The 57,671-nt window shown below is 73.1% G+C and carries 43 protein-coding genes and 1 other RNA gene (1 of these 44 cut by a window edge); 15 read left to right on the forward strand and 29 right to left on the reverse strand.

Going from position 1 to position 57,671, the window contains the following annotated elements:
- Positions 1-83: 83 nt before the first annotated feature.
- From BX286_RS14760 to BX286_RS14795, 8 genes are all read right to left on the reverse strand, one after another.
- Positions 84-365 carry an HU family DNA-binding protein gene (locus BX286_RS14760; RefSeq protein ID WP_007264399.1) on the reverse strand — a complete coding sequence of 94 codons (282 nt, stop codon included), beginning with the start codon at positions 363-365 and terminating at the stop codon, positions 84-86.
- A gap of 308 nt (positions 366-673) precedes the next feature.
- A complete protein-coding gene (locus tag BX286_RS14765) occupies positions 674-2,110 on the reverse strand; it encodes an NAD-dependent malic enzyme (RefSeq protein WP_079427386.1) in 1,437 nt (478 codons plus the stop codon).
- A 395-nt stretch (positions 2,111-2,505) separates the two neighbouring features.
- Positions 2,506-4,818: a UvrD-helicase domain-containing protein gene (locus tag BX286_RS14770; RefSeq protein WP_079427388.1), complete on the reverse strand. Its 2,313-nt coding sequence runs from the start codon at positions 4,816-4,818 to the stop codon at positions 2,506-2,508.
- A 431-nt stretch (positions 4,819-5,249) separates the two neighbouring features.
- The gene (locus BX286_RS14775) at positions 5,250-5,813 is read right to left on the reverse strand and encodes an ABATE domain-containing protein (protein ID WP_079427390.1); all 564 of its coding nucleotides are present in this window, start codon (positions 5,811-5,813) and stop codon (positions 5,250-5,252) included.
- An 82-nt stretch (positions 5,814-5,895) separates the two neighbouring features.
- Positions 5,896-6,444, reverse strand: a complete 549-nt coding sequence (locus BX286_RS14780) for a GNAT family N-acetyltransferase (RefSeq protein ID WP_079427392.1) — start codon at positions 6,442-6,444, stop codon at positions 5,896-5,898.
- Between the two features lie 9 nt (positions 6,445-6,453).
- Entirely contained in the window at positions 6,454-7,605 is a 1,152-nt protein-coding gene (locus tag BX286_RS14785; RefSeq protein WP_079427394.1) for a uroporphyrinogen-III synthase, read from the reverse strand.
- A 218-nt stretch (positions 7,606-7,823) separates the two neighbouring features.
- The gene (locus tag BX286_RS14790; RefSeq protein ID WP_121015134.1) at positions 7,824-9,299 is read right to left on the reverse strand and encodes a NarK/NasA family nitrate transporter; all 1,476 of its coding nucleotides are present in this window, start codon (positions 9,297-9,299) and stop codon (positions 7,824-7,826) included.
- A 97-nt stretch (positions 9,300-9,396) separates the two neighbouring features.
- On the reverse strand, positions 9,397-10,365 hold the full coding sequence (locus BX286_RS14795) for a LysR family transcriptional regulator (RefSeq protein WP_121015136.1): 969 nt from the start codon (positions 10,363-10,365) through the stop codon (positions 9,397-9,399).
- 84 nt (positions 10,366-10,449) lie between these two features.
- On the opposite strand from BX286_RS14795, the gene BX286_RS14800 reads away from it, so the two are divergent.
- Together BX286_RS14800 and BX286_RS14805 are read left to right on the forward strand one after the other, a co-directional pair.
- A complete protein-coding gene (locus tag BX286_RS14800) occupies positions 10,450-11,730 on the forward strand; it encodes an MFS transporter (RefSeq protein WP_261993426.1) in 1,281 nt (426 codons plus the stop codon).
- Between the two features lie 119 nt (positions 11,731-11,849).
- Positions 11,850-13,106 (forward strand): SH3 domain-containing protein, encoded by a 1,257-nt coding sequence (locus tag BX286_RS14805; protein WP_121015138.1) that lies wholly within the window; start codon positions 11,850-11,852, stop codon positions 13,104-13,106.
- An 88-nt stretch (positions 13,107-13,194) separates the two neighbouring features.
- On the opposite strand, the gene BX286_RS14810 is transcribed toward BX286_RS14805, so the two are convergent.
- Positions 13,195-13,743 carry a GNAT family N-acetyltransferase gene (locus BX286_RS14810; protein ID WP_079427404.1) on the reverse strand — a complete coding sequence of 183 codons (549 nt, stop codon included), beginning with the start codon at positions 13,741-13,743 and terminating at the stop codon, positions 13,195-13,197.
- Positions 13,744-13,865: 122 nt separating this feature from the next.
- On the opposite strand from BX286_RS14810, the gene BX286_RS14815 reads away from it, so the two are divergent.
- Together BX286_RS14815 and BX286_RS14820 are read left to right on the forward strand one after the other, a co-directional pair.
- Complete coding sequence (locus BX286_RS14815; RefSeq protein ID WP_079427406.1) at positions 13,866-14,096, forward strand: FitA-like ribbon-helix-helix domain-containing protein; 231 nt, start codon at positions 13,866-13,868, stop codon at positions 14,094-14,096.
- Between the two features lie 5 nt (positions 14,097-14,101).
- Complete coding sequence (locus BX286_RS14820) at positions 14,102-14,503, forward strand: type II toxin-antitoxin system VapC family toxin (protein ID WP_237293318.1); 402 nt, start codon at positions 14,102-14,104, stop codon at positions 14,501-14,503.
- A 60-nt stretch (positions 14,504-14,563) separates the two neighbouring features.
- Here BX286_RS14820 and ssrA read toward each other — a convergent pair.
- The 5 genes from ssrA to ftsE all read right to left on the reverse strand — a co-directional run bounded on the left by ssrA (position 14,564) and on the right by ftsE (position 18,484).
- Positions 14,564-14,952: a transfer-messenger RNA gene (ssrA, locus tag BX286_RS14825) on the reverse strand.
- 84 nt (positions 14,953-15,036) lie between these two features.
- A complete protein-coding gene (gene smpB / locus BX286_RS14830) occupies positions 15,037-15,522 on the reverse strand; it encodes an SsrA-binding protein SmpB (protein ID WP_079427410.1) in 486 nt (161 codons plus the stop codon).
- An 18-nt stretch (positions 15,523-15,540) separates the two neighbouring features.
- A complete protein-coding gene (locus BX286_RS14835; RefSeq protein WP_121015140.1) occupies positions 15,541-16,725 on the reverse strand; it encodes a S41 family peptidase in 1,185 nt (394 codons plus the stop codon).
- 67 nt (positions 16,726-16,792) lie between these two features.
- Positions 16,793-17,776 (reverse strand): permease-like cell division protein FtsX, encoded by a 984-nt coding sequence (gene ftsX / locus BX286_RS14840; RefSeq protein ID WP_079427413.1) that lies wholly within the window; start codon positions 17,774-17,776, stop codon positions 16,793-16,795.
- Positions 17,777-17,794: 18 nt separating this feature from the next.
- Positions 17,795-18,484 (reverse strand): cell division ATP-binding protein FtsE, encoded by a 690-nt coding sequence (ftsE, locus tag BX286_RS14845; protein WP_042810247.1) that lies wholly within the window; start codon positions 18,482-18,484, stop codon positions 17,795-17,797.
- 228 nt (positions 18,485-18,712) lie between these two features.
- Here ftsE and BX286_RS14850 point away from each other — a divergent pair, with 228 nt between their 5' ends.
- Positions 18,713-18,901: a hypothetical protein gene (locus tag BX286_RS14850; protein ID WP_079427415.1), complete on the forward strand. Its 189-nt coding sequence runs from the start codon at positions 18,713-18,715 to the stop codon at positions 18,899-18,901.
- Positions 18,902-18,985: 84 nt separating this feature from the next.
- On the opposite strand, the gene prfB is transcribed toward BX286_RS14850, so the two are convergent.
- Positions 18,986-20,098 (reverse strand): peptide chain release factor 2, encoded by a 1,113-nt coding sequence (gene prfB, locus BX286_RS14855; RefSeq protein WP_079427417.1) that lies wholly within the window; start codon positions 20,096-20,098, stop codon positions 18,986-18,988.
- A gap of 320 nt (positions 20,099-20,418) precedes the next feature.
- Here prfB and BX286_RS14860 point away from each other — a divergent pair, with 320 nt between their 5' ends.
- Positions 20,419-21,432 (forward strand): isopenicillin N synthase family oxygenase, encoded by a 1,014-nt coding sequence (locus BX286_RS14860; RefSeq protein ID WP_121015142.1) that lies wholly within the window; start codon positions 20,419-20,421, stop codon positions 21,430-21,432.
- A 64-nt stretch (positions 21,433-21,496) separates the two neighbouring features.
- On the opposite strand, the gene BX286_RS14865 is transcribed toward BX286_RS14860, so the two are convergent.
- The gene (locus BX286_RS14865) at positions 21,497-22,771 is read right to left on the reverse strand and encodes a serine/threonine-protein kinase (protein ID WP_121015144.1); all 1,275 of its coding nucleotides are present in this window, start codon (positions 22,769-22,771) and stop codon (positions 21,497-21,499) included.
- Between the two features lie 200 nt (positions 22,772-22,971).
- Positions 22,972-24,753, reverse strand: coding sequence for a serine/threonine-protein kinase (locus tag BX286_RS14870; protein WP_121015146.1), 1,782 nt, complete (start codon positions 24,751-24,753; stop codon positions 22,972-22,974).
- A 466-nt stretch (positions 24,754-25,219) separates the two neighbouring features.
- On the opposite strand from BX286_RS14870, the gene BX286_RS14875 reads away from it, so the two are divergent.
- The 5 genes from BX286_RS14875 to BX286_RS14895 all read left to right on the forward strand — a co-directional run bounded on the left by BX286_RS14875 (position 25,220) and on the right by BX286_RS14895 (position 34,492).
- On the forward strand, positions 25,220-28,360 hold the full coding sequence (locus BX286_RS14875; protein ID WP_121015148.1) for an FtsK/SpoIIIE domain-containing protein: 3,141 nt from the start codon (positions 25,220-25,222) through the stop codon (positions 28,358-28,360).
- Between the two features lie 104 nt (positions 28,361-28,464).
- The gene (locus BX286_RS14880) at positions 28,465-29,895 is read left to right on the forward strand and encodes an ABC transporter substrate-binding protein (protein WP_100863561.1); all 1,431 of its coding nucleotides are present in this window, start codon (positions 28,465-28,467) and stop codon (positions 29,893-29,895) included.
- Positions 29,896-29,899: 4 nt separating this feature from the next.
- The gene (locus BX286_RS14885; RefSeq protein WP_261993427.1) at positions 29,900-31,228 is read left to right on the forward strand and encodes a carbohydrate ABC transporter permease; all 1,329 of its coding nucleotides are present in this window, start codon (positions 29,900-29,902) and stop codon (positions 31,226-31,228) included.
- A complete protein-coding gene (locus BX286_RS14890) occupies positions 31,225-32,064 on the forward strand; it encodes a carbohydrate ABC transporter permease (RefSeq protein ID WP_079427431.1) in 840 nt (279 codons plus the stop codon). The genes BX286_RS14885 and BX286_RS14890 overlap by 4 nt, the downstream gene beginning before the upstream one ends.
- 160 nt (positions 32,065-32,224) lie before the next feature.
- On the forward strand, positions 32,225-34,492 hold the full coding sequence (locus BX286_RS14895) for a bifunctional glycosyltransferase family 2 protein/CDP-glycerol:glycerophosphate glycerophosphotransferase (RefSeq protein WP_121015150.1): 2,268 nt from the start codon (positions 32,225-32,227) through the stop codon (positions 34,490-34,492).
- Here the strand turns inward: BX286_RS14895 and BX286_RS14900 are convergent, their stop codons facing one another.
- From BX286_RS14900 to BX286_RS14910, 3 genes are all read right to left on the reverse strand, one after another.
- On the reverse strand, positions 34,493-35,389 hold the full coding sequence (locus tag BX286_RS14900; RefSeq protein ID WP_079427435.1) for an RNA polymerase sigma-70 factor: 897 nt from the start codon (positions 35,387-35,389) through the stop codon (positions 34,493-34,495).
- Positions 35,390-35,523: 134 nt separating this feature from the next.
- Positions 35,524-36,765: an NAD(P)/FAD-dependent oxidoreductase gene (locus tag BX286_RS14905; protein ID WP_100863559.1), complete on the reverse strand. Its 1,242-nt coding sequence runs from the start codon at positions 36,763-36,765 to the stop codon at positions 35,524-35,526.
- A gap of 117 nt (positions 36,766-36,882) precedes the next feature.
- Positions 36,883-37,521 carry a TetR/AcrR family transcriptional regulator gene (locus BX286_RS14910; RefSeq protein ID WP_079427439.1) on the reverse strand — a complete coding sequence of 213 codons (639 nt, stop codon included), beginning with the start codon at positions 37,519-37,521 and terminating at the stop codon, positions 36,883-36,885.
- Between the two features lie 193 nt (positions 37,522-37,714).
- Here BX286_RS14910 and BX286_RS14915 point away from each other — a divergent pair, with 193 nt between their 5' ends.
- Complete coding sequence (locus BX286_RS14915) at positions 37,715-38,620, forward strand: ABC transporter permease (protein WP_079427441.1); 906 nt, start codon at positions 37,715-37,717, stop codon at positions 38,618-38,620.
- Positions 38,613-39,419, forward strand: coding sequence for an ABC transporter ATP-binding protein (locus BX286_RS14920; protein ID WP_079427443.1), 807 nt, complete (start codon positions 38,613-38,615; stop codon positions 39,417-39,419). The genes BX286_RS14915 and BX286_RS14920 overlap by 8 nt, the downstream gene beginning before the upstream one ends.
- 86 nt (positions 39,420-39,505) lie before the next feature.
- Here BX286_RS14920 and BX286_RS14925 read toward each other — a convergent pair whose 3' ends face one another.
- The 5 genes from BX286_RS14925 to secA all read right to left on the reverse strand — a co-directional run bounded on the left by BX286_RS14925 (position 39,506) and on the right by secA (position 51,449).
- Positions 39,506-44,470 (reverse strand): NAD-glutamate dehydrogenase, encoded by a 4,965-nt coding sequence (locus tag BX286_RS14925; protein WP_121015153.1) that lies wholly within the window; start codon positions 44,468-44,470, stop codon positions 39,506-39,508.
- A 364-nt stretch (positions 44,471-44,834) separates the two neighbouring features.
- Positions 44,835-45,503: an HAD family hydrolase gene (locus BX286_RS14930; RefSeq protein ID WP_100864228.1), complete on the reverse strand. Its 669-nt coding sequence runs from the start codon at positions 45,501-45,503 to the stop codon at positions 44,835-44,837.
- A gap of 95 nt (positions 45,504-45,598) precedes the next feature.
- The gene (locus BX286_RS14935) at positions 45,599-46,099 is read right to left on the reverse strand and encodes a DUF6912 family protein (protein ID WP_079427449.1); all 501 of its coding nucleotides are present in this window, start codon (positions 46,097-46,099) and stop codon (positions 45,599-45,601) included.
- A 32-nt stretch (positions 46,100-46,131) separates the two neighbouring features.
- On the reverse strand, positions 46,132-46,488 hold the full coding sequence (locus tag BX286_RS14940; protein ID WP_079431748.1) for an Rv3235 family protein: 357 nt from the start codon (positions 46,486-46,488) through the stop codon (positions 46,132-46,134).
- A gap of 2,165 nt (positions 46,489-48,653) precedes the next feature.
- On the reverse strand, positions 48,654-51,449 hold the full coding sequence (gene secA, locus BX286_RS14945; protein WP_079427451.1) for a preprotein translocase subunit SecA: 2,796 nt from the start codon (positions 51,447-51,449) through the stop codon (positions 48,654-48,656).
- Positions 51,450-51,675: 226 nt separating this feature from the next.
- Here secA and BX286_RS14950 point away from each other — a divergent pair, with 226 nt between their 5' ends.
- Together BX286_RS14950 and BX286_RS14955 are read left to right on the forward strand one after the other, a co-directional pair.
- The gene (locus tag BX286_RS14950; protein ID WP_100863556.1) at positions 51,676-52,257 is read left to right on the forward strand and encodes a GNAT family N-acetyltransferase; all 582 of its coding nucleotides are present in this window, start codon (positions 51,676-51,678) and stop codon (positions 52,255-52,257) included.
- 9 nt (positions 52,258-52,266) lie between these two features.
- Positions 52,267-53,433, forward strand: coding sequence for a winged helix-turn-helix domain-containing protein (locus BX286_RS14955; RefSeq protein WP_100863555.1), 1,167 nt, complete (start codon positions 52,267-52,269; stop codon positions 53,431-53,433).
- A gap of 51 nt (positions 53,434-53,484) precedes the next feature.
- Here the strand turns inward: BX286_RS14955 and BX286_RS14960 are convergent, their stop codons facing one another.
- From BX286_RS14960 to BX286_RS14975, 4 genes are all read right to left on the reverse strand, one after another.
- On the reverse strand, positions 53,485-54,228 hold the full coding sequence (locus BX286_RS14960) for a response regulator transcription factor (protein ID WP_079427457.1): 744 nt from the start codon (positions 54,226-54,228) through the stop codon (positions 53,485-53,487).
- 188 nt (positions 54,229-54,416) lie between these two features.
- Positions 54,417-55,115, reverse strand: a complete 699-nt coding sequence (gene hpf / locus BX286_RS14965; protein WP_079427459.1) for a ribosome hibernation-promoting factor, HPF/YfiA family — start codon at positions 55,113-55,115, stop codon at positions 54,417-54,419.
- 352 nt (positions 55,116-55,467) lie between these two features.
- Positions 55,468-56,253 (reverse strand): ComF family protein, encoded by a 786-nt coding sequence (locus BX286_RS14970; protein WP_121015155.1) that lies wholly within the window; start codon positions 56,251-56,253, stop codon positions 55,468-55,470.
- A 112-nt stretch (positions 56,254-56,365) separates the two neighbouring features.
- On the reverse strand, positions 56,366-57,671 hold the 3' portion of the coding sequence (locus tag BX286_RS14975) for an LpqB family beta-propeller domain-containing protein (protein ID WP_398898530.1). The gene runs 566 nt beyond the window's last position; only the last 1,306 of its 1,872 coding nucleotides appear in the window; its start codon lies beyond the right edge, outside the window — the gene reads right to left on this strand; it ends in the stop codon at positions 56,366-56,368.

Below are 57,671 nucleotides of genomic sequence, written 5' to 3' on the forward strand. Positions count from 1 at the left end.
CCCCGCGGGGGTGGCCGCCCTCGGCCGTTCTACGTACCACTGCCGTCCCGGGGGCCTGTGCGGCCCTCGGCACAAGGGCGGTACTACTTGCCCTTGGCGGCTTCCTTGAGCTTGGAGCCCGCGGAGACCTTCACGCTGTAGCCGGCCGGGATCTGGATGGGGTCGCCGGTCTGCGGGTTGCGCGCGGTGCGAGCGGCACGGTGGGTGCGCTCGAAGGTCAGGAAGCCGGGGATGGTGACCTTCTCGTCGCCCTTGGCGACGATCTCGCCGACGGTCTCGGCGAGCGCGGCCAGAACGGCGTCGGCGTCCTTGCGGGTCACCTCGGCGCGCTCGGACAGAGCGGCCACCAGCTCACTGCGGTTCATGTTGTACTCCCGTGTTCAACTTGCCTTAGAGGCGTGAGATCGAAGCCGATGCTGCCAGGGCCCTAGGACAGTCCCCGGACCCGGGTCTGAACGTCAGACCCTCTCGCCCGGTTACGCATCCTGCCCCCACCAGCGGCGGGAAAGCCAATCCGGCACCCGCCAGGGTCACACGAAAAGCGCCACAGTCACGCCGCAGTGACGCTCCGTCGCACCCGAGGCTCCGATGCCGATGCGGGCCGCGCGCCGCGCGGGCATCCCCGCAACCCTAGAGGCGCCCCGGCGGGCCCGCATCCCGCGACGCGCCGGGATCAGACCGTGGGCCCCGTCACAGCGGCCTTCTCGGCACCGGCCTGCGCGGCCTTGCGGACGGCGCCGGCGACGGCGCCCGCGACCTTGTCGTTGAAGACGGACGGGATGATGTAGTTCGCGTTCAGCTCGTCGCGGCCGACGACGTCGGCGAGGGCGGTGGCGGCGGCGAGCATCATGTCGGTGTTCACGGTCCGGGACTGGGCGTCCAGGAGGCCGCGGAAGACGCCCGGGAAGACCAGCACGTTGTTGATCTGGTTCGGGAAGTCGGAGCGGCCGGTGGCCACGACGGCGGCGGTCTGGCGCGCGACGGCCGGGTCCACCTCCGGGTCCGGGTTCGCGAGCGCGAACACGATGGCGCCCTCGGCCATGGCGGCGACGTCGTCGCCGGAGAGCACGTTGGGGGCGGAGACGCCGATGAAGACGTCGGCGCCGACCACGGCCTCCTTGAGGGTGCCGGTGTAGCCCTCGGGGTTGGTGTTGTCGGCGATCCAGCGCAGCGGGGAGTCCGGCGCGGCGTCGACCAGGTCGGGGCGGCCGGCGTGCACGACGCCGTGGATGTCGGCGCTGACGGCGTTCTTCACGCCGGCGGCGAGGAGCAGCTTGAGGATGGCCGTACCGGCGGCGCCGGCGCCCGACATGACGACCTTGACGTCCTCAACTTCCTTGCCCACGACGCGCAGTGCGTTGGTGAGGGCGGCGAGGACGACGATGGCGGTGCCGTGCTGGTCGTCGTGGAAGACGGGGATGTCGAGGGCCTCGCGCAGCCGGGCCTCGATCTCGAAGCAGCGGGGCGCGGAGATGTCCTCCAGGTTGATGCCCGCGAAGCCGGGGGCGATGGCCTTGACGATGGCGACGATCTCGTCGGCGTCCTGCGTGTCGAGGCAGATCGGCCAGGCGTCGATGCCGGCGAAGCGCTTGAAGAGGGCCGCCTTGCCCTCCATGACGGGCAGCGCGGCCATCGGGCCGATGTTGCCGAGGCCCAGGACGGCGGAGCCGTCGGTCACGACTGCGACGGAGTTGCGCTTGATGGTCAGGCGGCGCGCGTCCTCGGGGTTCTCGGCGATGGCCATGCACACGCGGGCGACGCCCGGGGTGTAGATCATCGACAGGTCGTCGCGGTTGCGGATGGGGTGCTTGGACGACATCTCGATCTTGCCGCCGAGGTGCATCAGGAAGGTGCGGTCGGAGACCTTCCCGAGGCTGACGCCCTCGATGCCGCGCAGCTTCTCGACGATCTCGTCGGCGTGGGCGGTGGAGGTGGCGGCGATGGTGACGTCGATACGGAGCTTCTCGTGGCCGGACGCGGTCACGTCGAGGCCCGTGACCGAGCCTCCGGAAGACTCCACGGCGGTGGTGAGCTGGGAGACCGCGGTTCCGCTCGCGGGCACTTCCAGGCGGACCGTCATCGAATACGAGACGCTGGGCGCCGTTGCCATGGCCGTGTTCCTCTTCTGTCCCTGGTTCTTCTGTACACACAGGGTCCCGCGCGGGCGGGACCTGTTGTCCGATCGTCCCACCTACCAGCCGGTACAAGGTAACCAGCTACAAATTTCGGAAGAACTCTTCCACCATACGAGATAACTCGGGGTGGTGGAATGGGTGGTACACACAAAACAGGTCCGCGCCCCCCACTCGTGGAGGGCGCGGACCTGGTGTTCCGTCCAGGACGGACGGGATGCCTACGACACCGACCCGCCATGCTCGCCTCGCGGCAAGTGGTCGCTCTAAGCGACGAAGGTTGGGCCCGGGGGCTTGGATCGAGCCGGTGTCGTAACCAGGCTAACAAAGGATCGCCGGAAGCGGTCCCCCTCCCGCGAGTCGGACACCGCCGTCACGCGCCTGGCCGCAGCAGCTCCGGCACCCCGGACCCGTCCGGCCGGTCGGCCTCCGCCGAGACCACCGTCAGCTGCTGCGTCGCACGCGTCAGCGCCACGTACAGCACCCGCAGGCCCGCCGGGGACTCCTCCGCGATCTCCGCCGGGGAGACCACCACCGTGGCGTCGTACTCCAGGCCCTTCGCCTCCAGGCTGCCCAGCGCCACCGCCCGCTCGCCCAGGTCCGCGAGCCAGCCCGCCGCCTCCGCACGCCGGTCCATCGCCACGACCACGCCGACCGTGCCGTCCACCTCGCCCAGCAGTCGCCGCGTCTCCTCCCGCACCGCCGCCCCCAGATCCTCTCCGGCAGCGGTGAAGCGGGGCTCCAGGCCCGTCGAACGCACCGCCGTCGGCGGCTCCATCCCCGGCATGGCCAGCTCCAGCACCCGCGCCGCCACCTCGGCGACCTCGGCCGGGTTGCGGTAGTTCACGGTCAGCGTGAACCGCCTGCGCGGCCGGGACCCCAGCGCCTCGTCACGGGCCGCGGCCGCCTCGTCCGGGTCCGTCCAGGAGGACTGCGCCGGGTCGCCGACCACCGTCCAGGTGCCCGTACGGCCCCGCCGGCCCACCATCCGCCACTGCATCGGCGTCAGGTCCTGCGCCTCGTCCACGATCACGTGCGCGTACTCGGTCCGCTCCGCCGCGAGCCGCTCCGCCCGCTCCCAGCTGGTCTCCTCCCGGGTCGGCATCAGCTCCTCCAGCCCGCTGAGCTGCTCCAACGGGTCCAGCTCCCGCTTGCGCTTCGGCCGCGCGGGCGCGCCGAGCAGCTGCTGGAGCTCGTCAAGCAGCGCCACGTCGTGCACCGAGAGCGGCCCCGAGCCGTCCGCGCCGACCCGGCGCAGCGAACGCGCCAGCTGGCGGGTCTCGCGCGGGTTCAGGTCCCGGCGCGACCAGCGGCCCAGGCGGCGCTCGTCGGCCATCGCGGCCAGCACCCGGCGCGGGGTCAGCTCCGGCCACCAGGCGTTGAGGAAGCCGAGGAAGTCGTCCTCGGTGGAGACGTCCTCGTCGAAGGCGCTGCGCAGCTCGGCGGCCAGCTCCGGGTCGCTGTGCCGGCCGTTCGCGCCGGTCTTCGCGTACAGGGCGTCCAGGAGGAGCTTGCGGGCGCGCGGACGCAGCAGGTTGACGGGGGCGGTGCCGCCGAGCACGTTCTGCCGGATCCGGTTCAGCTCCGGGGCCTCCAGCTCCACGCGGCGGCCGAAGGCCACCACGCGCAGCCGCTCCGGGGCGTCGCCCAGCTCCAGCGCGCCGCGCACCGCCTTGCGGAGCACCTTGAGCATGCGGGAGGAGCCCTTGATCCGGGCCACGGCGGGGTCGTCGTACGTGGTCGCCTCGGCCCCGTCGACCAGGGAGCCCAGCGCCCGGATCGCGACCTGGCCCTCCTCGCCGAGCGAGGGCAGCACGCCCTCGGTGTAGGCGACGAGCAGCGGGGTCGGCGAGACGATCAGGATGCCGCCCGAATAGCGGCGGCGGTCCTGGTAGAGGAGGTACGCGGCCCGGTGCAGGGCCACGGCGGTCTTGCCGGTGCCCGGACCGCCCGCGACCTCCGCGACGGAGGCGGCGGGGGCACGGATGACCAGGTCCTGCTCGGCCTGGATGGACGAGACGATGTCCCGCATGGTGTGCGTACGGGCCCGGCCGAGGGCGGCCATCAGCGCACCGTCACCGATGGCGGGCAGCTCCCGGCCGTCGAGGCTGGCGGTGATCTCGGGACGCATCAGGTCGTCCTCGACGCCGAGCACCTTGCGGCCCTTGGACCGGATCACCCGGCGGCGGATCACCCGGCCGGGGTCCTTGGGGGTCGAACGGTAGAACGGCGCGGCCGCGGGGGCCCGCCAGTCGATGACGAGCGGCGCGTAGTCGGTGTCGAGCACGCCGATGCGGCCGATGTGCAGGGTCTCGGCGATGTCGGCCGTGAGGTCGGACCGGATCGCGTCGTCGGCGGGCTCGACCGAGGTGTAGGCCCCGTCGGGGCCGCGCTCGCCGTCCTTGCCCAGCACGAGGTCGATCCGTCCGAAGAGGAAGTCCTCGAACTCGTTGTTGAGGCGGTTGAGGTGGATCCCGGCGCGGAAGACCTGCGCGTCCCGCTCGGCGAGCGCGCCGGGCGTACCGACCTGGCCGCGCTTGGCGGCGTCGTTCATGAGGAACTCGGCCTCGTGGATCTTCTCCTCAAGGCGTCGGTACACCCGGTCGAGATGCGTCTGCTCGACCGCGATCTCCCGATCGCGGACGGAATCCGCCGTGCTGTCGACAGCGGCATTCTGCGCGGCCACGAAGGCCCCCTTCTTACGTGCATGGGCGACCGTCAACCGTACGCGAACCAGCCCCCACTCCGCACGCCCGGTCCGCGCGGCGGGACGCGGGCGTCCTTTCGTACGAGGACATGGGCGGGCGGGACCTTCACCCCCGCGAGGGGTGACACCGGGCCGGTGGCTGCCCACCCGCCGCCCGGGGCCGGGGGCGCGGCGGCACCTGCACAGTGCGGCGGACCGCCGGCGACGCCGCAGGCGGCGCGGCTCCCGGTGCGGGCCGCCGCCCTGGGTGCTGGGCCGGTGGGTGGGGCGGCCGCCGGGGGGCCGCCGCACTGGGCAGGCGCCGTCCCGGCCGGAGACCCCGGGCGGCGGGTGGGCAGCCACCGGCCCGCCACCGGCCCCTCGCGGGGGATGAAGTCCCGCCCCCCGTGCCGACGTAAAGCACCACCCCCCTACCCCACCGCCCCCCGGACCCGCCGACGGTGGCGGGCCACCCGTTCGCGGTTGCCGCAGACCTCGCTGCTGCACCAGCGGCGGCGGTGGCCGCGGGAGGTGTCCAGGTAGAGGCGGGCGCAGCCGTCGCCGCCGCAGGCGCGCAGGAGGGACAGGTCGCCGGGGTCGGTGAGGAGTTCCACCGCGTCCCGGGCCACCGTGGCCAGCAGGCCCGCGCATTCGACGCCGCCGCACAGCTCCCGCACCAGGTGTCCCTCCCCGTCCCGGACCGCGCACACCCCCGGCGGCGGGCCCGCCGCGGCGGCGTTGACGCGGGCCAGGGCGTCCTCCTCCGGGGCGGTGCCTGCCAGTTCGGCGCGGACGAGGCGGTCGACGTCGCGGCGCAGGCGGCGGAAGGCCTCCACCCAGTCGGGCCCGAGCCGGCCGAGCGGGGTCCGGTCGGGGACCAGCCCGGCCCCGACCAGCCACAGGTGCAGCTCGTCGCCGTCGTGGATGGCCTCGGCCCCCTGGGGAGTCCGGGTGGCCAGCAGGTCCAGACAGACCCGCCCGGAGTCGAACCACATGCCCGTCACCGCCTCGGTCGTCGCCGTCGGACGCCTCCCCAGAGTGCCGTCGCCGACCACGAAGCGGAAGCCCCCGCGCGGGCTACGCGGGCGGCGGGTCGTCGTGCAAGAGGCGCTGGAAGAGCCGGTGGTCGCGCCAGGCGCCGTTGATGTGGAGGTAGCGGGGGGCGAGTCCGAACTCGGTGAAGCCGACCTTGGCCAGGACCCGCATGGAGGCGGTGTTGTCGACGAGGGTCCCGGCCTCGATCCGGTGCAGCCCGAGCTCGTCGCGGGCCGTGCGGACGACCTCCTCCAGGCCGGCGGTGGCCAGGCCCTTGCCGTGCCAGGCCCGGTCGACCCAGTAGCCGACGCCGCCGCTGCACAGCGGCCCGAGGGCGATGCTGCCGAGGTTCATCGCCCCGACGACCGCACCGGTCGCCGTCTCCGCGAACACGTACGGGACCAGCCGCCCCGCGTCCCGCTCCTCGAGCATGCCCTCGATGCGGTCCCGCTGTCCGGCCTCGGTGTAGAACGCCTCGGGCCGCCGGGGCTCGTAGGGCGCCATGTACGCCCGGTTGCGTGTCAGTACGTCGGCCAGCCCGGCGGCGTCCTCGACGGCCAGGCCCCTCATTTCCACCCCGTTGATGATCATGCGGGCACGCTAGCGGACTGCCCCGGCCCCGCTCCAGACCTCGCCGTCACCGGGGTCCAGGGAGAGCCGGTAGCCGCGCTTGACCACCGTCTGGATCAGGTTCGGCACCCCCAGGGCGGCCCGCAGCCGGGCCATCGCCGTCTCGACGGCGTGCTCGTCGCGCCCCGCCCCCGGCAGCGTGCCCAGCAGGTCGGCCCGCGACACCACCCAGCCGGGCCGCCGGGCCAGTGCCGTCAGCAGGGCCATCCCGGCCGGCGGCACGGGGCGCAGCCCGCCGTCGACCACCGCCGCGTGCCCCCGGATCTCCAGCCGGTGTCCGGCGACGGGCAGGACCCGTGCCCGGCCGGGGAGTTCCTGGCAGAGCAGCTGCACCAGCGGTCCGAGGCGGAACCGCTCCGGCTGGACGGTCGCCACCCCCTCGCCCTGGAGCGGCAGCGCGGTCACGGGCCCCACGCACGCCGCGAGCACCGGCCCGCGCAGCGCCTCCAGCACCGCCTCGCGCAGCCCCCGTTCCCGGGCCCGGGACAGCAGGGAGGCGGCGGCGGGGGCGGAGGTGAAGGTGAGGGCGTCCACGGTCCCGACGGCCACCGCGTCCAGCAGCCGGTCCAGCGGTGCGAGGTCCTCGGGGGGCATCCACCGGTACACGGGCACGGGCACCACCTCGGCTCCGGCGTCGCGCAGTGCCTCCACGAACCCGGGCAGCGGCTCCCCGTGCAGCTGGAGCGCGATGCGCCGTCCGGCGACCGGGCCGGCCAGCAGCCGGTCCAGTACCTCGGCCAGGGACTCGGACTGCGGGGACCAGGCCTCGACCAGCCCGGCGGCCCGTACGGCTCCCTTGACCTTCGGCCCGCGGGCCAGCAGTTCGGTGGCGCCCAGCCGTTCCAGGAGCCGTTCGCCGATGCCCCAGCCGTCGGCGGCCTCGATCCAGCCGCGGAAGCCGATGGCGGTGGTGGCGACGACGGCGTCCGGCGGGGTGTCGAGGAGTTCCTTGGTGGCGGCCATCAGTTCGCCGTCGTCGGCGAGCGGCACGATCCGCAGCGCGGGCGCGTGTACGACCGCCGCGCCGCGCCGGCGCAGCAGGGCGATCAGCTCGTCCGCGCGCCGCGCGGCGGTGACTCCTACGGTGAACCCCGAGAGGGGGCCGTGGGTAGCGTCGTCCATGGTGGTGACCTGCCTTGCCCAGTACGTCTGTTGCCGAAGCCGAAGCCGGAGCCGAAGCCGGAGCCGAAGCCGGAGGCCGCGCCGCCGCCGGCCGGGCCGACGGCGCTGTCGGCCGGAGGCTGCGCGGCGGCGGTGTCCGAGCCTGCCAAGGCGTCGTGTCGGGCTCGGTTCCTCCGTATTTCCGTGCCGTTAACCGGCCCCGACGCCCCCGGCACCCCTCACACCGGGCTGAGCTGTGCCTGCGCCCCGCTGTCCGCCGCCTGGGGGCCGGCGGGCGGGGCCGTGGGCCGGCGGAGGTATACGGCCCAGGTGACGGCGCAGCACACGGCGTAGAAGCCGAGGAAGGAGACGAAGGCGGCGGTGCCCGTCCCGGAGGCCGTGAAGGCCTCGCGGAAGGCCAGGTTGATGCCGAGGCCGCCGAGCGCGCCGACCGCGCCGATCAGGCCCATGGCGGCCCCGGACAGCCGCCGGCCGTGGGCGGCGGCCTCTTCGCCGCGCAGACCGCGGGCGAGGGCCTGGGCCTGGAAGATCCCGGGGATCATCTTGTACGTGGAGCCGTTGCCCAGCCCGCTGAGCGCGAACAGGGCGGTGAAGCCGGTCAGGAACACCGGCAGGGATTCCCGTACGGAGGCCAGCACGACCACCCCGGTCGCCGCGGCCATCGCCACGAAGGAGGCGAGGGTGATCCGCGCCCCGCCGTACCGGTCGGCGAGCGCCCCGCCCACGGGCCGGACGAGCGAGCCGAGCAGCGGGCCGACGAAGGTGAAGGAAGCGGCCTGGAGCGGGGTGCGGCCGAACTGGGTCTGCAGGACGAGTCCGAAGGCGAAGCCGTAGCCGATGAAGGAGCCGAAGCAGCCGACGTACAGCAGGGCCATGATCCAGGTGTGCGGCTCCCGGACGGCTTGCCGTACGGCGCCCGCGTCGCCCCGTACCGGGGCCAGGTTGTCCATGCGCACGAGGGCCAGCCCGGCGGCGGCGACGATCAGCGGGAGGTAGGCGGCGAGGAGCAGCCGGGGGTGTCCGGCGCCGGCGGTGGCGATGACGAGCAGCGCGGCGAGCTGGACGACCGGGACGCCGATGTTGCCGCCGCCGGCGTTGAGGCCGAGGGCCCAGCCCTTCTTGCGGAGCGGGAAGAAGGCGTTGATGTTGGTCATGGAGGAGGCGAAGTTGCCGCCGCCCACGCCGGTCAGCGCGGCGACGGCGAGGAAGGTCCCGTACGGGGTGCCGGGTTCCATGACGACCAGGGCGGCCACGGTCGGCGCGAGCAGGAGCAGGGCGCTGACGACGGTCCAGTTGCGGCCGCCGAAGTGGGCGACGGCGAAGGTGTAGGGGATGCGGACGAGGGCGCCGACGGTGGTGGCGGTGGCGATGAGGAAGAACTTCCCGGCGGGGTCGATGCCGTAGCCGGGGCCCATGAAGAGCACCATCACGGACCACAGGGACCAGATGGAGAAGCCGATGTGCTCGGAGAAGACGGAGTAGAGGAGGTTGCGGCGGGCGGTCTTCTCTCCGGTCTCCCGCCAGAAGGTCTCGTCCTCGGGGTCCCAGTGCTCGATCCAGCGGCCCCCTCGGCGGCCGCCCGGGCCGCCCGGGCCGCCTTGGCTGACTCGCCCGTCCCGGCCGTCCCGGTCGTCCCGGCCGTCCTTCCCGCCGGTGGCCCCTTCGTGCGGTGGGGTCGTCCTCGTAGCGGTCATCTCACGCCTCCACAGCTCTCGCGTCCGTGGTGACGACGCTAGGAACGGCGCGTTTCGGCCCCGGTCCCCGCCGGATGACCGGGGGGAAACCTTGCTCTCACCCTCCGTGCGGGCCGGGTGTGAGCGCTGCGGGGAGCCAGTGGTCCGGCGGCAGTTCCAGCCAGCGGTGGGCGGCCTGGAGCTCTTCGGCGGCGCGGGTGAGGGCGTCCAGGCCGGGGTGGCGCAGGCCCGCGCGCCAGACCAGGGAGAGCGGGGAGAGCGGTACGGGGTCCACGAGGGGCCGTTTGACGCAGCCGGGCATGTCGAGGAAGCCGACGGTGACCAGGACGGGATTGCGGGTCTTGGCCATCACCCGGCCGAACTCCTCCTTGCCGATGGCCACCGGTGCGGGCGGTGCCAGTGCGATGCCGCGTCCGGCGAACAGCTCGCGGGCCAGTCCGGTCCACTCCAGGGTGCGGGGGTTGCCGGCGCCGGCGTAGACGGTCTCCCCGGCGAGGGCGGCGAGCGGTACGGATTCCCTCGCGGCCAGCGGGTGTTCCTCGGGCAGCAGGACGGCGAGGGGTTCGTAGCGCACGGGGCGGTGGGCGAGCCGGGCCCGCAGGGCGGGGTCGAGGCCCGCGACGTAGCCGAAGGAGACGTCGAGCCGGGCGGCGGCGATCTCGGCGGCGGCGTGGGTGAGGCCGCTCTCGAAGCGGGCCATCAGCTCGTGGCCGGGGGCGAGTTCACGGGCCCGGTCCAGGACGCGGCGGCCGGTGGTGGGGCCGTCGGTGTTGAGGTCGACGAGGAGGGCGGGGGGCGGTCCGGCGAAGGCGGCGGCGAGTTCGTCGTGGGCGCGGAGCACCTCGCGGGCGTGGGGCAGCAGGCGTTCGCCGTCGGCGGTGAGCTCGACGGCCCGGGTGGTGCGGGTGAACAGGGTGGCTCCCAGGGCCTGTTCGAGGCGGCGGACGTCGCGGCTGAGGGCCTGCTGGGCCACGTAGAGGCGGGCGGCGGCGCGGGTGAAGTGCAGTTCCTCGGCGACGGCGAGGAAGCCGCGCAGCAGCCGGGGGTCCACGTCGGGGGAGGTCACCCGGAAAGATTAACAACGGGAGGGCGTGAATGGCCCCGGAAGAGGTGTTGGACCTCCGCCGGGGCCGGGCCGCAGGATCATGGCATGCCGCAAGAACCCCCGCTCATGGCGGTGACGGGCACCACCCTGGTCCTGGCCACCCCCGCCCCTGCCCCTGCCCCCACCTCCGCCCCTACCCCTGTCCGCCACCGCTCCCGGACCGGCTTCCTCTCCCCCTACGCCCGCCTCTTCTCCGTCCCCGGGGCGCGCGGGTTCACCGCCGGGAACCTGCTCGCCCGGCTGCCCATGGGCATGTTCGGGATCAGCGCGGTCATGATGATCGCCGGGCAGCGCGGCTCGTACGCCCTCGCCGGGGCGGTCACCGCGACCGGGATGGCCGCCACCGCCCTCGTCGCTCCGTGGACGGCCCGCCTCGTCGACCGGTACGGGCAGGCCCGGATCGCCGTGCCGGCCACCGTGATCGCGGTCCTCGGCTCGCTCTCCCTGGTCCTGTGCGTCCGTGCGCAGGCCCCGGCCTGGACCCTGTTCGCCTCCTACGTGGCCACCGCCACCACCCCCAACATCGGCGGCATGTCCCGGGCCCGCTGGACGCACCTGCTGCCCCGCTCCGCGCACCACACCGCGATGTCCTTCGAACAGGCCGCCGACGAGCTGTGCTTCATGCTCGGCCCGGTCCTCGCCGCCTTCCTGTGCACCGCCGTCTTCCCGGAGGCCGGCACCCTCACCGGGGCGGTGCTGCTGCTGACCGGCATGCTGGTGTTCACGGCGCACCGTGCCACCGAGCCCCCGGCCGGCGGAGCACCGGGGGCCGGACGGGGCCGGTCCCCGCTGCGCGCCCTGCTGCCCCTCCTCGGCCTGTTCCTCGCCACCGGCCTGGTCTTCGGCTCGATGGAGGTCACCTCGGTCGCCCATCTCGCCGCCCTGGGCCTGGGCGGCGGCTCCGGCCCGGTCCTCGCGCTCCAGGCGGCGGGCTCCTGCGTGGCCGGGCTGCTGTACGGGGCGCGGCGCCCGCGGAGCCTGCGGACCTGCCTGTCCTGGCTGGCCGGGGCGATGGCCCTGCCCTGGGCGGCGGCCGCCACGGGCTCCGTCGTGGCGCTCGCCCCGGCCCTGCTGCTGGCCGGGATGGCCACGGCGCCGGTGATGGTCACCGCGATGGGCCTGGTCCAGTCCCGTACCCCCGAGGGCCGCGTCAACGAGGGCATGACGCTGGCCGTCACCGCGATCCTCGCCGGTATCGCGGCCGGCTCCGCGACGGCGGGCCTGGCCGTCGACCACCTCGGGACGGGGACGGCGTACGTGCTGCCGGCGGCCGCCGCCGTGACCGCTCTGCTTATCGGATCGGCGACTCCACGACCCGGTCGTTGATCGGGATTTCATCCGGCTGCCGGGTGACGCCACCGCGTGGGTCGCACCCTTCCGGGCCGCAATCCGCCATAACTGGGGAGGCTTTCCCCCAAACCCTTCCCTTAGCGGAGGAACTCCCCTTGTCTGCTTCGCGCTCCGTCTCCTCGGCCCTGATCGTCGCGGCCGTCACGGCGTCCTGTCTGATGCCCGCCGTTCCCGCCCTGGCGGACTCCTCGCACGTCCGTTTCTCCCAGCCCTACGTCCCCTCCATCGCCCCCGGGAAGACGGGCCGCGTCGTCATCGCGGCCCTGAACGGGGCGGACCCTGCGCACAGCAGCACCTTCCGCATCACCGCACCGGAGCGGACCACGTTCCCGGAGGCCCGGTTCTACTGGAACGGGCAGCGGGCGGGCGGCTCGTGCAGCCGCTCGAAGGACGCGCGCCTGCTCACCTGCAACGCCGGGACCCGCGCCGGTTTCGCCTTCCCGGCCAACGCCCAGACGCGGCTGGCGGTTTCCCTCAAGGTGGACGCGAACGCCCCCGAGGGCACCACGCTGGACGGCGGCGAGTGGTCCGACGGCAAGGACGCGCCCGCGCTGTTCGCCGTGGCCACCCCGGTACGCGGCCCGAAGGGCGACGACGGCCCGCCCGGGGAGCACGGCCACGACGGCCACGACGGCAAGCCGGGCCACCACGGCAGGCCCGGCCGCCCGGGCCCCAAGGGCGACAAGGGAGACACCGGCGACCGGGGCCCGAAGGGCGACCGGGGCCCCAAGGGCGACCGCGGCGACACCGGCCCGCAGGGCCCCAAGGGCGACACGGGCCCGGCGGGCGGCCCGCAGGGCCCCAAGGGCGACAAGGGCGACACCGGTGAGCGCGGCCCCGCCGGCCCGCAGGGCCCCGAAGGCCCGCGCGGCCCCAAGGGCTACCCCGGCGACACCGGCCCCCAGGGCGACCGCGGCCCCGCCGGCCCCCAGGGCCCCGAAGGCCCGCGCGGCCCCAAGGGCTACCCGGGCGAGCAGGGCCCGAAGGGCGACAAGGGCAAGCCCGGCGACTGCAAGTGCAACAGCCACCACGGCGGCAAGGACCACCACGACAAGGGTGACCACAACGGCAAGGGTGACCACCACGGCAAGGGCGACAAGGGCGACCACGGCAAGGGCGGCCCGAAGGCCCGCGTCGTCAGCTCCGGCCAGGGCCTCGGCATCCGCTCCGGCCCCGGCACGGGCTACGGCAAGACCGGCAAGCTCGCGGCCAACACGGTCGTGGCCCTCCAGTGCAAGGTCAACGGCGAGCAGGTCGACGACAACGCGATCTGGTACAAGCTCGCCGACGGCCGCGGCTGGATCGCCGCCCGCTACGCCCTGAACCTCAACAAGGTCCCGTACTGCTCGTAGCCCGCCCCGCCGGGCGCGGCACCGTACGCACCACGAAGGCCCCGCAGCCGACAGGCCGTGGGGCCTTCGCCCGTTCCCCCGGTCCCGCTCAGACGGACCGGGACCACTCCTCGCGCAGCATCCCGAACAGCACCCGGTCGTAGCGCTCCCCCTGCACCAGCACGGCCGCCCGCAGGCGCCCCTCCTCGCGGAAGCCGAGCTTCGAAAAGGCCCGTACGGCACGCTCGTTGCCGCTCCAGGTGTCCAGCTCCAGCCGGTGCAGCCCGTACGCGCCGAAGAGGTGGTCCACGAGCAGCCGCACGGCCTCACTGCCATGGCCGCGGCCCCAGAACTCCCGCTCGCCGATGGTGATCCCCAGGGTGGCCACTCCGGCGTAGGGGTCGAGGTCGCGGTAGTCGACCATGCCGATGACCCTGCCGCTCGCCAGGTCCTCGACCGTGAGCACGGCCGCCTCCCTCGGCACCAGCCGCAGCTTCCCCTCGAACGCGGCCCTGACCGCCTCCGCCGTGACCGGCCCGAAGAGGGGGTCCCCGGCCGCGGCCAGCCGCACCACCTCCGGGTCGTTGCGCCACCGCAGGTGGTGTCCGGCATCTTCGGCGCGCAGCGCCCGCAGTCTGACCAGGTTTCCTTCGAACATCGCGCCACCCTAAAGGAGTAAGGCGCCGGGCCGGTACCGATTAGTAGCCGACCGGGGGCGAGGAGTGCGCCCCGGCATGAGGGGCGACTGCAAAGTGACTGCATTGACGATAAAATGCAGTCATGACCGCATTCACGATCCGGGAAGTCCCCGATGACATCGCGCGCCGCATAAAGGTCCGAGCCGCCGAGGCCGGACAGTCCCTCCAGAGCTACCTGCTCAGCCTCGTGACCAAAGACGCCACCCAGCCCACGCTCGCCGAAATGGCCGCCCGCGCCGAGCGCTACGCCACGGAGGACATCGACATCCAGGACGTCCTCGACGCCGTCGACGCAGGCAGGGCGGGCCGTTGATCGTCGTGGACTCCTCCGCCCTGGTCCTGTTCCTCACGGACAGGGGCCCGCTTGGCGCCGCCACCCGCCGGCGCATCAGCGAGGAGGACACCCTCGCCGCTCCCTACCTCCTGGACACCGAGGTCGCGTCCGCCCTCCTGGGCATGGCACGCGGCACCAAGATCGACCCCACGAGCCTCGACGAGCACTTCAAGACCTACCAGGGGCTGCGCGTACAGCGGCACGAGACGGGCCTGCTGCTCCCCCGGATCCGAAAGCTGTATGCCAACCTCTCCGCCTACGACGCGACGTACGTCGCCCTCGCCGAGGCCCTGGGCGTCCCCCTGCTGACGGCCGACGTGCGCATCAAACGAGGCGTTCAGAAGCCGCGTTGCGGGATCGAGGTCATCGCCGCCAACGGCGCATGACGAAGGCCCCCCAACCTCGCGAGATTTTCGCAGGTCGGGGGGCCTTCGCCCACATGGGATGAGTGGAGATGGCGGGAATCGAACCCGCGTCCAACGGTGCAGAAGCAGGGCTTCTCCGAGCGCAGTCCGCTGCGCTTTTCTCGGCCCCGGAGATCACACGGACAAGTCTCCGACGGGCTCAGTCACTGTTTGGTTTCCCTCCACCCCCCGTGACCGGGGCTAGAGGTTTAGATCCCTAGTTGACGCCAGGATCCGGACCGGGACCACTTCCGGGCTGACGCTCCTCACAGAGGCTTCAGCTCACTGTTATTAGGCAGCGAGGGTGAAGCGGGAGTTATCGCTCTTGGAGTTGGCGATTATTTTTTGCGACATGTGGTTAGCGAGATCATTGCCGCTTCCTCGGCTCGCTTCCCCTGCATCGACATCCGCTGTCGAAACCGATCATCCCCATGTTTTTTTCTCAAGGTGCGCCGCCCCCTGGGGGGTGGTGCTGACGCCATGGTACGCGAAGTGGACCACCGCGTGCCAGGAGATTAAACCGTGCCCCGCTGCTTGCGCCGGATCGCCGAGATCGTCCGCTGGGTCTCGCGCGTGTCCTGCTTCTCGCGGAGGGTCTGGCGCTTGTCGTACTCCTTCTTGCCCTTCGCCAGCGCGATCTCCACCTTCGCGCGGCCGTCCTTGAAGTACAGGGACAGCGGCACGACCGTGTGGCCCGACTCGTCCGCCTTGCGCTCCAGCTTGTCGATCTCCTCGCGGTGCATGAGGAGCTTGCGCTTGCGGCGGGCGCTGTGGTTGGTCCAGGTGCCCTGGCTGTACTCCGGCACGTGGACGTTGTACATCCACACCTCGCCGCTCTCCACCGACACGAAGCCGTCCACCAGCGAGGCACGGCCCTGGCGCAGGGACTTGACCTCGGTGCCCGTGAGCACGATGCCGCACTCGTAGGTGTCGATGATCGCGTAGTCGTGCCGCGCCTTCTTGTTCTGGGCGATCAGCTTGCGCCCTTTTTCCTTAGCCATAGTGCGGTCATTTTCGCACTACGACCCCGCCCCGAGGCCACCCAATACCGTCCGCGCCCGCTCCTCGGCCCCGTCGCCGGCGGCGAGGTCCGGGGTGATGCCGCCCCCGTCGAGGCTGCGGCCCGCCGGGGTGCGGTACGTGCCGACCGTCAGCTCCGCCACCGCCCCGCCCGGCAGCGGGGTCGGCATCTGCACGGAGCCCTTGCCGAAGGTGCGGGTGCCGACCGTCACCGCGCGGCCGCGGTCCTGGAGGGCGCCGGTGACGAGCTCGGCGGCGCTCATCGTGCCGCCGTCCACGAGGGCCACCAGGGGGCGGCCGGTGTCCCCGCCGGGGGCGGCGTACAGGGCGCGCTCGGAGCCCCGTACGTCGTACGTCGCCACGAGCCCGCCGTCGAGGAACGCGGAGGCCGCCGTGACCGCCTCGGTGACCAGCCCGCCCGGGTTGCCGCGCAGGTCCAGCATCACCCCGCCGCCGGGCGGGGCCTCCCGTACGGCCTCCTTGACGCGCTCGCCCGAACCCCGGGTGAAGGAGGCCACCTTGATCACGGTGATGCCGCCCGCGAGGCGGCGTACGGTCACCGGGTCGGCGTGCAGCTCGGCCCGGCGGACGGTCTCGGTGAGGGCGACGCCCTCCCGGCTGAGGCCGAGGACCACCGGGGTGCCGGCCTGGCCGCGCAGCAGGGCGACCACGTCGGCGACGGGCAGACCGGTGACCTCGCGGCCGTCGACGCTCAGCAACCGGTCGCCGGCGCGCAGCCCGGCCCGGGCGGCGGGGCTGTCGGGCTGGACCCGGTCGACCTCGATGCGGCCGTCGCCGCGGCGCCCGGTCCAGAGCCCGACGCCGGTCCAGCGGCCGTCGAGGTCCTCGGCGAAGGCGGCGTACTCGCCCTGGTCGTAGACGGCGCCCCAGCGGTCCCCGCTGCGGCTGACGACCTCCTGGGCCGCCTTCTTGCCGGACTTCCCCTCGGCGACGGCCTCGGCGGCGGCCCGCGCGACGGCCTCCCGGTCGGCCGTCCCGGCGGAGGGGGCGGCGCCCGCCCCCGCGGTGCCCGCGAGGGCTGCGGGGGGAGCGTCGTCCACCTCCGCGCAGCCCCAGGGCCCGGTGGCGGCCGCGGTGCCCACGGACACGGCGAAGAGCAACGTCAGAACGGCCCCGCGACGCAGGTCACGGGGCCGGAGACAGAGAGCGGGCAGACCCGGCATGCGGCCGAGTCTAGGACAAGCGCCGCTGCCGCAAGCGGGGTTGACCGCAGACGACAGGGGACGCTTGTCATACCTTCAGGTACTTGCGCAACGCGACGAACGCCGCCAGGGAGGGCATCAGCAGGCCGATGACCAGGACCAGGGGGAGCTTGGTGAAGACCGCGTCCCAGCCGATGAAGTTGATCAGCTGGAGCTTGTCGCGGAGCGCGATGCCGTGGTCGATCACGAAGTACTGGACGGCGCCCAGCATGCCGCAGGCGAAGCCCGCGCCGATGAGGCCGGCCACGGCCGCCTCCATGATGAACGGCACCTGGATGTAGAAGCCGGAGGCGCCCACCAGCCGCATGATGCCGGTCTCCCGCCGACGGCTGAACGCCGAGACGCGCACCGTGTTGACGATCAGCAGCAGCGCCACGATCAGCATGATCAGCATGATGCCGAGGGCGGCCCAGTTGAGGGTGCCCAGCAGGGCGAAGAGGTTGTCGAGCTCGGTGGACTGGTCGGCCACCGACTGCACCCCGTCGCGGCCGGCGAAGGCCGAGGTGATGACCTCGTACTTCTCCGGGTTCTTCAGCTTGACCCGGAAGGAGTCGGGCATCTGGTCGGGGGTGACGACGGAGGCCAGTGCGGTGTGCCCGAAGCGCTCCTTGTAGTGCTTGTAGGCCTCGTCCGAGGACTCGTACATGACGGTCTGGACGAGGTCCATCTTCTTGAGCTCGCGCTCGATGCCCTGCTTCTGCTCGGGCGTGACCGCCCCCTTGGAGCAGGGCTTGCCGTTGCCGGCGGCGGGCGCGGCCGGGGTGCCCGGGGCGCCGGCGGCGGCCGGGGTGCTGTCGGCGGCGTCGACGGCGTCGTTCTTGGTGCAGAGGTAGACGGTGACGTTGACCTTGTCGTACCAGTACCCCTTCATGGCGCTGACCTGGTCCCGCATGAGCAGGGAGCCCCCGAAGAGGGCCAGCGACAGGGCCACGGAGATGATGACCGCGAAGGTCATGGTGAGATTGCGGCGGAGGCCTACGCCGATCTCCGACATGACGAACTGGGCGCGCATGGCGTCTTGAGGGACCTTTCAGTGCTGGTAGCCGTAGACGCCGCGCGACTGGTCGCGCACGAGTCGGCCCTGTTCGAGTTCGATGACGCGCTTGCGCATCTGGTCCACGATCTGCTGGTCGTGCGTGGCCATGATGACGGTGGTGCCGGTCCGGTTGATCCGGTCCAGCAGCTTCATGATCCCGACGGAGGTCTGCGGGTCGAGGTTGCCCGTCGGCTCGTCGGCGATCAGCAGGGCGGGGCGGTTGACGAAGGCGCGGGCGATGGCCACGCGCTGCTGCTCGCCGCCGGACAGCTCGCCCGGCATCCGGCCCTCCTTGCCGCCGAGGCCGACCAGTTCCAGGACCTGCGGGACGGCCTTGCGGATCTCACCGCGGGGTTTGCCGATGACCTCCTGGGCGAAGGCGACGTTCTCGGCCACCGTCTTGTTGGGCAGGAGCCGGAAGTCCTGGAAGACGGTCCCCAGCTGGCGCCGCATGTGCGGGACCTTCCAGTTGGAGAGCTTCGCGAGGTCCTTTCCCAGGACGTGCACCTGCCCGTGGCTCGCCCGTTCCTCGCGCAGGACCAGCCGCAGGAAGGTGGACTTGCCGGAGCCGGAGGAGCCGACCAGGAAGACGAACTCGCCCTTGGCGATGTCGAGGGAGACATCTCTGAGTGCGGGCCGGGTTTGCTTCGGGTAGGACTTGGAGACGTTGTCGAATCGGATCACGGGTGCACCACGGTCGCCGGGAGTAGGTGTGCGTGACCATACGCGAACGGGCGCTGGGTGGGGACCCGGCATCCGGAGTTGCCCGATTTATCCCAAGCTCCCGGGCGAGCCCGATCGCTCTTGCCCGGACGGGCCGCGCCGAATGCCGGCGGAGCTGGCACAGTGGTAGGGGGAACGGACTCGGTCCCCTTGCCGTTAAGCGTCATAAGGGGACGAGAGGAGGAGCGCATGACATATGACCGGCTCGTGTGCGCGAACTGCGCCGCACCCGTCAGCCAGGGCCGCTGCCCGGTGTGCCGGGCGAACCGGGAGCGCCTCCAGCAGGAGGGCCCCTTCGCAGGGCTGAATCCGATGGCGCTCATCGCGCTCATGGTGGTGCTGGTGGCCGCGCTGGCACTGGTGGCCCGGGCCGCGTAGGCCGCGCCGCGTTCCGATCACAGGCCAAGGGAGAAGGGCCCGGACACCCACGGTGTCCGGGCCCTTCCTCACGGTGTGCGGCGCTTACGCGCTCTGCTGCTCCTGCTGCTTGCGCCAGCGGATGCCGGCCTCCAGGAAGCCGTCGATGTCGCCGTCGAGGACCGCCTGCGGGTTGCCGACCTCGAACTCCGTCCGCAGGTCCTTGACCATCTGGTACGGGTGCAGGACGTAGGAGCGCATCTGGTTGCCCCAGGAGCTGCCGCCGTCCTTGAGGGCGTCCATCTTGGCCTGCTCCTCCTGGCGGCGGCGCTCCAGCAGCTTGGCCTGGAGCACGTTCATCGCGCTGGCCTTGTTCTGGATCTGGGAGCGCTCGTTCTGGCAGGAGACCACGATGCCGGTCGGGAGGTGCGTGATGCGCACGGCCGAGTCGGTGGTGTTGACGCCCTGGCCGCCGGGGCCGGACGCGCGGTAGACGTCGACGCGCAGCTCGGTCTCGTCGATCTCGACGTGGTCGCTGGTCTCGACGACCGGCAGCACCTCGACGCCCGCGAAGGAGGTCTGGCGGCGGCCCTGGTTGTCGAAGGGCGAGATGCGCACCAGGCGGTGGGTGCCCTGCTCGACGGAGAGCGTGCCGTAGGCGTACGGGGCCTTGACCACGAAGGTGGTCGACTTGATGCCGGCCTCTTCCGCGTACGAGGTCTCGTAGATCTCGGTGGGGTAGCCGTGGCGCTCGGCCCAGCGCAGGTACATGCGCTGGAGGCGCTCGGCGAAGTCGGAGGCGTCGACGCCGCCGGCCTCGGCACGGATGTTGACCAGCGCCTCGCGCTCGGCGTACTCGCCGGAGAGCAGGGTGCGGACCTCCATCTCGTCCAGGGCCTTGCGGACGGACACCAGCTCGGCCTCCGCCTCGGCGAGGGTGTCCGCGTCGTCCATCTCCTGGGCGAGGTCGAACAGCACCGCGAGGTCGTCGATGCGGCCGCGGAGGGTCTCGGTCTTGCGGACCTCCGCCTGGAGGTGCGAAAGCTTGCTCGTGATCTTCTGGGCGGCGTCCGGGTCGTCCCACAGGGACGGCGCGGCGGCCTGCTCCTCGAGCACGGCGATTTCTGCCCTCAGCTTGTCGAGGTCCAGGACGGCCTCGATCGACCCCATGGTCGAGGAGAGGGACTTCAGCTCTTCGGAAACATCGACGACTGCCACGGGTCCAGCGTAGCCGGTCCGCGGACGGCCATCTCCGGCCAGGCCGGATCAACGGCTTCGGAGGAGGGCGGGTACGGGCGTACGCTCACCGTATGACCGTTCTACTCGTGAAGCGCCGCCATGTGGACCACATGCGTGTCACCACCACGAGCTGTCTGCCGCCGGACCTCGCACAAGCCTGATCAACCCCGATCCGACTTCGGTCCTGTACGCGGTCAGGTCCGCCCGGCGCCATCCCTGCCGGCCGGTCCGCTCCACGCTGCCCGCCGCCCCGCCATCTCTGGGGCACAGGACCCCGTGACATCCGAAACGGAGCCGTCATGCCGTCCGCGCACCCCTCCTCCTCCCCTTCCCTCGCTGTGATCGACCTCTCCCGGGCCGACGACCCCGCCGAGCGGGAGGACTTCCTCAAGCAGCTGCACGCCGCCGCCCGCGACACCGGCTTCCTGTACCTGACCGGGCACGGGATAACGGAGGCCGAGACCGCCCGCATCCTGGAGCTGACCCGGGCCTTCTTCGCGCTCCCGGAGGCCGACCGGCTGGCCGTGAGCAATCTGAACTCCCCGCACTTCCGCGGCTACACCCGCATCGGGCACGAGCTGACGGGCGGGGCCTCGGACTGGCGGGACCAGCTGGACGTGGGCGCGGAGCGGCCGGCGCCGCAGGTGGGGCCGGGTGACCCGGAGTACCTGTGGCTGGAGGGCCCGAACCAGTGGCCCGAGGCGCTGCCGGAGCTGCGGGAGGCGGTGCTGGGCTGGCAGGCGCGGCTGGCGGTGGTGGCGCACCGGCTGCTGCGGGAGCTGCTGGCGGCGATCGGGGCGCCCCCGGACTTCTTCGACGCGGCCTTCGCGGACCGGCCGCACCTGCACACGAAGCTGATCCGCTACCCCGGGTCGGCCCCCTCGGGTGCGGACCAGGGGGTCGGCGCGCACAAGGACTACGGCTTCCTGACGCTGCTGCTGCAGGACGGGGTGGGCGGGCTGCAGGTCGTCCGGGACGGCGGCTTCGTGGACATCCCGCCGCTGCCGGGGGCGTTCGTGGTGAACCTGGGAGAGCTGCTGGAGATCGCCACGGAGGGGTACCTGGTGGCCACCGACCACCGGGTGGTCAGCCCGCCGGGGGCGGTGGAGCGGTTCTCGGTGCCGTTCTTCTACAACCCGAGGCTGGACGCGGTGATCGACACCGTGCCCGGGGAGTACCTGCGGGCCGCGCCGGGGGTCGCGCACGACGCGTCGAACCCGCTGCACGCGGAGTACGGGCGCAACGAGCTGAAGGGCTGGGTCCGGGCGCACCCGGCGGTGGCACGGCGCTGGCACCCGTCGCTGGCCGCGTAACCGTCCGGGGGCGGGGCCGGGGGGCCGCTGCGCGGAGCCGTCTCCCCGCCCCGCCGCCCGACGGCTACGGCCGGGACGGCGACGAGTGCTTCGTCTCGCGCGGCGGCGGGGCGGACTCGTCGCCGGAGGCGGCCAGCCAGCTGCCCACCCCGACCGCCGCGGCCAGCGCCACCGCCGAGGCCGAGAGGACCAGCCGCCGCTTGCGCACCGCCTCCGCCCGGTGCCGGGGGGTGCCCGGCCGGTGCCCGCCGGCCGGCCGCGGGACGCGCGCGGTGCCCAGCGCCCCGCCCGCGAGCTCGTCGGGCGTCGGCACCCGCATGGAGGTGTGGGTGTCGCGGTTGGAATCCGTCGCGGACCCCGGGACCAGCGGCACCACCCCCCGCCGCCGCACCGGATCCGCCGCCGCCGACTCCTCCGACGCGCTCGCCGCCTCCGGCTCAGCCGGCTCCGCGTCGTCCGGCTCGTCCACGTCCAGCGGCGGCATACCCGCCAGCAGCGGCAGCAGCTCCCGCAGCCGTACCGACAGCTCCGAGGCCCGCAGCCGCGACGCCGGGGCCTTGGCCAGGCACTGGACGATCAGCTGCCACAGCTCCTCGGGGATCCCCGGCAGCGGCACCACGGTCTCGGTGACGTGCCGGCGCAGCACCGCGCCCGGGTGGCCCCCGCCGAAGGGGGTGAACCCGGCCAGCAGCTCGTAGAGCACCGTGGCGAGGGCGTATATGTCGACGGCCGCCCGCGGGGGCAGGCCCTCCACTATCTCCGGGGCCAGGTAGTCCGGCGTCCCGATGATCCGCGTCGCCTGCGCCGCCGCCCGCACCCCGGCCGGCACGGGGGCCCGGCGCGGGTGGTCGATGAGCTTGGCCACGCCGAAGTCGGTCAGCAGCGCGGGGTGCGCGCCGCCGGGACCGAGGGGGCCCTGCATGTCGAGCAGGACGTTCTCCGGCTTCACGTCCCGGTGGACGACGCCCGCCGCGTGCGCGGCGGCGAGCGCGTCCGCGACGTCCGCGACGATGGCCACGGCCGCCTCGGGGGCCAGCCGACGCTCGCGGTCGAGGCGCGTGCGCAGGTCCGTGCCGCGGACGAGGTCCATGACGAGGGCGAGGTCGTCGCCGTCCACGACCAGGTCGCGGACGGAGACGATGTGCGGGTGCTCCAGGCCGAGCAGGGCGCTGCGCTCCTGGACGAAGCGTCCGACCAGTTCCTGGTCGCAGGCGAGGTCCTCGCGCAGCAGCTTGACCGCGACGGGCCCGTCCGGCCCCTCGCCCAGCCACACCGTGCCCGCGCTGCCTCGCCCCAGGATCTGGTGCGCTGTGTACCGGCTGCCGATCTTCCGTGCCACGACTGCTCCCTCAGCGGCTGGCGTAACGCCCCAAAGTTACGCGGCCGAAGGGGGGCCCGGCGCTCCGGATCGCGGTGACCTTCACTTCTGCGGGCGAAATCACGCCCTGGAAGTCGACAAATCCACAAGGTCGGCGCTACGGAGGGCCGAAAAGGCCTTCCTGGGGCGCCCAGTTCGCGGGCCCCGGGGCTGCCTGGGCGTCAGGAACCGCTGCCGGAGCCGCCGTTCGTCTTGTCGCCGATCGAGCCGACGAAGTCGGCGACGTCCCTGCCCCAGCTCCACACCTGGTCCCACCAGCCCTTGCCGGTGCCGACCCACTCCTGGAGCGGGGTCAGTTCCCAGACCAGCCAGCCGCCCACGAAGAGCAGCAGGATCAGGACGAGGCAGCCCTTGAGGCAGCCCAGGCCCGGGATGCGGACCGGGTTGGCGCTGCGGCGGCGCGGCTCGCGCGGCGGTCGCGGTTCGCGCGGGGGCTGCTGGCGGGGCGGGCGCTGCTGCGGGGGCTGCTGCACCGGCGGCTGCGGCTGCGGGGGCTGCCGGTACGGCGCCTGCTGCTGCGGCTGCTGGTACGCCTGCGGCTGCTGGTACGGCTGGGGCTGGGGGGCGTACTGGGGCGGCTGCTGGTACTGCTGCTGCGGCGGCGGGGCCGGACGGTACTGCGGCGGCTGCTGGTACTGCTGCTGGTTCTGGCGCGGCTGGTGCTGCGGGGGCGGCGGGGCCTGGCGCTGCGGGCGGCGGCGCAGGGGGTCCTCGCCCGGGTCGAGGTACTGCATCTGCGTCTGCTCGTTGCGGTCCCGCGCTGCGGCCATCTGCGACTGCCACGGGTGCGGGGCGTCGGGCCGCTGCACGGGCGGCATGACGGAGGTCGGGTCGGGGGCGCCCGGGCTGCTGCCCGCGCCCGGCCCTCCGGCGACGGGCGGCAGGACGGTGGTGGCGTCCGCGCCGTCGACCGGCGGCAGGACGCTGGTCATGGCGTTCGGGTCGTACTCCCCCGCCGCCACCACGGGCGTCACCTCGGTCGGCGCGGCGCTCCCGGGGAACTGGGGGGCCGAGGTCGGGACCGGCGCCGGGGAGGGGTCGGGCGCGAGCAGCGCGCCGACGCCGAGGGCGGCCTCGACCTCGTCGGGCGAGGAGTGCACGCGGATGCCGGCGGCGACCACGCGCAGGCCGCGGGCCAGGCTCTCGGCGCTCGGCCGCTCGTCGGGCTCCTTGCGCAGGCAGCGCTCGATGACGATCCACAGCGCCTCGGGCACGGACGAGGGCCGCTGAGGGTCCTCGCTGAGGTGGCGGTGGAGCACCTCCAGCGCGGTGCCGCCGGCGAAGGGCGGGCGGCCGGTGAGGAGCTCGTACAGCAGGATGCCGGCGCCGTAGATGTCGACGGCGGAGGTCTGCGGGCGGCCCTCGGCGGACTCGGGGGCGACGTAGGCGGGGGTGCCGACGAACTCGTGGGTGCGGGTGAGGCCCGGGGAGTCGGCGAGGCGGGCGATGCCGAAGTCGGTGAGCATCGGCTTCATCTGCCCGTTGCTCTCGTCGAGCAGGACGTTGGCCGGCTTCAGGTCGCGGTGGACGACTCCGTCGGCGTGGCTGGCGGCGAGGGCGTCCGCGATCTGGGCGGTGAGCAGGGCCGCGGCGACCGGGCTGAAGGGGCCGTTCTGCCGGATGTACTTGTGCAGGTCCGGGCCGTCGATCAGGTCCATGACGAGGGCGAGGAGGTCGCCCTCGACCACGAGGTCGCGGGTACGGACGATGTTGGGGTGCGTCAGGCGCAGCAGGACGGAGCGTTCACGCAGGAAGCGCATGACGATGTCCGCGTCCTGGGCCAGCTCCTCCTTGAGGACCTTGATGGCAACGGTCTCGCCGGGCTGGCCGGCGACGGCCGCCTCCGCACCGGCCGTCTCCCGCTGGCGGGCACGCCAGACGGTGCCCGTGGCGCCGCGTCCGAGCGGCTCCTCGAGCAGGTACTTGCTGCCGACTGGCCGCACGTCTCGCGCTCCCCTGCTGTCGTCCTGCTGTCGTGGGTCCCCTGCGGGGCCCGGTGGGTTTCCGGCCCAACTCTAGGGGGTGTCCCGATGGAGGACGCGGGCCGAGGGAGGTTGGTTGCCGCACATTTGTGCGAAGGGTGAGTTTTGCGGCGTATGCCGGAGGCTCTTTTCCCCGGAATTGCCTCGTCGCTCGCCCGGCCGGGTGGCCGGATCCGAGCGGCAGGGGGAGCCGGCCTACGCGAATCAAGATCATTACTGGGCGGGTGCCGGGCGTGTTGCGGGCGACAGGTGCGAGGATGCACCCGTACGGAACGGCCGGGACGGGAGCCCTGCCTTCCGGCTGACCTGAACGGACGAAGCGTCCGTGCCGGGCGGGGGGTTGACCGGGCAGACATGTCCCGCCGCTCCCCCCGCCGGGCGCCCGCACCGTGCACTGCGCTCCGCGCAGAAGGGACCGCTGACGGCGATGCAGATCCGGCTGACCGTCCTCGGGTCGCGCGGCGGCCACCAGGCCGCCCCCGCGCCCGCCGGCTGTGACGTGCTCGTCACCGCCCCTGCCGGGACCGCGCTGGCCGCCGTGGCCTCCGGGCTAGCGGCGACCGTCGGCGGACCCGACACCCCCGCGGCCACCGCCGGGGGGACTCCCCGGGGCACCGTGGTGCTGTACGCCGGGTCGCAGCGGCTCGACCCCCAGCGCGCGGTGCTGGGCGAGCCGCCGCTCGTGGACGGGGCGGTGCTGACGCTGCACATCCCGGCGCCGGACGCGGACGCGCTCGGGGACGACGGGCTCGGCGCCCCGCAGCTGCACGTGGTGGCCGGCCCCGACGCGGGCGGCGTCCACCTGCTGCACCCCGGGTCGGTGCGGATCGGCCGCTCGGCGGACGCCGACGTCCCGCTGGACGACCCGGACGTCTCAAGGCTCCACTGCACGGTGACCGTGATGCCGGACGGACGGGTGGCGGTGGCCGACCTCGGCTCGACGAACGGGACGACGCTGGACGGCGCGGAGGTCGGCGTCCGGGCCGTCCCGCTGGCGCCGGGGGCGCTCCTGCGGATCGGCGAATCCACCCTCCGCCTGGCCACGGGCGGCGGCACCCGCCTGCCGGTCGTCCCGGACCACGAGGGCCACCTGGCCCTGGCGGGCGGGCCGGAGGCCGGTACGGATGCTTCCGGCGGCGCTCCGGGGCCGGGCGCGGGTACGTCCGGCGGTGCGGCCGGCCGGGGCACGGGCGCGCCCGACGCCGCTGCGGGCCGGCCGGCCGGGGGCTCCGGCGCGTCCGCCCCCCACCCCGGCGCCCCCGCCGCCACGGCCGGTACGGGGCCGCAGCAGGCTGCCGGAGCTCCGGTCCGGCCGTCCGCGCCCGGCGGCCGGGACCACCCGGGCGCTCCCGGCGGGGCCCACGCCGGGGCCTCCGGCCCCGGACCCGCGGCCCTCCACTCCGGCCCCGCATCCGCACCCGGCCGGGCCGCCGGTGCGGCCGACGGCGGCCCCCGGCGGCGGGGCGGGATCGGGGCCTGGGCGCGGAAGTGGGTGCGGGGGCAGGAGGACGTGGCGGTGGAGGCCGTCGGGGTGGTGGAGCCCGCCGCCGCGGTGCCCGACGCCGACGACCCCGCCGCCCTGCTGCTCGCCGCACTCGGGCCCACCGGGCGGCTCTGGTCACGGGGGCCGGGGCATCCCGGGTTCCTCGAAGTGGGGCTGGGAGCCGGCAGCCGGGTCGCGCTGTACGAGAGCGGGGCGCTCGGGATCGCCGGGCCGCGGGCCCGGCTCATGGGCGTCGCCCGGTCCGTCGTGGCGCAGCTCGCCGGACTGCACTCGCCCGCACAGCTGGAGATCGTGCTGCTGGCCGCCGACCGCGTCCGGCCCCTGCAGGAGCGCCGCCGCGACTGGGCCTGGCTCGGCTGGCTGCCCCACGTACGGCCCGCGCACGGCCAGGACTGCCGGCTCCTCCTCGCCTACGACCGCGACCAGGCGGCCGCCCGCACCGCCGAGCTGACCCGGCGGCTGGACGACGGTCCGCTCGGCAGCGGCTGGGCGGCCGCCGATCCGGCAGCCGTGCGCCGGACGGCCGACGCGTACGAGGGCCCCCGCACCCTCCTCGTCGTGGACGGCGACCCCGGTACCGCCGCCCTGCGCGAGCTCACCGGCCGGCTGGCCTCGCACGGCCCCGCCGCCGGCATCCACGTCCTCGCGCTCGCCGAGGCCCCGGCCGCCACCCCGGCCTCCCCGGTGGCGCAGACGTACGACACCGCCTGCGCGAGCGTCCCCGCCTTCCGGGACTGCGGCGCCGTCGCCCTGCTCAGCGGGGACGTCGCCACCGCCGTGCGCACCTTCGCGATCGGCGACGGCAGGCCCGTCCCGCCGGGCGGCACCGCCGTCGCCGACGGGGTGTCCGCCGCCTGGGCGGAGCGGTTCGCCCGCGCCCTGGCCCCGCTGCGCGCCGACGCGCCCCCGGCCGACCACCAGGGCGCCCACCGCCCGGCCGCCAGCCTCCCCGCGGCCGCCCGGCTCCTCGACGAGCTCGGGCTGGCCCGCGCCACCCCGGCCTCCCTGATGGCCCGCTGGGCCGCCGCCGCCGACCAGGGCCGGGCCGTCGGCGGCCTGGCCGACGTGGTCCTCGGGGCGGGCCGGCGCGGGCCGGTCGGCGCCGAGCTGGTCCACGAGGGCCCGCACCTGCTCATCGAGGGCCCCGCCGGCAGCGGCCGCACGGAGCTCCTGCGCTCCCTCGCCGCCTCCCTGGCGGCCGGGTCCCGCCCCGACCACCTGGGCCTGCTCCTCCTCGACGGCGCGGGCGGGGAGCGCGGCGAAGGCCTGCTGCCCTGCACGGAGCTCCCGCACGTGTCGGCCCATCTCGTGGCCTCGGACCCGCTGCGGATGCGGGAGTTCGCGCAGGCCCTCGCCACCGAGCTGGGGCGCCGCCACGAGCTGCTGGACGGGGTGCCGTTCGTGGAGTGGCACGGCCGGCGCAGCCTCTCCGACCGGATGGTCTCGCCCCGCGACCCCGGTCCGGGCGAGCACCGCGGCGACCTCGACCCGCAGCGCACCGGCACGCTGCGGCTGCGGGCCTCGGCTCCGCGCACCGACCCGGCCGCCGGGCCGAGTCCGCTGCCGCGGCTGGTGCTGCTGGTGGACGACTTCGACGCGCTGGTCGCCCCGGCCCTGGGCAGCCCGGGCCGGCCCGCCGCGGGTTCGCTCGTACGGATCCTGGAGGGCGTGGCCCGTGAGGGCGCCCGCCTCGGGGTGCACCTGATCACCGCCACCGCCCGCCCGGACCGCACCGCCGGGACCGAGCCGGCCCGCCAGGCGGCGCTGCGGGTGGAGCTGGACGCCCCGGACCGGCCGGGCCCCGGCCGCGGCCGGCTGCTGTACTCCGACGGGCGGGCCGTCCCGTTCCAGGCGGGCCGGGTGACCGGCCGGATCCCGCGCACCGCGACCCTGAGGCCCACCGTGGTTCCGGTGGAGTGGGAGCGGATGGGTGACCCGCCGGCCCGCCGTCCGGTGCGGGAGCTCGGCAACGGGCCGACCGACCTCGCCCTCCTGGCCAGCGCCCTCGACCGGGCCTCGCACCTGGTCTCGGCCATACCGGTGCTGTTCCCCGCGGCCCCCTGACGATCCGCCGCTCCCCCCCGACGCGGTATTGCGGGGGTGCGCGGCGCGGCGTAGACCTGGTGGCACGGAGCACTTCACGGCCACACGGCATCGGGGGCGGCACCATGTCCGGACAGCACGCACAGCACGGATCGAGCCAGACGGGAAGCGGCGCGGACGGCCGCAGGAGAAGCCCGGGAAGAGCGCGGGCGAGAGCGCACGCCTGGGCCGCCCTGGCCGCCGCCGGGGCGCTCGCGCTCGCCGCCTGCGACACCGGCGACGGCGGCGGCAGCGCGGGCAGCACCCCGTCCGCCGGGCAGGAGCAGGCGCACACGGTCGAATTACCGAAGCTCCCCGGCGAGAAGCTGGAGGTCTCGGCGGTCTGGACGGGCCCCGAGCAGGCCAACTTCGCCAAGGTGCTGAAGGAGTTCGAGAAGCGGACGGGCGCGAGCGTCGCTTTCGTCCCGGCCCAGGACCCCATCGTCACCTTCCTCGGCACCAAGGTCGCGGGCGGTCAGCCGCCGGACGTGGCGCTGCTCCCGCAGGTCGGCGCGCTGGTGGCGGCGGTGCACAACAAGTGGGCGCAGCCGGTGGGCCCGGAGGCCCGGGCGCAGCTGGAGGCGAACTACTCGCCGGGCTGGCGGCAGCTGGGGGCGGTGGACGGCACCCAGTACGGGGTCTACTACAAGGCGGCCAACAAGTCGCTGGTCTGGTACAACGCGAAGGCGTTCGAGGCGGCGGGCGTGAAGCCGCCGAAGACGTGGAAGGAACTGCTGGCGGCCGCGGACACCCTCTCGGCGTCCGGCACCCCGGCGGTCTCGGTCGCGGGCGCGGATGGCTGGACGCTGACGGACTGGTTCGAGAACGTCTACCTTTCGCAGGCGGGCCCGGAGAAGTACGACCGGCTGGCGAAGCACGAGATCAAGTGGACGGACGACAGCGTCAAGCAGGCGCTGACCACCCTCGCCGAGCTGTTCGGCCGCAAGGACTTCCTGGCGGGCGGCACCAGCGGGGCGCTGGCGACGGAGTTCCCCAAGTCGGTGACGCAGACCTTCACCGGGGGCGACCGGCCGGCGGCGGCGATGGTCTTCGAGGGCGACTTCGTGGGGGTGAACATCGCCCAGACGGAGGCGAAGGTCGGCAAGGACGCGCTCGTCTTCCCCTTCCCGGCGGTCGGGGCGAAGGCTCCGGTGGTGTCGGGCGGTGACGTGGCGGTGGCGCTGAAGCCGTCGAAGGGGGCGCAGGCCCTGCTCACGTTCCTGGCGTCGGCGGACGCGGCGCGGATCCAGGCCGCCGAGGGCGGTTTCGTCTCCCCGAACAAGGCGGTGGACCTCGCGGCGTACCCGAACGACATCCAGCGGGGCATCGCGAAGGCGCTGATCGCGGCGGGCGACGACTTCCGCTTCGACATGTCGGACCAGGCTCCGGCGGCGTTCGGCGCGACGCCGGGGACGGGTGAGTGGAAGGCGCTCCAGGACTTCCTGGCGAACCCGTCCGACGTGGCGGGGACCCAGGCGCGGCTGGAGGCGGACGCGGCCAAGGCGTACGGGAACTAGGGGCGTGAAGGCCTCGACGCGGGCGGCCCGGGACACCCCGGGCCGCCGGGCCGCCGCGCGGCGGCGGCTGGTCTCGGCGGCGTTCCTGCTGCCGGCGCTGGTGCTGCTGGGGGCGCTGGTCGTGCAGCCCATCGGCTTCTCGCTCTACCGCAGCCTCTTCGACCGTTCCGGGGACTCCTTCGTCGGCGCCGCCAACTACGAGGCGATCGTCCGTGATCCGGCGATCCGCACCGCGCTGCGCAACACGGCGGTGTGGGTGGCGGTGGCCCCGGCCGTGGCGACCGGTCTCGGGCTGGTCTTCGCGGTGCTGACGGAGCGGGTCCGCTGGGGGACGGCGTTCCGGCTGCTGGTGTTCATGCCGATGGCGATCTCGATGCTGGCGGCGGGGATCATCTTCCGGCTGGTGTACGACCACGATCCGCACCGGGGCGTGGCCAACGCGGTCGTGGTCGGGGTGCACGACACCTTCGCCGCGTCCTCGGCGTTCCCGAAGGCCCGTCCGGGCCGGGACTCCCCGCTGGAGCCGGCCGGGGACGGCGGCTTCGTGACGCGTGACCCGGTCCGGGCGGGTACCCCGGTGCTGCTGCCGCTGGTCGGGGTGGCGCCGGAGGCGCTGCCGGAGGGGGCCCGTACTGCGGTGGGGGCGCGTCCGGTGCCGGGGGAGGTGACGGGCACGGTCTGGCAGGACTTCACCCGGGGCGGGGGCGGCGCGGTGAACGTGGTCGACCCGGCGGAGACGGGTCTGGCGGGGATGCGGATCGAGGCGGTGAAGGACGGCCGGACGGTGGCGAGCGCCACGGCCCGCGCGGACGGCACGTTCACCCTGCCGGCCGCGGCGGACGGGGCCCGGCTGCGGCTGCCGGCGTCGAACTTCCGTGAGGCGTACGCGGGGGTGGAGTGGCTGGGGCCGGTCCTGGTGACCCCGGCGGTGATCGGCGCGTACGTGTGGATGTGGGCGGGGTTCGCGATGGTGCTGATCGGTGCGGGGCTGGCGGCGGTGCCGCGGGAGCTGCTGGAGGCGGCCCGGGTGGACGGGGCGGGCGAGTGGCAGGTGTTCCGGCGGATCACCGTGCCGCTGCTGGCGCCGGTGCTGGTGGTGGTGCTGGTGACCCTGGTGATCAATGTGATGAAGGTCTTCGACCTGGTCTTCGTGATCGCGCCGGGCGCCGTCCAGGACGACGCGAACGTGCTGGCGCTCCAGCTGTACCGGACCTCTTTCGGCACGGACGCCGACCAGGGGCTGGGCAGTGCCATCGCGGTGCTGCTGCTGGTGCTGGTGGTACCGGTGATGCTGGTCAACATCCGCCGGATGCGAAGGGAGGCCTCCCGGTGAACGCCGTACGGCGCCTCGCGGGCAGTGTGCTGCTGCGCGTGTTCCTGGTCCTGGCCGCGCTGTTCTGGCTGGTGCCGACCGTCGGTCTGCTGGTCTCCTCCTTCCTGTCCCCTGGCGATCTGAACCGGGGCGGCTGGTGGCGGGCGCTGACCGCGCCGTCCCGGCTGACGGCGTCCAACTACGCGCACCTGCTGGCCAACGACACGATCACCGGCTCCCTGCTGAGCACGGCCCTGATCGCCGTCCCGGCGACCGTGCTGGTCCTCACCCTGGGCGCGCTCGCCGGATACGCCTTCGCCTGGCTGGAGTTCCCCGGCCGGGACTGGCTGTTCCTGGTCGTGGTCGGGCTGCTGGTGGTGCCCGTGCAGGTGGCGCTGATCCCGGTGTCCGAACTCTTCGGCGCGATCGGCCTGTTCGAGACCACGGCCGGGGTGGTGCTGTTCCACACCGCGTTCGGGCTGCCGTTCGCGGTGTTCCTGCTGCGGAACTTCTTCGCCGAGATCCCGCGCGAGCTGCTGGAGGCGGCGCGGCTGGACGGGGCGGGCGAACTGCGGCTGTTCGCCCGGGTGGTGCTGCCGCTGGGCGGGCCGGCGATCGCCTCGCTGGGCATCTTCCAGTTCCTGTGGGTGTGGAACGACATGCTGGTGGCGCTGGTCTTCGCCGATTCGGCGCACCCGCCGGTGACGGTGGCGCTCCAGCAGCAGGTGCGGCAGTTCGGGAACAACATCGACGTGCTGGCGCCCGGGGCCTTCCTGTCGATGGTCGTGCCGCTCGTGGTCTTCTTCGCCTTCCAGCGGCAGTTCGTGACGGGGGTGATGGCCGGGGCGGTCAAATAGCTCCAAAAGCCTTGTGATCATGCTGTTGACGTGGTGTGTTGACGCTGCGTAACCCGAATGCCGCAGGGCACGTAACCCGATCGCCACGCGGGCGTTGCTGGGGGCACCTCCCAGCGGCGGCTGGGGGAGCAACATGCCCGCGCCGACCCCTGGATGTGCCGTGCCCCGGTTCAGCGTCATCGTGCCCGCGTACAAGGTTCAGGCGTACCTCCAGGAGAGCCTGGACTCGGTGCTGTCGCAGTCGTACCCGGATCTGGAGCTGATCGCGGTCGACGACGCCTCCCCCGACGCCTGCGGTTCGATCATCGACGAGTACGCGGCCCGCGACCCCCGCGTCACCGCCGTGCACCTGGCGCACAACCTCGGCCTGGGGCCGGCCCGCAACGCGGGCCTGTCCCGGGCCACCGGCGACTACCTGGTCTTCCTCGACGGCGACGACACCCTCGCCCCGGGCGCCCTGCAGGCCATCACCGACCGGCTCAAGGCCACCGGCTCCCCCGACGTCCTCGTCTACGACTACGCCCGCGCCTTCTGGACCGGCGAACTGGTCCGCAACCGGCTCGCGCACCGCCTCAGCGAGGAGGGCCCGGCCAGCTTCCGGCTCGCGGACCGCCCGGCACTGCTGGGGATGCTGATGGTGGTCTGGAACAAGGCGTACCGCCGCGAGTACGTGGAGCGCGAGGGCCTCGCATTCCCGCCCGGCTTGTACGAGGACACCCCCTGGACCTATCCGGCGCTGCTGGCCGCCGAGTCCGTGGCCGTCCTCGACCGGGTGTGCGTGCACTACCGGCAGCGGCGCACCGGCTCGATCCTGACCACCACCAGCCGCCGCCACCTCGACATCTTCGACCAGTACGACCGGGTCTTCGGCTACCTCGCGGGCCGGCCCGAACTGGAGCGCTGGCGCCCGGCGGTGCACCGGCGGATGGCCGAGCACTTCTGCGCCGTGTACGCCGACCCCCGCCGGCTCCCGCGCGCCGGCCGGGCCGAGTTCTTCGCCCGCGCCGGCGCCCTGCTGCGCCGCTACCGCACCCCGGGCGGTGCGGGCGCCCTGCCGCCGGCACCGAGCCGCACCGACCGGCTGCGGCACACCCTGATGCGGCTCGGGGCCCGCCGTACCTACCGGCTGGCGTCGGCGGCCCGCGCGGCGGCGCTGGCCGCGGCCCGGGCGGGCTCGGCCCTGCGGCGGGGGCTGCACGAGAGCGCCCTGCGCCTGCACTACCGGATCCAGCGGCTGCGGCCCCTGCGGCCCGAGCTCGCGGTGTTCTCGGCGTACTGGCACGGCGGCTACGCCTGCAACCCGGCCGCCATCGAGGCCACGCTGCGCGAACTGGCCCCGCACATGCGGACGGCGTGGATCTGCGACCCCCGGCACACCGCGACCCTGCCGCCCGGGACGACGCCGCTGAAGCCGGGCTCGGCCGCGTACTGGACGGCGCTGGCCCGGGCCACGTACCTGACGACGAACGTCAACTTCGACCGGGGCCTGGTCAAGCGGCCGGGCCAGGTCCTGCTCCAGACCCAGCACGGCACCCCCCTCAAGCGGGTCGGCCTCGACCTCCAGGACCGCCCGGCCGCCGCCCCCACCGCCGACTTCGAGGGCCTGCTGCGCGGCGCCGACCAGTGGGACTTCCTGCTGTCCTCGAACCGGCACTCCACCCTCGTGTGGGAGAAGGCCGTCCCCGCCTCGTACACCACCCTGGAATACGGCTACCCGCGCAACGATCCCTTCCACCGGGCCACCCAGGCCGAGGTCGTGGCCCTGCGCGAACGCCTCGGCATCGCCCCGGGCACCACCGTGATCCTCTACGCCCCCACCCACCGCGACTACCGGCGCAGCCGGCCCGAGCACCTGGACTTCGAGCGGGTCCTGCGGGACCTGGGGCCCCGCTTCACGGTCCTGTCCCGCACCCACCTCACGTACGCGGGCACCGAGCGGGCCCGGGACGTGCACCCGAGGCTGCTGGACGTCTCCGACCACCCGTCGGTGGAGGAGCTCTGCCTGGCCTCGGACGCGCTGGTCACCGACTACTCCTCCCTGATGTTCGACTACGCCTGCCTGGACCGGCCGATCGTGATCCACGCGGACGACTGGGAGGCGTACGAGGCAGCCCGCGGCACCTACTTCGACCTGCGGGCCTGTCCGCCGGGGGCGATCGCCCGGACCGAGGACGAGCTGGTCGACATCTTCGGCACCGGGCACTGGCAGGGCTCGCGTTCGGCCCAGCTGCGGGCGGCGTTCCGCGCGCGGTTCTGCTCGTACGACGACGGGTACGCGGCCGAACGCGTGGTGCGGCGCGTCTTCCTGGGCCAGCAGACGCCGCTCCCGGCGGTCGTCCCGCTGGAGGACCGCCATCCCGCGCCGCCGGCGCCCTCCCCGGCTGCGGCCCCGGCCCGCACGCCGCTGACGGCGGGCCTGTGGCCGTAGTCAGCGCAGGGTGAGCGGGGTCTCGGACAGGACGCGGGTCAGCTTCTCGGGATTGCGGACGTAGTAGAGGCCGGTCACGCGGTCGCCGTCGATCCGCATCGCCATGATCCCGTCGAGCTCGCCGTCCAGATGGGCGACGAGGGCGGGGCTGCCGTTGACCACGGTGGGGGCGAGGGTGAGCGGCAGCCTCGTCTTGCCGATGCCGCCGAGGAGGAAGCGGGCCACCTTGTCGGCGCCGCCGATCGGACGGAGCGCGGCCTGCTTGAGGCCGCCGCCGTCGCCGATGAGGACCACGTCGGGGGCGAGCACGTCGAGGAGGGCCTGCGGGTCCCCGGTCTCCACGGCCCGCAGGAAGGACTCCACCGCCGCGGAGGCCGCGCTCGCCGGGACCACCTGGCGCGGGCGGCGGGCGTCGACGTGCTTGCGGGCCCGGTGCGCGATCTGGCGTACGGCCGCCGGGGTCTTGTCGACGGCGGCGGCGATCTCCTCGTAGCCGAAGTCGAAGGCCTCGCGCAGGACGAAGACGGCGCGTTCGGTCGGCGAGAGGGTTTCGAGGACCAGCATCATCGCCATCGACACGCTCTCGGCCAGCTCGGCGTCCTCGGCGACGTCGGGGGCGGTGAGCAGCGGCTCCGGCAGCCACTGGCCGACGTAGGCCTCCTTGCGGCGCTGGAGGCTGCGCAGCCGGTTGAGGGCCTGGCGGGTGGTGATGCGGACCAGGTACGCGCGCTGCTCGCGGACCTGTGACAGGTCGACGCCGGCCCAGCGCAGCCAGGTCTCCTGGAGGACGTCCTCGGCGTCGGCGGCCGATCCGAGCATCTCGTAGGCGACGGTGAACAGCAGGTTGCGGTGGGCGACGAACGCCTCGGTCGCCGGGTCGGTGGTCTCGGTGCTCATGTCCCGTTCCCTCTTCTTCGCGGCCGGTGCGGGCCGGCGGTGGTCTTCGGACGTGCGCCCACCGGAAGATCATCTTGCCGGGGAGGGCGTCCCGCCGGGGGCGGTCCGTCCGGATGGGCTCCGCAGCGCGGCGGTCAGGCGGCCTGTCCGGCGGTCGCCGCCACCCCGGCGTCCCGCGCGTCCGCGGCGTCGCGTGCTTCTCCGGCGTCGCGTGCGTCCAGCAGCTTCCGGCGGGTGGCTCCCGGGACCTGGTGCAGCTTGTACGCGCCGGGCTTGTGGGCCTCTCCGGCCAGGTGCTTGACGACGCCCTTGCAGACGAGCTCCTTGAGCTTCGCGCCGAGCCGGCCGTCGGCGTGGAGCCACACGGCACGGTCGGCCTTGGTGGCGAACTGGAAGATGCCGTCGCGGCGGCCCAGGCTGATGCACTGGCCCGCGAACCCCTGCCTGAGCGTCCCGGGCCGCTCACCCGCGATCCGGGACAGGACGGTGTCCGCGGCCCGCGCGCCCAGCGGGATCGCGGCCTGGCAGCTCATCCGCGGCGGCAGTCCCGACGGCGCCGCCGAGTCCCCGGCCGCGACGATGCGTTCGTCGTCCACGCTGGTCAGGGTCTCGTCCGTGAGCAGCCGGCCCAGGGCGTCGGTGCGCAGCCCGCTGCGCACCGCCAGGTCCGGCACGCCGAAGCCGGCGGTCCACACGGTCACCCGGCTGGGCAGTTCACGGCCGTCGGCCAGGTGCACGGCGCCGGCGGCCACCTCCGTCACTCGCGCGCCGGGGCCGTCCAGGACGGTGACGCCGAGCGCCGCCAGGCGGCCGGCGACCGAGCGCCGCCCCCGGGCGTGGAGGTAGGGGCCCAGGACCCCGCCGCACACCAGGGTCACCGCACGGCCCTCCTCGGCCAGCTCGGCGGCCGTCTCGATGCCCGTCGGACCGCCGCCGGCCACGACGACCGGGGCCTGCCCGGAGGCCGCCTCCAGCAGGGGGCGCAGCCGCCGCGCCTCCTCGAAGGTCGCGAGCGGGTGGGCGTGCTCGGCGGCCCCCGGCACGCCCGGATCGGCGCTGCCGCTGCCCACCGCGTAGATCAGGTAGTCGTAACCGGCCCTGGCACCGGAAGCCAGCTCCACCGACCGGCCGGCCGCGTCGATCCGCGTCACCGAGTCGACCACCAGGCGCACGCCCTCGGCCAGCACCTCGCGGTAGGCGACCACCGCCGAGTCGGTGCCGCCCGCCAGCTGGTGGAGACGGATCCGGTGTACGAAGTCCGGGCGCGGATTGACCAGCGTCACCGCCACGTCACCACGCCGCGTCAGCCGGTTGGCCGCCATGACACCCGCGTATCCGCCGCCGATGACGAGGACTTCGGTGCTCTTGCCGCTCATGGTCGCTCCTCCGGTTCCAGGGGGTTCGACCACAGGACAACGCAGGCCCGCGGAACGTGACACGGTGTGCGCCGGATCACACCGGCGGGGCAGTGCCGGACCGCGCCGCCCGGCGGGTCAGCCGGCCTTCAGCCCGGCCACCGCCGAGCGGGCGAGTCCGTCCAGGTAGGCGGCGGGTACGGAGTCCCCCACGACGACCTGCCGCCAGTACAGCGGCCCGATCGCCAGGTCCAGGGCCCGCTCGGGGGAGGCGGAGTCCGCCAGTTCGCCGCGCGCGACGGCCTCCGCGACGATCCCCTCGGCGAGCCGGCGCTGGCCGTCCAGCAGGGCCCCGCGCACCGCGTCGGCGATCTCCGGGTTCCGGGCGGCCTCCACCAGCAGGTCGGGGATCACCGCCGAGGCCACGGGGTGGCGCAGGACATGGGTCATCACCTCCAGCAGGGCGCGGACGTCCCCGTAGAGGGAGCCGGTGGCGGGGACGGGCAGGCCGTCGGTGGCGAAGGCGCCGATCAGGTCGAGGACCAGGTGCAGCTTGGACTTCCAGCGCCGGTACACGGCCGTCTTGCCGACTCCGGCGCGGCGGGCGATGCCCTCGATGGACATCCGGGCGAAGCCCGCCTCCGCCAGCTCCGCGAGCACCGCGGCGCGGATCGCCTCCGTCACGTCCTCGCGCAGGACGGCCGCGCCGGCGGGGGCACGGCGGGCCGGGGCGGGCGCGGGGGCGGCGGTCGGGGCGGCGGCAGGCTCGGTGGTCATGCACAGAGCATAGCCGCGCACGCCGCCACTACCCCGTCACGACGATACGGTTGCGTTCCGTCCCTCTGGGCCCTAACCTCGCCGTAGCGACGATACGGACCCGTCCCGTCGCCCGGCCCACCCCGCACCCGTACGGGGACCCCCTCGGGGTGCCCCCGGCCGGCGACGCACCGACCCGTCGAAAGCGAAGCCCGTGACCCGAGCGACCTCCGCGCCACCCGCCGCGGCCCCCACCACCGCCGCGGAACTGGCGGCGGCCCACGGCCTGACCCTCAGCGGCGCCCGCCCCTCCCTCCCCGGCTACGTCGCACAGCTGTGGGACCGCCGCCACTTCGTGATCGCGTACGCCACCGCCCGGATGCAGGCCACGTACAGCACGGCCAAGCTCGGCCAGGTCTGGCACCTGATGACCCCGCTGCTCAACGCGGCCGTCTACTACTTCATCTTCGGCCTGGTCATGCACGCCAGCCACGGCGTGCCGGACTACCTGCCGTTCCTGATCACCGGCGTCTTCGTCTGGGACTTCATCGGCAGTTCGGTCAACACCGGCACCCGCGCCGTCCACAGCAACCTCGGCCTGGTCCGGGCCCTGCACTTCCCCCGCGCCAGCCTGCCCCTGTCCTCGGTGGTCCAGCTCTTCCAGCAGCTGCTCGTCACCATGGGCGCCCTGGTCATCCTGCTGCTGGCCTTCGGACAGGTCCCCTCCCCGGCCTGGCTGCTCGCCCTCCCGGCCCTCTTCCTGATGGCCGTCTTCTGCGCCGGCTGCGCCATGGTCATGGCCCGCGTCGGCAGCAAGAACCCCGACGTCAGCCAGCTGATGCCGTTCGTGCTCCGCACCTGGATGTACTCCTCGGGCGTGATGTGGTCCATCGACGCCATCCTGCGCACGGACCACCTGCCGCACTGGGTCACGATGATGCTCAAGCTCAACCCCGCGGCCGTCTACATCGACCTGATGCGCTTCGCGCTGATCGACAGCTTCAAGGCCTCGCAGCTGCCCCACCACGTCTGGCCGATCGCCATCGGCTGGGCCCTGTTCGCCGGCATCGGCGGCTTCGTCTACTTCTGGAAGGCAGAGGAGGAGTACGGCCGTGGCTGACACCCTCACCCGCACCGGCGCCGCCCCCGGCGCCGCCGCCGACACCCGCGTGCCCACCGTCATCGCCGACGAGGTGCACGTCGTCTACAAGGTCAACTCCGGCACCCGCAAGGGCGGGGCCACCGCCGCGCTCAGCCGCATCTTCTCCCGCAAGCCCGCCCCCGGCGTCCGCGAGGTCCACGCCGTCCGCGGCGTCAGCTTCACCGCCTACAAGGGCGAGGCCATCGGCCTCATCGGCACCAACGGCTCCGGCAAGTCCACCCTCCTCAAGGCCATCGCCGGCCTCCAGCCGGTCGCCCGCGGAGCCGTCTACTCACACGGCCAGCCCTCCCTCCTCGGAGTGAACGCCGCCCTGATGAACGACCTCACCGGCGAACGCAACGTGGTCCTCGGCGGACTGGCGATGGGCATGACCAAACAGCAGATCCGCGAGCGCTACCAGGACATCGTCGACTTCTCCGGCATCAACGAGAAGGGCGACTTCATCTCCCTGCCCATGCGCACCTACTCCTCCGGCATGGGCGCCCGGCTGCGGTTCTCCATCGCCGCCGCCAAGGACCACGACGTCCTGATGATCGACGAGGCCCTCGCCACCGGCGACGCCGCCTTCCAGCGCCGCAGCCAGGCCCGCATCGAGGAACTCCGCGCCCGGGCCGGCACCGTCTTCCTCGTCAGCCACGCCATCGGCACCGTCCGCGACACCTGCGACCGGGCCATCTGGCTGGAGTCCGGCGTCATCCGCATGGACGGCCCCTCCAAGGAGGTCTGCGACGCCTACGAGGCGTACACCCGCGGCTAGGGCGTGCCGCAGCGGAAACGGGCCGGGCCCGGAACCCTCCGAGGGGTTCCGGGCCCGGCCCGTTCGCTCCGGCGGCTGCCCGACGACTAGACGTGCGCCCGCAGCAGCGAGCGCATCGTGCGCATCGCCACCGACAGGTTCGCCAGGTCGAAGTCGTCCGAGCTGCGGATCTCGTCCAGGGTCGTCCGCGCCCGGGCGATCAGCGCCGCGTTCTTCGCCTCCCACGCCTGGAAGCGCTCCTCGGGAGCCGCGTCCGCGTCGCCCACCGACAGCACGTCCGCCGTCAGCGCCGCGTGCGCCGCGAACAGGTCCTCGCGGATCGACGCACGGGCCATCGACTGCCAGCGGTCCGACCGCGGCAGGTCGATGATCCGGTCCATCAGCTGCGTGATCTCCAGCCGGTCGGCCAGGTCGTAGTACACCTCGGCGACCGCCAGCGGGTCCACGCCCGTCCGGTCGGCGGTCGCGACGATGTCCAGCGTCGGGAACGCCGACGAGAACCCGGCCACCTTCGCCGCGAGCTCCGACGGCACGCCCTCGCCCGTCAGCTCGTCCATCACCGACTGGTACCACTCCAGGTCCGCGCCGCGCACCAGCTTCGGCAGCTCGGCCCAGACCTGCGCCACCCGCGCGCTGAACAGCTCGACCGTCTCGGTGATCTGCAGCGGCTGCGGCCGGTTGTTCAGCAGCCAGCGCGTACCGCGCTCCACCAGGCGCCGCGAGTGCAGCCGCACCCGGGTCTGGACGTCGGCCGCGACCTTGTTGTCCAGGGCCTCGACCTCGTCCCACACCTCGGCCAGGCCGAAGATCTCACGGGCCGACAGCTGCGCCCGGACGATCTCCTCCAGCGAGGCCCCGGTCTCCTCCCGCAGCCGGTGCAGGAAGGTCGAACCACCGGTGTTGACGGTGTCGTTGACCAGCAGCGTCGTGATGATCTCGCGGCGCAGCGCGTGCCCGTCGACCTGCTCGGGGAACTTCGCCACCAGCGCGCCCGGGAAGTAGGCGTGCAGCAGACGGCGCAGGTACGGGTCGTCCGGGAGCTCGGTGTGGATGAGCTCGTCCGCCACCGTGATCTTGGTGTAGGCGAACAGGACGGCCAGCTCCGGCTGGGTCAGACCACGGCCGGTGTTCAGCAGCTCGCGGATCTGCCGGTCGTTGGGCAGGAACTCCAGCTGGCGGTCCAGCTGCCCGTCGCGGCCCAGGCGGCGCATGAAGCGCTGCTGCGCGTGGAGCAGGCTCGACGCCTGCGCCGAACCGTTGGCCAGGGCCACGTTCTGCGCGTAGTTGTTGCGCAGGACCAGGTGGCCGACCTCGTCCGTCATCTCGGCGAGCAGCTTGTTGCGCTGCTTGACCGTCATGTCACCCTCGGTGACCAGGGCGTTCAGCAGGATCTTGATGTTCACCTCGTGGTCCGAGGTGTCCACGCCCGCGCTGTTGTCGATGGCGTCGGTGTTGATCTTGCCGCCCTCGCCGCCGGCGCCGCTGCGGGCGAACTCGATGCGGCCCAGCTGGGTCAGACCCAGGTTGCCGCCCTCGCCGATGACCTTGGCGCGGACGTCGGAGCCGTTGACGCGGATGGCGTCGTTGGCCTTGTCGCCGACGTCGGCGTGCGTCTCGGCCGTCGCCTTGACGTACGTACCGATGCCGCCGTTCCACAGCAGGTCCACCGGGGACTTAAGGATCGCCTGCATCAGGTCGGCCGGGGTCATCTTGGTGACGCCCGCCTCGATGCCGAGGGCCGCCCGCATCTGCGCGTTGACCGGGATGGCCTTCGCGGTGCGCGGGTGGATGCCGCCGCCCGCCGACAGCAGCGCGGTGTCGTAGTCCGCCCACGAGGAACGCGGCAGCTCGAACAGGCGCCGGCGCTCGGCGTACGAGGTGGCCGCGTCCGGGGTCGGGTCGATGAAGATGTGCCGGTGGTCGAAGGCGGCGACCAGGCGGATGTGCTCCGAGAGCAGCATGCCGTTGCCGAAGACGTCACCGGACATGTCGCCGACGCCGACGACCGTGAAGTCCTCGGTCTGGGTGTCGTGGCCCAGCTCGCGGAAGTGCCGCTTGACCGACTCCCAGGCACCGCGGGCGGTGATGCCCATGCCCTTGTGGTCGTAGCCGGCGCTGCCGCCCGAGGCGAAGGCGTCGCCCAGCCAGAACCCGTACGACTCGGCGACACCGTTGGCGATGTCGGAGAACGTCGCGGTGCCCTTGTCGGCGGCGACGACGAGGTAGGTGTCGTCCCCGTCGTGGCGGACCACGCCCTTGGGCGGGACGACCTCGCCCGCGACCATGTTGTCGGTGATGTCGAGCAGCGCCGAGATGAAGATCTTGTACGAGGCGATGCCCTCGGCGAGCCACGCGTCGCGGTCCACCGACGGGTCCGGCAGGTTCTTGGCGACGAAGCCGCCCTTGGCGCCGACCGGCACGATGACGGTGTTCTTCACCATCTGCGCCTTGACCAGGCCCAGGATCTCCGTACGGAAGTCCTCACGCCGGTCGGACCAGCGCAGACCGCCTCGGGCGACCTTGCCGAAGCGCAGGTGGACGCCCTCGACGCGCGGGGAGTACACCCAGATCTCGAACGCCGGGCGCGGGGCCGGCAGGTCCGGGATGGCCTGCGGGTCGAACTTCATCGACACGTACGCGTGCTGCTCGCCCGCGTCGTTCAGCTGGAAGAAGTTCGTGCGCAGGGTGGCCTTGATCAGCGTCAGGAACGCCCGCAGGATGCGGTCCTCGTCGAGCGAGGCGACCTGGTCCAGGGCCCCGTCCAGCTCCTCCAGCATGGCGTCGACGAGCTCGGTGCCGGCGGCCTGGCGGCCGGGCGACATCCGCGCCTCGAAGAGGGAGACCAGCAGCCGGGTGGTGTGGACGTTGTTGCGGAGGGTGTCCTCCATGTAGTCCTGGCTGAAGGTGGAGCCGGCCTGGCGCATGTACTTGGCGTACGCGCGCAGGACCACGGCCTGCCGCCAGGTGAGCCCGGCGCCCAGGACGAGGGTGTTGAAGTTGTCGTTCTCGGCCTCGCCGGTCCACACGGCCGCGAAGGCCTCCTGGAACCGCTCGCGGGCGTCGTCGCCGAGGTAGGCGTCGCCGTTGCCCGCCGGGGGCATCCGCAGGCCGAAGTCGTAGATCCAGGCGCTCACCCGGTCGCTGCGGCGCAGCTCGTACGGGCGCTCGTCGGTGACCTCGACGCCCAGGCGCTGGAGGACCGGCAGGACGGCCGACAGGGAGACCTGCTCGCCCTCGCGGTAGATCTTGAAGCGGCGCTCGCCCGGGCCCGCGCCGACGGGCTCGTACAGGGAGAGCGCGAACTCGCGGTCGCTGGCGGAGAGCCGCTCCAGGTGGCACAGGTCGGACACGGCCATGCGCGGCGTGTGGTCGGCCTTGTAGCCCTCGGAGAACGAGCCGCTGTACTTGCGCAGCAGCTCGGCGGCGCGCTCCTCGCCCAGCTCGGCCGTCAGCGCCTCGCCGAAGCCGTCGGCCCAGGAGCGGGCGGCCTCGACCAGGCGGGCCTCGACGCGCTCGACGTCGGCGTCGGTCAGCGCGGGCAGCCGGGTGCCCTGCGGGACGCGGACGACGAAGTGGATGCGGGACAGGACCGACTCGGTGTTCCAGGCGGTGAAGTCGACGCTGGTGCCGCCGAGCTCCTCCTTCAAGATGTCCATCAGCCGCAGCCGGACGCCGGTGGTGAACCGGTCGCGCGGCAGGTAGACGAGCGCCGAGTAGTAGCGGCCGTACTCGTCCTGGCGCAGGTAGAGGCGCAGCCGGCGGCGTTCCTGGAGGTACAGGACGGAGGTGGCGATCTCGCGGAGCTTGTCGACGGGGGTCTGGAACAGCTCGTCGCGCGGGTAGGTCTCCAGGATCTGGAGCAGGTCGCGGCCGTCGTGGCTGGACGGCGAGAAGCCGGCACCCTCCAGCACCTCGGCGACCTTGCGGCGGATCACCGGGACGCGGCGCACGGACTCGGTGTACGCGGCGGAGGAGAACAGGCCGAGGAAGCGGCGCTCGCCGACCACGTTGCCCTCGGCGTCGAACTTCTTCACGCCGACGTAGTCGAGGTACGAGGGGCGGTGGACGGTCGCGCGGCTGTTGGCCTTGGTCAGCACCAGCAGCTCGTGCTCGCGGGCCTTGGCGCGGGCGTCGGCCGGCAGCCGGTTGAAGGACGGCGAAACGGGGTGCGCGTCCTCCTGGCCGTGGTGGACCGGGTCGGAGCGCAGGATGCCCAGACCGGTACCGGGGACGGCCGCGAGGGCGTCGCCGTCGACCAGGTTGTACTCGCGGAAGCCGATGAAGGTGAAGTGGTCGTCGGCCAGCCAGCGCAGCAGCTCGCGGGCCTCCTCCAGCTCGTACTCGCGCAGGTCCGGCGCGGTCGGCTCGTCCGGCAGCTCGTCGGCGATGCGCAGCGCGGCGTCGCGCATCTTCTCCCAGTCCTCGACGGACTCGCGGACGTCGGACAGGACGCGCAGCAGGTCGCCGGTGATCTGCTTGAGGTCCGCCTTGTCGGTCTCGCGGTCGATCTCGACGTGGATCCAGGACTCGACGAGGGAGTCGTGGGGGCGCGCGGTCTTGGGGCCGTGGGCGTCGCAGTCGGGGCCGAGGATCTCGATCAGCTTGCCGGTGACGTCACGGCGCACGACGACCTGCGGGTGGATCACGACGTGGATGCCGCGGCCCTGGCGGGACAGCTCGTTGGTGACCGAGTCCACGAGGAAGGGCATGTCGTCGGTGACGACCTCGACGACCGAGTGGCTGGAGGTCCAGCCGTTCTCCTCGACCGTGGGGGTGTGCACGCGCACGCTCGCCGTGCCCTGCGGGCGGTTCTCCGCCAGCCGGTAGTGGGAGAGCGCCGCACCGAACACGTCGACCGGGTCGCAGTCCGCGAGGTCCTCGGGGGCCGTGTGCAGGTAGTAGCGCTGGAGGTAGGCGAGCGTCGCGCCCTGCCCGGGGTGCTCCCCTTGCTCGGACCCAGTCGGAAGTAGCCCCCCGGCCGGGCTGTTCTCAGCTACCCGTGCCGCCCGCGCGAGCAGCTCGGCCTTTGCTTCGTCCAGCTTGGTCTGCATGTCCTCTGGCTCCTGTCGCGCGCCATTGCGTGACGTAGGTGAAGGAAGGAATGACAAAGCGCCGCGATGGGGTGGGAAGTCCGTCCGGATCCGGTTGCGACGCCGTGTCGTCGGGAGAGCCGCCCGGGAGGGCTTCGACCATGATCGACAGGTCCCGGCGGCGGGGATCAGCGAGGGCCCGGGCACGAATGTGCGCCGGGCGCGGGCCGGGGGCATGGGTGCCCCCGAGGACTATCGCGCTGATCACGGGTACAAGGCTATCTCGCCGGACCCCCAGGTCGTCATTCACTGCATCTGTACAAAACCGGGGGTAAAACCTGGACACTCTGGCCAGCGACTCCGCCGCCGCGGCGTGCGGGGGTCGTTATCCGGCCAGCTCACGGGCGGTGGCGACGGCCTCGGCGAGGCTGTCGACCACGGGCACGCCCGCCGACTCCAGACTGGCCCGGCTGTGCGAGCCCCCGGTGTACAGGACGGCGCGTGCGCCCACGTGGGCGGCGGCCAACGCATCGTCCACGGCGTCGCCGACGAGGACCGTACGGGAAGCCGTCACACCGGCCGCCTCCAGGGCGGCCATATGGCGTACGAGGTGCCCCGCCTTGGAGGTGTGCGAGGGTCCGGTGCGGCCGTCGACCCGGAGGAAGTGCACGTCGATGCCGTGTTCGCGGACCAGGGGGACGAGCCTGTCGTGGGGCGCGAGGGACAGCAGGGACTGGGTGTACCCGTCCGCCTGCCAGCCCCGCAGCAGCTCCCGCGCGCCCTCGGCGAGACCGGAGTCCGCGGCGGCCGCCCAGTAGTGCCGGTGGAAGGCCTCGTCCATCACGACCCACTCCTCCTCGGAGGGCAGCCGGCCCATGAGCCGCTCGTAGAACTTCGGCACGGGGACGACATACAGCTCGCGGTAGCGCTCCAGGGTGATCGGCGGAAAACCGAGCTCGGCGAAGGAGGCGTTGGTGGCGGTCATGACGGCGTCGATGTCGTGCAGCAGGGTCCCGTTCCAGTCCCACACGATGTGGGCCGTACCACCACTCACCGGAACCTCCGCCCCCATTCCACTCAACCCACCCATCACGTCCATCGCGTCCGCCGTGTCCGCCCCACTCACCCCAGGCACCCCGCTCACGCCACTCACCCCAGCAGCCCGGGGATCTCCTGCACGCCGAACCACAGCAGCTCGTGGTCCTCGGCGCCGTCGACGATGAACTGCGCGTCGTCGTCCCCGGCGTCCGCGGCGGCCAGCGCCCCGGCGGCGGCGGTCACGTCCTCCTCGGCGTCCCCGGCGTCCACGTGCACGGCGGCGGCCACGGTCAGCCGCACGGCGGCGGCGAGCGTCACCTGCCCGAGGGTGGCCTCGTCCAGCCCGGGAGAGGCGACGGCGGCCTTGTCGTCCACGTCGACGGCGACGACGACCCGCTTGCGCGGCGCGGCGGCGTCCGCGGCCAGCATCCGCAGGGAGGCGGCGGCGGCCCGGCTGAGGGCCGCGTACTCCAGCTCCTCGATGTCGTCGGAGACGTACCACTCCCGCAGCCCGGGGGTCACGGCGTACGCGCGGAGCGGGGCGGGCCCCAGCTCGCCCGCCTTGTGCGCCTCGGCGAGCCCGGGAAGGGTCAGGGGGACGTACACGCGCATGGCCGGCTGCTTTCGGTAGTCGGAAAACCCCCTCAGGATACGACCGCGACCCGCGAACTCCCCCAGGGGCGGGGACCCCGGATCTCCACGGCGGCACACCGCCAGCGCTGATCAGCCCCCTGTTCGAGCCGGAATGCCATCGCGGAGACCCGGTCCCCCGTCGCGATCCGGGCGAACGCCTCGATGACCCCCGGCCCCGGGTGGAACCGCCCGCAGTGCCGCAGCACGGGCCGCAGCCGCTCCCGAAGCGGCCCGGTCGGCGCGAGCTCGACCAGCTGGTCGTAGGCCTCCCCGACGGTCAGCCCGAGCAGCGAATGCACGGGCCGCTGCCCGCTCACCACGGCGAGGATCCGCTGCGCGAACCACTCGTGCGGCCCCAGCCGGCGCACGGACCGCGGACTCCCGAGGCCCCGCTGCAGCGGAACCCCGGCCACCCGCCCACCCGCCTGCGGCCCACCCCCGCCCGGCCCCCGCTGCGGCCCACCCCCGGCGGGGGCCGGCAGCGGCCCGCCCCCGGCGGGCGTCGGCAGCGGCCCAACCCCGGCGGGGGTCGGCAGCGGCCCAACCCCGGCGGGCCCCGGCCCGGCTGTGGGGCGGGTCCCGCCCGCCGACCGGGGCCCGGCGCCCGGCCGCCGCTGGTCCCGCCGCCCGGCGGGCCGGGTCCGGCTCACCGCCCCCGGCCTGCTGCGGCTCCCCTCGCCGCCGATGGCGCCGCGCGTGGTGGTGTCCATGCCGATTCCCCCGATCAGACCGAGCCTGGCCCCAGCGGTACCAGGCGGTAACTTGACCCGGTTTTTCTACGACCCCCGAACACGCTCCGCAACCACCGCACCCCACCCCCGAAGCCCCCGCCGAGCTTCACCTATCCGAGTGCCGGCCCCCCTCAGCCAGGCCCGGAAAACCCCTCACGAAGGCCCTACGTGGACGCCGGAACCCCCGCCGACCCAAGCCCGAAAGGGGTACGCCCAAGTCACCCTCCCGGCCCCACACACCGCACCCCAGCAACCCACGGGACCCTTCACTCTCCGCACCCGGCGACCCGGCACAGGGGATGGCCGGGACCACACTCAGCGGTCTCAGAGATGGGTTGGGGATTTCCCGTCAGTCTCATCGTCCTTCCGCGTCGGGCCGGTCAGTCAAGAGCGCTCCTTCGTCGCGTCGCTATGCGATGTCGCTGCGCTCCACTCTTGACAGCCCGTCCCGCCACGGAAAAACGAAGACTGCCGGGAAACCCCCAAAGGAACGGGACGGACGTTCATAGGACATCCGGCGGACTCAGCGACCCTTCGGGGTCGTCGGGGGCCGCCACGCCAAGCATCCGGGCCGACGAGTCAGTTCATCGGGGCCGCGATCCGCGACAGATCGCTACGCGCTCCTCTGGTTTTGGCGTCCGACGGCCGTCTGGGGTCGCCGCCCGCAGCAAAGGCCGACAGGATCGTCATCCGGGGCCGGTGGGCGCATCAAATCGCTACGCGCTCCTCTGATTTCAGCGGCTGGCGACCGTCTGGGGCCGCTGCCCGCACCAAAAGCCGACGGAATTGGCATCCGAAGCCGCCAGGCGCCCCAGATCGCTACGCGCTCCTCTCTTCTCGGCGTCCGGCGGCCGCGGGGGGCTGATACCTGCACCAAATGACGAACAGAGCAGCATCCGGGCTCGGGGGCGCGTCAGATCGCTACGCGCTCCTCGAATTCCGGCGTCCGGCGGCCATCTGGGGCTGGTGACGGCACCAAAAGCCGATCCGCAGAGCATCCCGGCCCAAGACGGCCATCAGCCGCCGAGAAATGAGGAGCGCGTAGCGATCTGACGCGCCTGGGGTCGCCTGATGGCCTTCTCATCGGCATTTCGTGCAGGCAGCGACCCCAGCCGGCCGCCGGACGCCGAAAAGACAGGAGCGCGTAGCGATCTGTCGCGCCCACCGGCCCCGGATGACGATTCCATCGTCCTTTCCTGCGGGCAGCGGCCCCGGACGGGCGGCGGACGCTGAGACGGGAGGAGCGCGTAGCGATCTGTCGCGAATCGCGGCCCCGATGCACTGCCTCGTCGGCCCGGATGCCCGGCGAGGCGGCCCCCGACCTACCCGCCTGGTCGCTGATCCCGCGTATGTCCATCGATGGACCGTGCCGTCCTTTTGGGGGTTTCCCGGCAGTCCTTGTCTTTCCGGGGCGGGACGGGCTGTCAAGGGTCGCCGAAGGCGATCGCGAAGCGACGCGACCGAAGGGAGCGCCCTTGACAGGGCGGCCCGAACCGGAAGGACAGTGGGACTGACGGGAAAGCCCCAACCCTTCTCTGAGACCGCCCCGCCAGGACCCCGCCCCCTACCGCCCCGCCCGGCTGACCGGCTCCGTCCGGCGGGCTCCCGCGGTCCCGGCCCTGGGCCCGCCGCACTGTGCCACCGCCCCCCGCCCGGCACCCCGCGCGGCGGGTGGGCAGCCACCGGCCCGCCCCCGGCCCCTCGCAGGGGGAAAAGTCCCGCCCCCCGTGCCGACGTAAAACCAAACGGGGCCGGACACCCCAAGGTGTCCGGCCCCGGCCCGCGCGCAGCGCGCGTGGGGGTTACTTCTTGCGGCGGCGGCCGCCCGTCGCCTTCTGGGCCTTGCGGCGCTCCGCGCGGGTCAGGCCGTCTCCGCCGTTGGCGTCGTCGAAGTCGCCCTCGACCACGCCGCCCTCGCCGTCCACCGTCGGGGCGGAGAAGTGCAGGCGGTCCGGGCGCTGCGGGGTGTCCAGGCCCTTGGCGCGGATCTCCGGGCGCGCCGACGGCACCGGCTCCTTGGCCAGCGACGGGGCCGCCTCGGCCTGCACGGGGACCTCCTCGACCTGCTGCTCCACCTGGACCTCCAGGTTGAACAGGTAGCCGACGGACTCCTCCTTGATGCCCTCCATCATGGCGTTGAACATGTCGAAGCCCTCGCGCTGGTACTCGACCAGCGGGTCCTTCTGGGCCATCGCGCGCAGGCCGATGCCCTCCTGGAGGTAGTCCATCTCGTAGAGGTGCTCACGCCACTTGCGGTCCAGCACCGACAGGACCACGCGGCGCTCCAGCTCGCGCATGACGTCGGCGCCCAGGGCCGCCTCGCGCGCCTCGTACTGCTCGTGGATGTCGTCCTTGACGGACTCGGCGATGAACTCGGCGGTGATGCCCGCGCGGTCCCCGGCGGCCTCCTCCAGCTCTTCCACCGTCACCTTGATCGGGTAGAGCTGCTTGAAGGCGCCCCACAGCCGGTCCAGGTCCCACTCCTCGGCGAAGCCCTCGACCGTCTCGGCGGCGATGTACGCGTCGATCGTGTCGTCCATGAAGAAGCGCACCTGCTCGTGCAGGTCCTCGCCCTCCAGGACGCGGCGGCGCTCGCCGTAGATGACCTCGCGCTGGCTGTTGAGGACCTCGTCGTACTTCAGGACGTTCTTACGGGTCTCGAAGTTCTGGGTCTCGACCTGCGACTGGGCCGACGCGATCGCGCGCGTGACCATCTTGTTCTCGATCGGGACGTCGTCCGGCACGTTGGCCATGGCCATGACGCGCTCGACCATCTGGGCCTTGAACAGGCGCATCAGGTCGTCGCCCAGCGACAGGTAGAAACGGGACTCGCCCGGGTCGCCCTGACGGCCGGAGCGGCCGCGCAGCTGGTTGTCGATACGGCGCGACTCGTGCCGCTCGGTGCCCAGCACGTACAGGCCGCCGAGCTCCTTGACCTCCTCGAACTCCGCCTTCACGGCCGCCTCGGCCCTGGAGAGCGCTTCGGGCAGGGCGTGCGCCCACTCCTCGATGTGCTCCTCCGGGTCGAGGCCGCGCTGGCGCAGCTCCGCCTCGGCGAGGTCGTCGGGGTTGCCGCCGAGCTTGATGTCGGTACCGCGGCCGGCCATGTTCGTGGCGACGGTGACGGCGCCGCGGCGGCCCGCCTGGGCGACGATGGCGGCCTCGCGCTCGTGCTGCTTGGCGTTGAGCACCTCGTGCGGGATGCCGCGCTTGGAGAGCTGCTGCGAGAGGTACTCGGACTTCTCGACCGACGTCGTGCCGACGAGGATCGGCTGGCCCTTCTCGTGCTTCTCGGCGATGTCGTCGACGACGGCGGCGAACTTGGCGACCTCGGTGCGGTAGATGAGGTCGGGCTGGTCCTTGCGCTGCATCGCGCGGTTCGTCGGGATCGGGACGACGCCGAGCTTGTAGATCTGGTGGAACTCGGCGGCCTCGGTCATGGCCGTACCGGTCATACCGGACAGCTTGGTGTAGAGGCGGAAGAAGTTCTGGAGGGTGATCGTGGCGAGGGTCTGGTTCTCGTCCTTGATGTCCACCCCTTCCTTCGCCTCGATCGCCTGGTGCATGCCCTCGTTGTAGCGGCGGCCGGCGAGGATACGGCCGGTGTGCTCGTCGACGATCATGACTTCGCCGTCGATGACGACGTAGTCCTTGTCCTTCTTGAACAGTTCCTTCGCCTTGATGGCGTTGTTCAGGTAGCCGACGAGCGGGGTGTTCACCGACTCGTAGAGGTTGTCGATGCCGAGCCAGTCCTCGACCTTGGCGACGCCGGCCTCGTGGATGCCGACCGTGCGCTTCTTCTCGTCGACCTCGTAGTCGCCGGTCTCCTCGATGCCCTTGAGCGGGTTGCCCGGCTCGCCCTTGGTCAGGCGGGTGACCAGCTTGGCGAAGTCGGCGTACCACTTCGTCGCCTGGTCGGCCGGGCCGGAGATGATCAGCGGGGTGCGGGCCTCGTCGACGAGGATGGAGTCGACCTCGTCGACCACGGCGAAGTTGTGGCCGCGCTGGACCAGCTCGTCCTTCGACCAGGCCATGTTGTCGCGCAGGTAGTCGAAGCCGAACTCGTTGTTCGTTCCGTACGTGATGTCGCAGTTGTACTGTTCGCGGCGCTGGGCGGGCGACATGTTCGCCAGGATGCAGCCGACCTCCAGGCCGAGGAACTTGTGCACCCGGCCCATCAGCTCGGAGTCGCGCTCGGCGAGGTAGTCGTTGACCGTGATCAGGTGGACGCCCAGGCCCGACAGGGCGTTCAGGTAGGCGGGCAGCGTACCGACGAGGGTCTTGCCCTCACCGGTCTTCATCTCGGCGACGTACCCGAGGTGCAGCGCGGCGCCGCCCATGATCTGGACGTCGTAGTGCCGCTGGCCCAGGACGCGCTTCGCGGCCTCGCGGACGGTCGCGAAGGCCTCGGGGAGCAGGTCGTCGAGGCTCTCGCCGTCCTGGTAGCGCTGCTTGTACTCGTCCGTGAGGGCCCGCAACTCGGCGTCGGAGAGGTTGACGAAGTCCTCTTCGATGGAGTTGACCTGGTCCGCGATGCGGTGCAGTTTGCGCAGGATCTTGCCTTCGCCTGCACGCATGAGCTTGGTGAGGACGGACACTGAGGCTGGTCTCCTTGCCGGTCGGGCCTGGGCACTTTACGTAGCCGGGCACGGCAGGTGGGCCCCACCGCAACGGCCATCGTAAGCGAGGACGTGGTCGCGTCGGGAGGTCCGCCGTGTCCGCAGGGCACGGGCGCCCGGAATGAGAACGTACGGGGGACCCGTTGGGTGCCGGTACGGGCGAAAACCCCTCGCCCGGGTTACCCGGGGCCGCCACAATCCGTTCATGGAACCCCTCACTCTGTCCACCGCCCGGCTTACCCTGCGCCCCTTCGCCCCCTCCGACGCGGAGGAGGTCCACGCCGCCTGCCAGGACCCCGAGATCCAGCGCTGGACCGTCGTGCCCTCCCCCTACGAGCGGGCGCACGCCGAGGAGTGGGTGAACGAGTTCTCCCCCGCCGCCTGGCGCGAGGACCGCGCGTACACCTTCGCGGTACGGCTCGGGGAGGACGGCCCGCTGGTCGCCTCCGTCGGGGTGCACGTGCGCGGCCCCGGTGCCTACGAGATCGGCTACTGGACCACGAAGGAGCACCGGGGCCGCGGCTACATGACCGAAGCGGTCGACGGTGTGGCCCGCTGGCTGTTCACCGAGGTCGGCGCCGGCCGCCTGGAATGGCGCGCCGCCGTCGGGAACGCGCCCTCCCGCGCCGTCGCGGAGAAGGCCGGCTTCCGCGTCGAGGGCACCCTGCGGGCCGCCCTCGACATACGCGGCACCCTGCGCGACTGCTGGGTCGGCGGCCTGCTCCCCTCGGACCTCGGGCTGCCCTGCCGGCTGCCGTACCTGCCCGCTGTCAGTGCCACCCCCTAGGCTCGCGGAATGCCGATCATCGCCCTCTCCGCCGACGAGGCCCGCCGGATCGCGCTGCGCGCGCAGGGCTTCCTCGGCGCGCCCGACCGCAAGGCAGGTGTGCGCGGGGTGCTGCGGCACCTGGGCGCCGTACAGCTGGACACCATCTCGGTCCTGGCCCGGTCGCACGAGCTGATCCCCTACGCCCGGCTCGGCGCGGTCGGCCGGGACACCGTGGAGCAGGCGTACTGGTCGGACAGCCACGCCTTCGAGTACTGGTCGCACGCGGCGTGCATCCTGCCCATCGAGGAGTGGCCGCACTTCGCGTTCCGCCGCCGCGCCCGCCGGGCCCGCGGCCACCGCTGGCACGTCCTGCAGGACAAGGAGCGCTCGACGGCCGCCGTCCTGGACCGGCTGCGCGCCGACGGCCCGCTGACTTCCTCCGAGCTGGGCGGCGCGAAGAACGGCGGGGAGTGGTTCGAGTGGTCCGAGACCAAGATCGCGGTGGAGTGGCTGCTCGACACCGGTGAGGTGGTCTGCACCGAGCGGCGCGGCTGGAAGCGGGTCTACGACCTGGCCGAGCGGGCCGTGCCCGACGCCCTGTTCCACGACGACCTCGACGACCGCGAGTGCCTGCGCCGCCTGGTCGAGCTGGCCGGCCGGTCCCTCGGGGTGGGCACCCGGGCCGACATCGCCGACTACCACCGCCTCAAGGGCGAGCAGTTCGACGCGGTGGTCGCCGATTCCGGGCTGGTCCCGGTGTCGGTGGAGGGCTGGGGCAAGCCGGCCTGGGCGCACCCGCAGGCGCTGGCGTCCGAGCCGCGCGGCCGGCACCGCACCACGCTGCTGTCCCCGTTCGACTCCCTCGTGTGGGACCGCCCCCGCACCGAGCGGATCTTCGGCTTCACGCACCGGCTGGAGGCGTACGTCCCCAAGCCGAAGCGGATACACGGGTACTTCGCGATGCCGCTGCTGGCCGGCGGGCGGCTCCAGGGCCGGGTCGACCCGGGCCGCGAGGGGCGCACGCTGGTGGCCCGGCAGCTGTCGCTGACCACCCCGAAGGCCGCCGGGGCGATGGCCGAGGCGCTGTGGGAAGCCGCCCGCTGGGTGGGATGCGAGGACGTACGGGTCGAGCGCGCGGGCGACGAGCGGGAGGCGGCGGCGGTCACGGCGGAACTCGCCGCCCGCCGGGCGTAGCGCCGCGGTGGCGCGGGGCCCCGCCCGGCGCCCGCCGCGGAGCGGCACCGCTCAGCGGATCTCCAGGATCTTCTCGCGCATCGCGTACACGACCGCCTCCATCCGCGAGTGCAGCTGGAGCTTCTCCAGGATGTTGCGGACGTGGTTCTTCACGGTGTTCTCGGAGATGAACAGCTGCTTGGCGATGTCCCGGTTGTTCATCCCGGTCGCCACCAGCTTCAGCACCTCCAGCTCCCGGTCGGTCAGCCGGGGCGCCGGCACCAGCCGGCGCTCGTCGGTGCGCTGGATCATCGACTTGAACTCGGTCAGCAGCTTCGACGCCATCGACGGGCTGATCTGCGACTGCCCGTCCGCGACGGCGCGGATCGCGGTGGCGACCTCGTCCGTGGAGATCTCCTTCAGCAGGTAGCCCGTCGCGCCCGCCTTGATCGCGTCGTAGAGGTCGGCCTCCTCGTCGCTGATCGTCAGCATGATGATCTTCGCGGAGGGGGCGACCTCCTTGATCGAGGTGCAGGCCTCGATCCCGCCGCGCCGCGGCATCCGCACGTCCATCAGCACGATGTCCGGAAGCAGGTCGGCGGCCTTGTCCACGGCCTCCGCCCCGTCCCCGGCCTCGCCGACGACCTGGATGTCCTCCTCCTGCGCGAGGACGATCTCCAGCCCGCGCCGGAAGAGGGCGTGGTCGTCGACCACGAGGACCCGGATGGGCTCCCCGGCCTCCGCCGGGTCCGCCGCCTCCGCCGCACGACAGCCGGCTCCGTCGTCACCGCGCACCGGCCCGAAGCTGTCCGCCATCGTTCCTCCCCCTGCATGTACCGAGCTGCTGGGCCAACCCGGCGGGGGCGGCCGCCGGTTGACTGCCCGCCATGATTCCATGCCCGCACCGTCACACGGGGGTCTGGCGGAATCCCTTTGGCTCATACGAGTCATACAGGTGCCCCTGCGGAAACACCGTGGCTTCCGCAGGGGCAACGGATCGATGGTCAGCCTCCGAGCGCTCCGCCGGCGCCGCCGACGGCCGACTCCTCCGAGCTGGATGCCCCGTCGGGGTCCACGTGGATGACGCCGTAGTCGTAGGCGTGGCGCCGGTAGACGACGCTCGGCATCTTGGTCTCGGAGTCGACGAACAGATAGAAGTCGTGGCCGACCAGTTCCATTTCGTAGAGAGCCTGGTCGAGCGACATGGGCCGGGCCGAGTGGGTCTTCTCGCGGACGATCAGCGGGCCTTCGCCCTGCACTTCGAGGGATCCGATCCGGGTGGTCGGAATTCCGTCCTCGGTCTCCTCACCGACCGGCTGTCCGTTGCCGTTGAGCGTCGCCACGCCCGGCACGCTGTCGGCGACCTCGGCTGCCGAGAGCCGTCCGGTGCCGCGGCGGGTGAAACGCTTGTCGTGCTGCTTGCGCAGCCGGGCCTCCAGCTTGTCCTGAGCCAGGTCGAGGGCTGCGTACGGGTCGCCTGCGGCGGCCTCGGCGCGGATCACCGGGCCCCGCGAACGCAGGGTGATCTCGACACGGTCGGAACGGTCGGCCTGACGCGGGTTGTGCTCCTTGGACACCTCGACGTCCAAGCTGATCACCTTGGCGTCGAGCTTCTGGATCCGCTCGGGATTCAGCTTCTCGGCCACGTGCTTGCGGAACCGCTCGGGCACCTCGGTCTTGCGGCCCTTGACGACGATGTCCACGCAGAACTCCGTTCCCGGAGACCTTCACCACGAGCGGCGAAGCGTCTCCCTTTCGCACCAGGCTCCGGTGAACACCGGAGCCTCGGACTTGGCGACTTTCACCTCCTCCTCCCCCATCGGCAAGATCTACACCCCACCGACTTCGGAGTAGAGAGACACCCTCTGACACGAAGATTCCAAAACGGGCGGACCGGCGCTCCGATACCAGGGGGCCCAAGGATCGCCAGTTCCTCACAACCGAACATATCTCTCCAAGCCGGTTGTCGGCACCCGCTACCGGAACCTACCTCCGTTCAGGTGGGTGGTCCCTCTTACTACCTGCAACGATGCGCATTCCCCAGCAGTTCCAAATCTATTCACGAGATTTTTGCTCTGTACGAGTAGTCCACCGGCGCTCTAGCATCAGGGCCCGGGCGAACGATCCGGATGGCGCCGCCACGACGGCCGCCGCGTCCGCCCGCAGCCCCGCCGCGCGCAGCGCCCGGGCCGCCTCCTCGAGCGTGGCTCCGGTCGTCACCACGTCGTCCACCACCACGATCCGAGCCCCACCCGCCGTCCGCACCCCGCCCGGGCGCACCTCCAGGGCCCCGGCCAGGTTCTCCCGCCGCTGCCGGGCCCCCAGCCCGGCCTGGTCGGCGACCCGCCGCCGCAGCCGCAGTACGGGCGCCACGCGCGCGGGCTCCCCGGCCCGCCGCAGCCGCCGGGAGGCGGCCAGGGCGATCCGGCGCGCCGGATCGTGCCCGCGCGCCCGCACGGCCCTCCGCGCGGACGGCACCGGGACCAGCACCAGCTCCCCTCCCCAGGCCCCCGCCCCGCCCCCGCGCTCTCCCCGGGCCCCCGTGCGGGCCGCCGCCGAGACCGCCGCGGCCAGGGCGGCGCCCAGCGGGCCGGCCAGGGGCAGGGCGCCGCGTTCCTTGTGGGCCAGCACGACCGCCCGCACCGGCCCCTCGTACCGGGCCGCCGCGTACACCGGCGGCAACGACGGCAGCGCGCCCCGCACCGCCGGGCACACCGGCCCCGCACCCGCGCCGCCCAGGGCCCCGCGGCAGGCCCCGCACAGCAGTGAGCGCGCGGCCCCGCAGCCCGCGCAGGCGGCCGGCAGGACCAGCCCGGCCAGCTCCTGCCACCACCCCCGCATGACTCCACCCTGCCCGGCGCACGGGCGGGCCGCGACCCCTGTGGAAAACCGCGGCGGCCGGCCGGGAGTACCCGGCCGGCCGCCCCGCGTCCGCCTCGGCCCCGCGCGCGCGTCAGCCCGGGTAGACCGGCGCCCGGCCGCCCGCCGCCGCGGTGCGCCACTGCGCGCCCGGCGGCAGCCACACGATGCCGTCCTCGGTGGAGGAGGCCACCACGGGCTTCGAGTCGTCCTCGGAGGCGGCGATGGCACTCAGCCCCGTGGCCCCGGGCAGGCTCGCCGCGACCATCGACCCGTCGGCCAGCATGTAGCGGGCCTGGTCGACGCCGCCGCTCTCGCGGCCCACCACCAGCAGCCGGCCCCGCGGCGCCCAGCTCATCGCCGTCACCTCGGCCATCTGCGGGGCGGCCGGGCGCAGCTCGCGCACCGACACCTTCGACGGGTCCCCCTTGCCCTCGGGCCGCTCGATCCGCCCGATGTAGAGGTTCTTGCGGCCGCCGTCCCGTTCGACGAGCAGGGCGATGCGCACCCCGTCGGAGGAGGCCTTCAGCCCGCTGATCTTCGTCCCGTCGAGTCCGGCGACGTCCACCTTCTGCGGGGTGCCGGTCCCGCCGGGCACCCGCCACAGGCCCTGGGTCTGCGGGTCCTGGTCGGCGATCCACAGGTCGCCCTGGGCGTCCCAGCTGGGCGCGGTGAGCTTGCCGGTCTTGCTGGTGAGCAGCGCCTGCGGCATGGCCCCGGCGGTGGTCAGCGTGACCACGTACAGCCCGTGCCCGTCCTCGGAGACGACCGCGGCGCGCTTCTCGTCGTACGTCACGGCGGCCGAGCCCACCTTGAACCCGGCGGCCGTGGCCAGCGGTCCGGGGGCCGGCTCGGGCTTGTCCTGCTGCTGCTCGTCGGCGCCCGCGTTGAGGACCATCCGTACGAGCCGGCCGTCCTTGTCCACGTAGTACTGGTGCTGCGGCGGGACCGGCCGGTTCGCGATCGTCGCGGCGGTGGAGCCGGTCACCCAGCACAGCGAGGACTTGCCGTCGGAGCGCAGCAGTTCCACGCGGTCCAGCCGGGAGGCCGTCAGGTCCCTGACGGTGTAGAGGAGTTGGGTGGCCATCTTCTGGCACTGCGGCTGGGCGACGTTCTCCCCGGCCTTGTTGAGCGGGACGCGCAGGGTGTTCTGGCCGTCGTAGGCGAGGGACTTGGTGTCCTCGCGCAGTCCGGCGCCCGTCGGGAACGCGGTGGAGGCCACGGGCCCGAGCCACTTGGAGGGCCCGGCCAGCAGCGACTGCACGGTGAGGGTGGTGGGGTCCATCCGCGAATCGGGGTCGCTGCGCTGGCGCACGTAGACCGGATCGGCGACGAGCGTACTGCCCGCGAAGTAGTACTTGTTGACGGGCTTGTAGATGCGCTGGAAGTCGGACTCGCTG

The organism is Streptomyces sp. 3211.6 (assembly GCF_003634815.1).
GTDB lineage: Bacteria > Actinomycetota > Actinomycetes > Streptomycetales > Streptomycetaceae > Streptomyces > Streptomyces katrae_A.

Bases quoted from the DNA above. Each gene is read 5' to 3' on its own strand.
- BX286_RS14860 (WP_121015142.1), top strand. From the start codon at position 20,419: ATGCCGTCCGCGCACCCCTCCTCCTCCCCTTCCCTCGCTGTGATCGAC.
- smpB (WP_079427410.1), bottom strand. From the start codon at position 15,522: ATGGCTAAGGAAAAAGGGCGCAAGCTGATCGCCCAGAACAAGAAGGCG.
- BX286_RS14900 (WP_079427435.1), bottom strand. From the start codon at position 35,389: ATGAGCACCGAGACCACCGACCCGGCGACCGAGGCGTTCGTCGCCCAC.
- BX286_RS14810 (WP_079427404.1), bottom strand. From the start codon at position 13,743: ATGTTCGAAGGAAACCTGGTCAGACTGCGGGCGCTGCGCGCCGAAGAT.
- BX286_RS14835 (WP_121015140.1), bottom strand. From the start codon at position 16,725: ATGCCGGGTCTGCCCGCTCTCTGTCTCCGGCCCCGTGACCTGCGTCGC.
- BX286_RS14850 (WP_079427415.1), top strand. From the start codon at position 18,713: ATGACATATGACCGGCTCGTGTGCGCGAACTGCGCCGCACCCGTCAGC.
- BX286_RS14880 (WP_100863561.1), top strand. From the start codon at position 28,465: ATGTCCGGACAGCACGCACAGCACGGATCGAGCCAGACGGGAAGCGGC.
- BX286_RS14955 (WP_100863555.1), top strand. From the start codon at position 52,267: ATGCCGATCATCGCCCTCTCCGCCGACGAGGCCCGCCGGATCGCGCTG.
- BX286_RS14775 (WP_079427390.1), bottom strand. From the start codon at position 5,813: ATGTGGTTCGACTCCGGGCGGGTCTGTCTGGACCTGCTGGCCACCCGG.
- BX286_RS14815 (WP_079427406.1), top strand. From the start codon at position 13,866: ATGACCGCATTCACGATCCGGGAAGTCCCCGATGACATCGCGCGCCGC.
- BX286_RS14935 (WP_079427449.1), bottom strand. From the start codon at position 46,099: ATGCGCGTGTACGTCCCCCTGACCCTTCCCGGGCTCGCCGAGGCGCAC.
- BX286_RS14800 (WP_261993426.1), top strand. From the start codon at position 10,450: ATGCCGCAAGAACCCCCGCTCATGGCGGTGACGGGCACCACCCTGGTC.
- BX286_RS14760 (WP_007264399.1), bottom strand. From the start codon at position 365: ATGAACCGCAGTGAGCTGGTGGCCGCTCTGTCCGAGCGCGCCGAGGTG.
- BX286_RS14780 (WP_079427392.1), bottom strand. From the start codon at position 6,444: ATGATCATCAACGGGGTGGAAATGAGGGGCCTGGCCGTCGAGGACGCC.
- BX286_RS14785 (WP_079427394.1), bottom strand. From the start codon at position 7,605: ATGGACGACGCTACCCACGGCCCCCTCTCGGGGTTCACCGTAGGAGTC.
- BX286_RS14925 (WP_121015153.1), bottom strand. From the start codon at position 44,470: ATGCAGACCAAGCTGGACGAAGCAAAGGCCGAGCTGCTCGCGCGGGCG.
- BX286_RS14790 (WP_121015134.1), bottom strand. From the start codon at position 9,299: ATGACCGCTACGAGGACGACCCCACCGCACGAAGGGGCCACCGGCGGG.
- BX286_RS14960 (WP_079427457.1), bottom strand. From the start codon at position 54,228: ATGGCGGACAGCTTCGGGCCGGTGCGCGGTGACGACGGAGCCGGCTGT.
- BX286_RS14950 (WP_100863556.1), top strand. From the start codon at position 51,676: ATGGAACCCCTCACTCTGTCCACCGCCCGGCTTACCCTGCGCCCCTTC.
- BX286_RS14875 (WP_121015148.1), top strand. From the start codon at position 25,220: ATGCAGATCCGGCTGACCGTCCTCGGGTCGCGCGGCGGCCACCAGGCC.
- BX286_RS14765 (WP_079427386.1), bottom strand. From the start codon at position 2,110: ATGGCAACGGCGCCCAGCGTCTCGTATTCGATGACGGTCCGCCTGGAA.
- ftsX (WP_079427413.1), bottom strand. From the start codon at position 17,776: ATGCGCGCCCAGTTCGTCATGTCGGAGATCGGCGTAGGCCTCCGCCGC.
- BX286_RS14905 (WP_100863559.1), bottom strand. From the start codon at position 36,765: ATGAGCGGCAAGAGCACCGAAGTCCTCGTCATCGGCGGCGGATACGCG.
- BX286_RS14910 (WP_079427439.1), bottom strand. From the start codon at position 37,521: ATGACCACCGAGCCTGCCGCCGCCCCGACCGCCGCCCCCGCGCCCGCC.
- BX286_RS14970 (WP_121015155.1), bottom strand. From the start codon at position 56,253: ATGCGGGGGTGGTGGCAGGAGCTGGCCGGGCTGGTCCTGCCGGCCGCC.